This is a genomic window from Pseudomonas sp. Z4-7 (assembly GCF_051131965.1).
GTDB lineage: Bacteria > Pseudomonadota > Gammaproteobacteria > Pseudomonadales > Pseudomonadaceae > Aquipseudomonas.
Map to the genome: position 1 here is coordinate 383,609 of NZ_CP071642.1, position 57,671 is coordinate 441,279.

Here is a 57,671-nt window from a genome sequence, read left to right on the forward strand (position 1 = left end):
GAGCTGACGCTTTCGCGAGCAGGCTCGCTCCCACATTTGTTATGCGGTGCTACTGAAAGCCGTTCTGCCGCCACGCCTCATAAACCGCCACCGCCACGGTGTTTGACAGGTTCAGGCTGCGGCAGCCTTCACGCATCGGCAAGCGCAAGCGTTGCTCCGCCGGTAGTGCTTCGAGCACTTCGGCCGGCAGGCCACGGCTTTCCGGGCCGAACAGGAATGCATCGCCGGCGACGAAGCTGGCGTCATGAAACGGTCGCGAGCCCTTGGTGGTGAAGGCGAACAGGCGCGGATGCCCCAGGCTTTCCAGGCAACTGGCCAAGTCGGCGTGCCGCTGCAAGGTGGCATACTCGTGGTAGTCGAGGCCGGCGCGGCGCAGGCGCTTGTCGTCCATTTCGAAGCCCAGCGGTTCGATCAGGTGCAGGTGGCAGCCGCTGTTGGCGCACAGCCTGATGACGTTGCCGGTATTGGGTGGTATTTCCGGTTGAAAAAGGATGACGTGAAACATGCACGGCTCCGCAGATAAAGATGAGCGGCATTCTACGCCGCAAACCGATCGACGTTCGAAGCTATTGCCTCGGGTGATGGGTTCTCTGGCGATCGTCGGCATGATGGTCGGGCTGATGATCGGCCGCCTGACGACGCCCGATCCGAGCGAGCTGCAACAGGTCGAGGTCACCCAGGGAGGGCTGGTGGCCTGGTTCAACAACGAACCGGAGCTCCATGGGGAAATCATCGACGGCACTGTGGCGCTGTTGTTTCAGGCGCAAGGTCGGCCGCAGAAAGGCCAGCTCAAGCTCAACGGCAAGGACGTGAATTGGCGGGTGCGGTTGAGTGACAAGGGGCTGTTGCTGACTTTGGTGGCGGCGCGTCCGTTGCGAGGGGAGTGGACCGGCAGCGAGGTCGATGACCGCTGGCGGCTGGAGATCCGTCTCCAGGAGCAATAAAAGAGGGAATCCCCGGCCTGCCTGTACCAAGGTCCCCAAAACGGGAGGGCTTGCCGTGAAGGCGCAGCCCGGGTGTAAAGAAGGGAAACCTTGACCTGCCTGTATCAAGGCCCCCAAAACAGTGGGCTCGATGAGCCCGGTGTAAAAGAGGGGAATCCCCGGCCTGCCTGTACCAAGGTCCCCGAAACTGGGTAGTGATTGGGTTGTTGCAGGGGGCGTGCCAATTTTAAATGGCTTGTCACAAAAAACTGCTGAAGATGCGAAAAAGCCCCGTGTTCCGGGGCTTTTGCTTTTGTTTGTGCGGTTTTTTTCGAGTTGGGTCGATCGGTTCTGGCTCGTCGTACATGAGCAATTGCGGTTCGCAGTGCATTGAAGCGGTGCACGAATCTTCAGAAGCTTCGCGAGCAGGCTCGCTCCCACAAGGACAATACCTTCAATGTGGGAGCGAGCCTGCTCGCGATTGGATTTTGAATTCAGTGCTGGACCAAAGGCTGATCAGCCCTCATCCCCCTCATCATCATCCCCACCATCAACCTTCATCCCCAATTCCTTGATCTTGCGGGTCAAGGTATTGCGGCCCCAGCCCAGCAGGACGGCGGCGTCGCGGCGGCGGCCGGCGGTGTGCTTGAGGGCCGTTTCGATCATGATGCGTTCGAAGGCCGGGACGGCGCTGTCGAGCAGGCTCGATTGACCACGGGCCAGAGCCTGGTCGGCCCATTGGCGCAGGGCCTGTTCCCAGTTGGTCACCGGCGCCGAATCCTGTGGCAGGCTCAACAGTTCCGGTGGCAAGTCGCTGATGTGCACTTCGCGACCCGACGCCATCACCGTGATCCAGCGGCAGGTGTTCTCCAGCTGGCGCACGTTGCCGGGCCACGGCAGGTTCTTGAGGTATTCCTCGGTCTCGCTCTTGAGCAGCTTGGGCTCCACCGCCAGCTCCTGGGCCGCACGGCCGAGGAAGTGCCGGGCCAGGGTCGGGATGTCCTCGCGACGGTCCGCCAGGCGCGGGATGTGTATGCGGATCACGTTGAGGCGATGGAACAGGTCTTCGCGGAACTTGCCGGCGTGGACCAGGGTTTCCAGGTTCTGGTGGGTCGCGGCGATGATCCGGACATCGACCTTGACCGGCGTATGCCCGCCGACTCGATAGAACTCGCCGTCGGCCAGTACCCGCAGCAGCCGGGTCTGGGTATCAGCCGGCATGTCGCCGATTTCATCCAGGAACAACGTACCGCCATCGGCTTGTTCGAAGCGGCCCCGGCGCAGGTTGGCCGCGCCGGTGAACGCGCCTTTTTCATGGCCGAACAGCTCGGACTCCATCAGGTCCTTGGGAATCGCCGCCATGTTCAGCGCAATGAACGGCGACGCCGCACGCGGGCTGTGGCGGTGCAGGGCGTGGGCAACCAATTCCTTGCCGGTACCCGATTCACCGTTGATCAGCACGGTGATGTTGGAATGGCTCAGTCGACCGATGGCGCGAAACACTTCCTGCATCGCCGGCGCTTCGCCGATGATTTCCGGGGTGCGGGCCAGGGCCGGGACTTCCTCCAGGCCTTGTTGCTCCTGGGCGTGCTGGTTGGCGCGCTTGACCAGGGACACGGCTTCGTCGACGTCGAACGGCTTGGGCAGGTATTCGAACGCACCGCCCTGGTAAGACGCCACGGCGCTGTCCAGGTCGGAATGAGCGGTCATGATGATCACTGGCAGCCGCGGATGTTGCTCGCGAATCCGCGCCAGCAAGTCCAGGCCACTGGCGCCGGGCATGCGGATATCCGAAATGATGACGTCCGGCTGCTGACGGGCCAGGCGGCTCATCACCCCGTCGGCGCTGTCGAAGCTCTGGGTGGTCATGCCTTCCTGTTGCAAGGCTTTTTCCAGGACCCAGCGGATAGAACGGTCGTCATCGACGATCCACACGGTTTCACTACGGCTCATGTCGATGTGGCTCCTTGTTCCAGTGGCAGGAAGATCGAGAAAGTGGTGTGGCCGGGGTGGCTCTCACATTCGATCAAGCCCTGATGCTGACTGATGATGTTCTGGGTGATGGACAGGCCCAGCCCGGTACCGTCCGGGCGGCCGCTGACCATGGGGAAGAAGATGGTTTCCTGCAGTTCCGCAGGGATGCCCGGGCCGTTGTCGATGATTTCGATCTTGGTCACGAGGCGATGGCGCACATGACCGATGGTGAACTGGCGCATGGCGCGGGTGCGCAGGCTGATGCGACCCATGCGCAGCTCGTTCTGGCTGCTGATGGCCTGCATGGCGTTGCGCACGATGTTCAGCACCGCCTGGATCATCTGCTCGCGGTCGATCAGCACGTCGGGAATGCTCGGGTCGTAGTCGCGCACCAGGGTGATGCAACCCTGGCTCTCCGCCTCCACCAGGCTGCTGACGCGCTCCAGTACTTCATGAACGTTGCACAGCGCCAGTGAGGGCAGCTTGTTCGAACCGAGCATGCGATCCACCAGGTTTCGCAGACGATCGGCTTCTTCGATGATGACGTTGGTGTAGTCCTTGAGGCTTTCTTCCGGCAGTTCCCTGGCGAGCAACTGCGCCGCGCCACGAATGCCACCCAGCGGATTCTTGATCTCATGGGCCAGGCCGCGCACCAGCATCTTGCTGGTTTCCTGCTTGGACAATTGCGCCTCCTCCTTGGTGATGCGCAGCAGGCGATCACGGGGATGGACTTCGAGAAGCAGGAGGGTGGCATTGTTGTTGAGGATCGGCGTTACCGCGTAGTCGACCGTCAGGGTCTGGCCGGTCAGGGCGGTGAGCATCGCTTCGCGCTTGGTGAACGGGTGTGCCTGTTCGACGGCCTGGCGCAGGGAGTTCAGCGCTTCGGCGGATTCGGTAAACAGTTCGCTGATGAACTGCCCATGGCTGCGCTGGCCGCTGACGGCCAGGAGCATCTCTGCCGCCGGGTTCATGTACTCCAGACGCAGTTCGGCGTCGAGCAGGATGGTCGCGGTGGTGAGATTGTCGAGCAGCAAACGGTGTAGTGCGTCGCTAATGGTCATCAGGACCTCTTTTAAAGCGTAGCGATCAAGGGCAAGCCCCCAAATCGCGCGCGCGATTCATGCGCTGATACCAGCAAAATGCAAAAACCAAACCAAGGCTCCGAAAAGAAGCGTTTCAGGCGTCAAATAGCCTTTTCTCGCCCATCTGTGTGGCGTTCTGCCAGTTGTCGCGGGTAGTTTCGAACCAAAATGGGTTGGAATCTGGGTAGAGGTGCAGAGCTGTGCACTGACATGGTGCGCCATCCTGAATGGCATTAGAAGAAGGGCAGGATGCTGCTTTTTTCCTCCTCGGGCTTGTCCGCCAGGGGGCATTCGGGGCGCTGGCCGTAGTCGGCGATAGCACAGGGTTTGACGCGGCGCTTTTGCGCCAGGGACATGCGCTGCATGTGGAAGGGCTGGTTGGCGGTGCGCTCGACGATTCGCGCTTGCTCGTCGAGGATCTCCACCGCCAGGTGATGGGTGCCGCGATCAATGTTCTTCAGCGCAAACACTGGGCTGGGTCCCGGCTCGCCAGTGGGCTTGCCGTCCAGCAGCAGGCGGTAGCGGTGACCTTTTTGCAAACCGGGCTCACTGGTGGCGGTGACGATCAGTTCCCCCGCGGTACTGCGTATCGTCGCATCTGGCTCGGGGATCAGCAGTCGGAGCATCTCGTATCGGAACAAGGGCTCGGCGGGTGGCTTTCCGGCGGTCGTCGTCGGCGCAGTCCCGGAGGGCGTGGCCGGCATCCGGTTGCCGGGCGGTAGCGGCACTTTCTTCGCGTTGCCGGGGCGTGGCTGGTCGGTGAAGACGCGATTGCCCTGGGCGTCGATGTAGGTGTAGACCTGCGCCAGGCTCGGTAGCGCCACCAGCAGCAGGCCGAGGGCGAGCGGCCAGCGGATCATGGAAGATGAATCCGCTGGACAGTGAAGGTAACGGTTTCGCTTTGTTGCACGAGACGTTCCCCGTTGATGACCTGGACTGCCAGGCTGTGTTCGCCGCGGTCGATGTTCACCAGTTGCAGGCGCGGCACGTTACTCGGCTGCCCGTACGGCTGGCCGTCCAGCAATAGCCTGAACAGATGCGGGCCTTGCAGGCGCGGCTGCGCCCGGACGCCAACGGTGAAGGTGCCGTTATTGGCGCGCAGGGCTTCTTCGGTGGGGATGTCGGTCAGTTCCAGGATGTCATAGGCGTTACGCGGCGCGTCGCTGCCTTGCGTGGCCGCAGGTGCTTCGCGGCTGGCCGGTGTCTGGGATTCCACGCTGTTGAGCGGCGGCAATTCCACGGGCTGGGCCGGTACGCCGTCGGGCGGCTGATTGCTGTAGGCGGTGTTGCCGTCGGCGTCGGTGTATTTGTAGATCTGCGCGGTAGCAGGCAATGCCAACAGCGATAAGAGGATGATTGAAAAAACACGACCCATGGAAAATCGACCGAAAACGAAAGGTGATGGGTGCAGCATAGGCCAGGGCGGATGGTTGGCCCAAGTTGTTGTGCTGCTCCCACAGGGGATTTGCTGTGAGCACACATCTTGAGCCTGATGCAAAACCATTGTGGGAGCGAGCTTGCTCGCGATGGCGGTGTGTCAGGCAGTGAGGTGTTGGATAGGTTGGCCTCATCGCGAGCAAGCTCGCTCCCACAGGGGGAAGGGGGGGCTCAGGATTTCGGGGAGATACACAGTCCGCCGGTTGCTCGGATCAAGGCAAGCCTGTGTATTGGGTGTTGTTTGTTGTGGTGGGTAGCGCGGGCCAGCCATTGCGGGCACTGCGGGTCGGTGCGGTAGGGGGCGAAGTCGGCCAGTTGCTGCAACAGACGTTTCTGCAGTCGATCGAGTTTGGGGCGGATCTCGCCCACCAGGTCCGGGCGTGGCAGGTCCGGGGCCTTGCCGTCCAGGGCCCAGTCGGACAGGTTGATGTATTGCACCAGTTTGTTGGCTTCAATCTGGGCGGCGAAAAACGCTTCCACGGTTTCACCGGTCAGTTTGTAGGCCGGCGCCTGGGCGACGGCGGCGGCAATGACTTCACGCTCGCGCTGGCGATCCTCCACCGGTTTGCCGCTGTCCCATTTGCTCAACGCCACCTGATCGGCAATGGCCAGGCGTTCACCGATGGCGTTCAGCAACGGAGTAAGGGCTTCGGGGGCGTTGCCCGCTTCGGCGCTGGTGGCCAGCAGTGCGGCGGACAGGGCAAGGCAGAGCTTGAGGCGCGGAGTCATGGGCAGTCTCGTCTTTATGGAGGAGCGACGAGGCATCATGCCTGTAACCGGTGCCCATGAAAAAGGCCTCCCGAAGGAGGCCTCTTTTATTTCACGCCGTACGTGACGGCGCTACCGGATCAGCAGCTGTAGTACAGCTCATATTCCAGTGGGTGTACGAAGGTGCGAACCTTGATCTCTTCTTCGCTTTTCAGCGCGATGTAAGCGTCGATGAAGTCATCGCTGAATACGCCGCCCTTGGTCAGGAACGCACGGCCCTTGTCCAGCTCTTCCAGGGCTTCTTTCAGGCTACCGCAAACCTGTGGGATTTCCTTGGCCTCTTCAGGCGGCAGGTCATACAGGTTCTTGTCGGCGGCATCGCCAGGGTGGATCTTGTTCTGGATACCGTCCAGGCCGGCCATCATCAGTGCTGCGAAGGCCAGGTATGGGTTGGCAGCCGGATCCGGGAAGCGCGCTTCGATACGACGGGCTTTAGGGCTGTTCACGTAAGGAATACGGATCGAGGCGGAACGGTTGCGAGCCGAGTAGGCCAGCATGACCGGTGCTTCGAAGCCTGGAACCAGACGCTTGTAGGAGTTGGTCGACGGGTTGGTAAAGCCGTTCAGGGCCTTACCGTGCTTGATGATGCCGCCGATGAAGTACAGGGCGGTGTCCGACAGACCGGCATAACCTTCGCCAGCGAAGGTGTTCTTGCCGTCCTTGGAGATCGACATGTGCACGTGCATGCCCGAACCGTTGTCGCCGTACAGAGGCTTCGGCATGAAGGTCGCGGTGCGGCCGTAGGCGTCGGCAACGTTGTGCACGCAGTACTTCAGGGTCTGGACTTCGTCAGCCTTCTTGACCAGCGTGTTGAACTTCACGCCGATTTCGTTCTGGCCGGCAGTCGCCACTTCGTGGTGGTGAACTTCGACGGTCTGGCCCATTTCTTCCAGCGCGTTGCACATGGAAGTACGGATTTCGTGGTCGAAATCGAACGGCGGAACCGGGAAGTAGCCGCCTTTGACGCCTGGACGGTGGCCTTTGTTGCCGCCTTCCACGTCCTGGTCGGACATCCACGAACCCTGTTCGGAGAAGATCTTGAACATGGAACCGGAGATGTCGGATTTGAACTTGACCGAGTCGAAGATGAAGAATTCAGGCTCAGGACCGAAGAAAGCGGTGTCGCCGATACCGGTGGACTTCAGGTATTCCTCGGCGCGGTGGGCGATGGCGCGTGGGTCGCGGTCATAGCCTTGCATGGTCGAAGGTTCGATGATGTCGCAAACCAGGATCAGGGTCGGCTCTTCGGTGAACGGATCGAGGACCGCGGTTTCGTCGTCCGGCATCAGGATCATGTCGGAGGCTTCGATGCCTTTCCAGCCGGAGATGGAGGAACCGTCGAACATCTTGCCGATTTCAAAGAATTCGTCGTCCAGCGCATCACGGGCCGGCATGGTCACGTGATGTTGAGTGCCCTTGGTGTCAGTGAAGCGCAGATCAATCCACTTGACGTCATGATCTTTGATGAGTTGAACCGACTTCGACATATGTCCTCCGGGTGGCTTCGGGCGGTAATGGTGTGCCCTTAGATATGGGTGATGCCGGCGCGAATACTCTGCCAAGGCAACCTGCCTCACAAGGGAGCAATTTGCATGCCAGTGCCCCAGCATGGGTTTTTTGCACCAAATCCTCGCTTTTGAAAGGGGCTGGACGCGGATTGTCGGACAATTGCGCACCGCAATGTGGCGTCCTTTGTTGATTGTGACCTGTTTTGGTGCGCTCAAAACCAAATGCAGATTAACTGGTTAAACCTTGAGCAATTTCCGCTATAATCCGCGCCCCCCTTTTTCGGCTGGCCGTTCGCGCGCTGTTTTCATGAAACTAATCGTAAAAGTCTTCCCCGAGATCACCATCAAGAGCCGCCCGGTACGGATGCGTTTCATCCGCCAGCTGGCCAAGAACATCCGTGCCGTGCTCCGTGACCTGGACCCGGCCGTGGTGGTGAATGGCGTGTGGGACAACCTCGAACTGGAAACCCGCGTCAGCGAACCCAAGGCCTTGAAGGAAATGACCGAGCGCCTGAGCTGCATGCCGGGCATCGCGCATTTCCTTCAGGTCGACGAATATCCGCTGGGGGACTTCGACGATATCCTCGCCAAGTGCATGCTCCATTATGGTGACGCCCTGGCCGGCAAGATCTTCTCGGTACGCTGCAAGCGCGCCGGCAAGCATCCGTTCAGCTCGATGGACGTCGAACGTTATGTCGGCAGCCAGTTGCGCCGGCAGTGCGGCGCGGCCGGTATTTCCCTGAAAGACCCTGAAGTTGAAGTGCGCATCGAGATTCGCGACCAGCGGTTGTTCGTGATCCACAGCCAGCACGACAGCATCGGCGGTTATCCGCTGGGTTCGCTGGAGCAGACGCTGGTATTGATGTCCGGTGGATTCGACTCCACCGTCGCCGCCTACCAGATCATGCGTCGCGGCTTGATGAGCCATTTCTGCTTCTTCAACCTCGGCGGGCGCGCCCACGAACTGGGCGTCATGGAAGTGGCGCACTTCATCTGGAAGAAGTACGGCAGCTCCCAGCGCGTGTTATTTGTGAGCGTGCCGTTCGAGGAAGTCCTGGGCGAGATTCTCGGCAAAGTCGATAACAGTCATATGGGCGTCATTTTGAAGCGTATGATGTTGCGTGCCGCGACGAGCATCGCCGACCGCCTGCACATCGACGCGCTGGTCACCGGCGAGGCGATTTCCCAGGTTTCGAGCCAGACGCTGCCGAACCTGTCGGTGATCGACTGTGTGACCGAGAAACTCGTGCTGCGGCCACTGATCGCCAGCCACAAGCAGGACATCATCGACACGGCCACGGAGATCGGCACCGCCGATTTTGCCCGGCACATGCCGGAGTACTGCGGGGTCATCTCGGTCAATCCGAAGACGGCGGCCAAGCGCGGGCGCGTGGAGCACGAAGAGAAAGAATTCGACATGGCGGTACTCGAACGCGCGATCGAGAACGCCAGGCTGGTGCCGATCGATCGGGTCATCGACGAATTGGGCCAGGACATCCAGATTGAAGAAGTCGGCGAAGCGCTGGCCGGTCAGATCATCATCGACATCCGTCACCCGGACGATGCTGAAGACGACCCGCTGAGCGTCGCCGGCGTCGAGGTACAAACGATGCCGTTCTATGCAGTGAACGCGCGTTTCAAGGAACTGGACCCTACTCGCCAGTACCTGCTGTATTGCGACAAAGGCGTGATGAGTCGCCTGCATGCCCATCATTTGCTCAGTGAGGGGCATGCCAATGTGCGCGTTTATCGACCGAGCTAAGTGCCCGGGGCTGTTTGCCTGTGGCCTGCGTCACCGGCCCCCCGACGCCGCCGACACGCTGTAACTGTCGGACTCTACTGTAAATCGCTGCCACGACCTGTCAGCACACCGAATCCTCTGATCGAGATACACAAGTGATCGAAAATCTACGCAACATCGCCATCATTGCTCACGTTGACCATGGTAAGACCACCCTGGTAGACAAACTCTTGCGTCAATCCGGCACCCTGGAGCGCAACGAGCTCAACGACGAGCGCGTGATGGACTCCAACGACCAGGAAAAAGAGCGCGGTATTACCATCCTGGCGAAAAACACCGCCATCAACTGGAACGGCTACCACATCAACATCGTGGACACCCCGGGCCACGCCGACTTCGGTGGTGAAGTAGAGCGTGTGATGTCGATGGTCGACTCCGTGCTGCTGCTGGTCGATGCCCAGGACGGCCCTATGCCGCAAACCCGTTTCGTGACCAAGAAGGCCTTCGAAGCCGGCCTGCGTCCGATCGTGTGCATCAACAAGGTTGACCGTCCAGGCGCGCGTCCGGACTGGGTTCTGGACCAGATCTTCGACCTGTTCGACAACCTGGGCGCCACCGAAGAACAGCTGGACTTCAAAGTCGTCTACGCCTCGGCCCTGAACGGTATTGCCGGTCTGGACCACACCGAAATGGCTGACGACATGACCCCGCTGTACCAGTCGATCGTCGACAACGTACCCGCGCCGAAAGTCGACCGTGACGGCCCGTTCCAGATGCAGATCTCGGCACTGGACTACAACAGCTTCCTGGGTGTGATCGGTGTTGGCCGTATCGCTCGTGGTCGCGTCAAGCCGAACACCCCGGTCGTGGCTATCGGTGCCGACGGCAAGAAGCGCAACGGTCGTATCCTCAAGCTGATGGGTCACCACGGTCTGCACCGTGTAGACGTTGAAGAAGCAGCTGCCGGCGACATCGTCTGCATCAGCGGCATGGACTCGCTGTTCATCTCCGACACCCTGTGCCACCCGGACACCGTTGAAGCGATGAAGCCGTTGACCGTCGACGAGCCAACCGTTTCCATGACCTTCCAGGTAAACGACTCGCCATTCTGCGGTAAAGAAGGCAAGTTCGTGACTTCCCGTAACATCAAGGAACGTCTGGACAAAGAGCTGCTGTACAACGTTGCACTGCGCGTTGAAGAAGGCGACTCGGCTGACAAGTTCAAGGTCTCGGGCCGTGGCGAACTGCACCTCTCGGTTCTGATCGAAACCATGCGTCGTGAAGGCTTCGAAATGGCTGTAGGCCGTCCCGAAGTGATCATCCGTCTGGTTGACGGCGTGAAGCACGAACCGTTCGAAAACGTCACCATCGACCTGCCGGAAGAATCCCAGGGCAAGGTGATGGAAGAGATGGGCCTGCGTAAGGGCGACCTGACCAACATGGTGCCGGATGGCAAGGGCCGTGTACGTCTGGAATACAACATCCCTGCTCGTGGTCTGATCGGTTTCCGTAACCAGTTCCTGACCCTGACCAACGGTGCTGGCATCCTGACTTCGATCTTCGACCGTTACGACGTGATGAAGTCCGGCGACATGTCCGGCCGTCAGAACGGCGTTCTGGTTTCGGTTGAAACCGGCAAGGCACTGACCTACTCCCTGGAAACCCTCCAGGCGCGTGGCAAGCTGTTCGTCGAACACGGCCAGGAAATCTACGGCGGCCAGATCGTTGGTCTGAACAGCCGTGACAACGACCTGGGCGTGAACCCTACCAAGGGCAAGAAGCTCGACAACATGCGTGCTTCGGGTAAAGACGAAACCATCGCACTGGTTCCACCTGTTCGCTTCACCCTGGAACAGGCCCTGGAATTCATCCAGGACGACGAGCTGTGTGAAGTGACGCCTAAGTCGATCCGCCTGCGCAAGAAGATCCTGGACGAAAGCGAGCGTACCCGCGCCGCCAAGAAAGCCAAGAACTGATTTAGCCCAGGCTGAATGAAAAACGCCCCCGGTTGTGAGACCGGGGGCGTTTTTTTGTGCCTGGGATTTATGTGGCGCCTGTTGGGGCCTCATCGCGAGCAAGCTCGCTCCCACAGTTGATCTTCAGTGAATACGGGTTTTGTATCCGACATGAATCCCCTGTGGGAGCGAGCTTGCTCGCGATAGCTGTGGTTCAGGCGCTAAAGAACCGACGGTCGATCAAAATCGATCCAGCGTCCGCGGATTACGCTCGCGCTCCACTTCCTTGGGCTTGTAGGCGCAATACCCCGGCCGTGGCCCGACCCGTGGATGATTGCGGCAGGTGTCCGGGCGCTTTTCGTAAATGGTGCACAGCCGGCTCTTACGATCCAGATACAGGCAATCGTTGTTGCTCATGCGCTGGAGCGTGAAGATTTCCGATTTCTGGTTGTAGCGCTCGACGATCCCTTCCTTTTGCAGGCGCTTGGCGATGTTTTTCGGCGGGTCGCCCAGCTCGAACTCATCGACGATGCCGATGCGGATCAGGTCCTTGATCTTGACCTCCACCGGCAGCGTGCAGCAGCTCGACACGCAGGAACCGCACATCGGGGCGGAATACTTCGCCCAGGTATCGAGTCGGTCGATCTCCGCGGCGGCGATCAGGTTGGGCTTCATCATCACGGTTTACCAGCATGCATCAGGGCGCGCGATCATACCGGGACTGGTGAAATTTTGAACGACCATCTGCCGGTTTTTTTTACCTCGCGGCAAAACCCCGCCTGGACCGGCACGGCCCCTGCATTCACTCGGCTATCTGGCAATTCTCTGGCGGCGATTCTCCGACACCGGGGAAAAACCACCGAACCAAGAGCCCGTACCGTCTGTCAGACCGTCTAGGCTCAGACATTTCCATGCTCGTTCGAGGTCTCATCAATGACTCAAGAACCACTTGTTCGCGAAGCCGAGGTTGCGGCTTTTCGCGACGCCGTGTTGACCAAACTCACTTATGCCGTCGGCAAGGACCCCGATCATGCGTTTGATCACGATTGGTTCGAAGCCATCGCCCTCGCTGCCCGCGACCATATGGTCGAACACTGGATGGACCATACGCGGCAGATCTACCGAAAGGGTCAGAAGCGCGTCTACTACCTCTCCCTGGAGTTTCTCATCGGCCGGCTGCTGTACGACAGCCTGAGCAACCTCGGCTTGCTGGACACCGCCCGCGAAGCCTTGACCGAGCTGGGTGTGGACCTTGAGCGCATCCGTCTGCTGGAGCCCGACGCGGCCTTGGGCAACGGCGGTCTCGGCCGTCTGGCGGCGTGCTTCATGGAAAGCATGTCGACCCTCGGTATCGCCGGCCATGGTTATGGCATTCGTTACGAGCACGGCCTGTTCCGCCAGGCGATTGTCGACGGCTGGCAACAGGAGCAGACCGAACACTGGCTGGACTTCGGCAACCCGTGGGAATTCGAGCGTCCGGAGGTCGTCTACCCGATCGGCTTCGGCGGCAGCGTCGAGACTGTCACCGACGACACCGGCAAGACCCGGCAGGTCTGGTCTCCGGCCGAAACCGTGCGGGCGATTGCCTATGACACGCCGGTCGTCGGCTGGCGTGGTGCCAGCGTCAATACCCTGCGGCTGTGGCGCGCCCGAGCCGTGGAAGACCTGCACCTGGAGCGCTTTAACGCTGGCGACCACCTCGGCGCCGTAGCGGAAGTGGCCCGCGCCGAGAGTATTTCCCGCGTGCTGTATCCCGCCGACAGCACCGAAGCCGGCCAGGAACTGCGCCTGCGCCAGGAATATTTTTTCGTCGCTGCTTCGCTGCAGGATTTGCTGCGCCGCCATCGCAACATGCACACCTCGGTACTGACCCTGGGCGATCACGCGGCGATTCAGCTCAACGACACCCACCCGTCTATTGCCGTGGCTGAGCTGATGCGCCAGCTGGTGGACGTCTACGACGTGGCGTGGGACGCGGCCTGGCAGATCACCCAGGACACGCTCTCCTACACCAACCACACGCTGCTGCCTGAAGCCCTGGAAACCTGGCCGGTGGGGCTGATGGAGCGCATGTTGCCGCGGCACATGCAGATCATCTACCTGATCAATGCCCAGCATATCGATTCGCTGCGGGCCAAGGGCGTGCACGATTTCGACGTGTTGCGCTCGGTGTCGCTGATCGAAGAAGACAACGGTCGCCGGGTGCGCATGGGTAACCTCGCGTTCCTCGGTTCCCACAGCGTCAACGGCGTTTCCGGGCTGCACACACAACTGATGCGCAGCACTGTATTTTCTGAGCTGCACAAGCTTTATCCGGACCGGATCAACAACAAGACCAACGGCATCACTTTCCGCCGCTGGCTGTTCCAGGCCAACGCCGAACTGACCTCGATGATGGTCGACGCCCTCGGCCCGAGCGTGCTCGACAACCCCGAGGAGCGGCTGATCGAACTGGAGCCGTTTGCCGACAAACCGGCGTTCCGCAAGCAATTCGCCGAGCAGCGCCTGCACAGCAAGAAAGCCCTGGCCTACCTGATTCACGAGCGGCTGGGCATTGCCGTCAACCCGGCGGCGATGTTCGACGTGCAGGTCAAGCGGATCCACGAGTACAAACGCCAGTTGCTCAACCTGATGCACACCGTGGCGCTGTACCAGGCGATCCGCGCCGAGCCTGAGGTGGATTGGGTGCCGCGGGTGAAGATCTTCGCCGGCAAGGCCGCCGCCAGTTATCACCAGGCCAAGCTGATTATCAAGCTGACCAACGACATCGCCCGGGTGGTCAACAACGACCCGACCGTGCGCGGCTTGCTCAAAGTGGTGTTCCTGCCCAACTACAACGTCAGCCTGGCCGAAAGCATCATCCCGGCGGCGGACCTCTCGGAGCAGATTTCCACGGCCGGTTTCGAGGCCTCGGGTACCAGCAACATGAAGTTCGGCCTCAACGGCGCGCTGACCATCGGCACCATGGACGGCGCCAACGTGGAAATGCATGACCGCGTCGGTGGCGAGCACATGTTCATCTTCGGCCTGACCGCCGAGCAGGTGGAAGCGCGCAAGCGCAACGGCGAATTCAGTGCCGCGCCGGACATCGCCGCATCCCATCGCCTCAACGATGTGCTGCAAGCGATTCGTGGCGGGGTGTTCTCGCCTGACGATCCGATGCGCTACACCGGGCTGGTGGACTCGCTGGTGGATTACGACCGCTTCCTGGTCTGCGCCGATTTCGACGCCTACTGGAACGCCCAGGCCAAAGTCGAGGAGAGGTGGCACGATCCCAAGCAGTGGTGGCGCTCGGCGGTGCTCAACACCGCGCGCATGGGCTGGTTCTCCTCGGACCGGACCATTCGCGAATACGCCACCGATATCTGGAAGGCCCTGGACTGACTGTTGCAAGAAATGTGAGCGAAGCCCAACGGCGGTAGGGCTTCGTCGATATACTAGGCGTCAGTTTCGCCGGGCAGTGTGGCCGGACCAGTACTGGAAATGCCAGGAATCCAATGTGGGAGCGAGCTTGCTCGCGATAGCGGTGTATCAGGCGACATTCATATTGCCCGACACGCCGCCATCGCGAGCAAGCTCGCTCCCACAGGGTTTCGGGGTTTTCCACTAGACTGAGCCAGACCCCACATCACCCCGGTCATGCCCGCAACGGGCCGCTTAGGGATATCGACCATATGCAATGGATTTTGACACTGTTGGGCCTGGCACTCGGCTGGGTGGTGGAAGAGTCGTTTGCCGACGCGCTGATCGGTGCGCTGGTGGGGCTTGGCATCGCCCAGTCGTTTCGACTGGGACGCCTGGGTATCCAGGCCGCCAAGCAACAGATCCTGCTGCAAGATGCCCAACGCAGCTTGCTCACGCTGGAAGCGCGTCTGGCGGTGCTCGAACGCGGCAACGTGGCCGAACCGGGTGAACCGGCTCCAGCACCGGAAATCGTCGTTGCCCAAGCGGCGAAGCCCGAGGCGCGCACCGAGCCGGAGCTCATCTGGCAGCTGCCGCCAGAACTCGAACCAATCCCCGCGATGGCCGCCCAGGCCAGCCAGCCGTTACCCGATGACGTTTGGAAACCCGCGCCCGAAACATCCAGTCGGCGCGCAACCCGCGACTTCGAACCTCTGCCCCTGGAACCGAGGACTACCGAGCCGGCGGCGCCTCGCGGTCCGAATCTGATCGATCGTGCCTGGACGGGCGCGCGCAACTGGCTGTTTGGCGGCAACACCGTGCTGCGGGTCGGCGTGGTGCTGTTGTTCCTCGGCCTGGCCTTCCTGCTGCGCTACGCCACTGAAGGCATGGTAGTGCCGATCGAGTTGCGTTACGCCGGCGTCGCGGTCAGCGCCTTGGGCCTGTTGGGCCTGGGCTGGTGGTTGCGCCATCGCAACAGCAACTATGCGTTGATGTTGCAAGGGACGGGGATCGCGGTGCTATACCTGACCGTGTTCGCTGCCATGCGCCTGCACCCGCTGCTCGATTCCAAGGCTGCCCTGGGCCTGTTGGTTGCAGTCACGGTGTTTTCCGCGATCCTGGCCGTTACCCAGAATGCCCTGGGGCTGGCGGCAGCTGCCGCACTGGGCGGCTTCGCCGCGCCGATCCTGACCTCCACCGGCAGCGGCAACCATGTCGCGCTGTTCAGCTATTTCATCCTGCTCAATACCGGCATCTTCGCGATTGCCTGGTTCCGCGCCTGGCGCCTGCTCAACCTGATCGGCTTTGTCGGCACTTTCGGCATCGGTTTCGCCTGGGGCCTGCGTTCCTATACGCCGGAGCTGCTCTGGAGCACTGAGCCGTTCCTCATCGTGTTCTTCCTGATGTACCTGGCGATCGGGTTGCTGTTCACCCGGCGCAAGCTGCTGGAAATGAGCGATGCGCCTGAAGATGACAGCCGTCAAGCGCTGCTGCGCTGGTCGGCGCGCAAGGGCGACTACGTGGACGGCAGCATGCTGTTCGGTCCGCCGCTGGTGGGCTTCGGCTTGCAGTACGCGTTGGTGCAGCATCTGGAATTCGCCGCCGCCTTCAGCGCCCTGGCCCTGGGCATGATCTACATGGGGCTGGCCCGCGTATTGATGGGCGGGCGCGCTGTATTGCTGGCCGAAACCTGCCTGGCCCTGGGCGTGATTTTCACCAGCCTGGCGATTCCCCTTGGCCTCGACGCCCGTTGGACTGCCGCAGCGTGGGCGGTGGAAGGCGCCGGGATCTTCTGGCTCGGCCTGCGTCAGCAGCGACCTTTTGCGCGAATCTTTGCCCTGTTGCTGCAATTGGGGTCGGCGCTGGCCTTCGTCAGCGAACTGCATAGCGGCGAAGGTAGCCTGCTGGAAGGTTCGTGGCTGGGCGCGTTGATGCTCGGTGGTGCCTTGCTGTTCAGCTTCTACCAACTGCGCAAGGCCGAGCCCGGGCACGCCGCAAGTTGGGAGCTGCGCGGGCAACCCGTGCTGGCGGTGCTGGGGCTTGGCTTCCTCTACCTGCTGGCACCGCTGTTTTTCTTTATTCATGGTACTGCCATCGCCTGGGCACTGGCCGGGCTGGCGACGCTGTTCGTCGGCCTGCGCCTGCAATCACGCAGCTTCCTGTTTACCGCGTTCGCCGTGCAACTGCTCGGCGGTGCGCTGTTCCTGCTGCGACTGCAAGGCGCTGAAGGCGATTCGGCTGCGGTGTTCAACGCTGGTTGGAGCGGTCTGCTCAGCGCCTCGTTGATCGGCCTGGCATTGATCGGCGGTATGTTGCTGGCGGCGCGCGACGACATGGTGCGCAACGATGTGCGCTTGCTGCGCGGCTTGTCGGTGGTGTTGCTGGCCGGGTTGGTGTTGATCAATCTTGCGGTGCTGTTCGTGTTGCCCTGGCAAACGGCGAGCGGCGTGTGGGCGGCCAGTGGCCTGTTGATCATCTGGCTGAGCCTGTACCTGAAGCAGCGCGTGAGCTTTGTCTTTGGCCTGCTGCTGCAAGTGATTGGCGGTGTGGCTTTCCTGATGGCCGGGCCGGCGCTGCTGGGCTCGCTTGATGCCGAGGATCTGCGTCCCTTGGCCCACAGCGGATTCTGGACACCGCTGGTGCTGGGGCTTGCTGCGCTGGTGGGCGCATGGCGTCTGCAAAAGGCGCACGCGGCGCGGGAACTCGATGCCTTGAGTTTGCAGCGCCTGTCCGAGCTGCTGCTGATCTGGGGCGCCGGTTGGTGGGCGCTGGCGTGCGTCAGCGAAGTGCTGCGCTTTGCCCCGCAGAACCTGCAGGGCAGTTTGTTGTTGATTGTCGCGGCCGCCAGTGTGGCGGTGTGGACCGTTGCGGCGCTGCGCTTGAAGTGGGCTGCAATGGGATTGCTGTGCACCTTGTTGATTCCAGCAGCAGGCTGTGTGCTGGTGGCGATCGGGCACAGCCGTTATCACCCGGCGGCGGATTTCGGCTGGCTGGCCTGGCTGGCGGTATTTGCCGTGCATTTCCTGTCGCTCAAGCGCCTGGCCGCGACGCTGCCGGCCCAGGCGCGCAGCACCGCCCATGTGCTCGGTTGCTGGTTGTTGATGGCGGTGCTGATGCTGGAGTTGCGTTACGGCCTGCTGTTGCTGTCCGAGCAGTACAATGCCTGGCGGTGGTTGGCCTGGGCGATCCTGCCAGGCCTCTACCTGGTGCTGATGGCCACGCCGCGTACCTTGCCGTGGCCGGTCTCGGCCCAACCGCGCGAATACCGCGTCTACGCGGCGGCGCCCATGGCATTGTTGATGCTCGGTTGGTTCTGGCTGACCAACACCTTCAGTGATGGCAACTCGGAGCCGCTGCCTTATGTGCCGTTGCTCAATCCGTTGGAACTGGGTCTGCTGTTCGCCTTGTTCGGTATCTATGTATGGGCCCGCAACGCCGTGGAGCAAACGACGAACCGCTGGAGTCGGATCGGACAGGTCGCTCAGTTGATCGCCGGTGTGTCGCTGTTCGCGTTCTTCACCGCCTTGGTGATGCGCACTGCGCACCAGTGGATGGATGTCCCGTTCGAGCTGGATGCATTGCTTGAATCGATGTTCGTGCAGGCCGGATTGTCCATTGTCTGGACCCTGATCGCCCTGGGCCTGATGATTGGCGGACACCTGCGGCATCGTCGCGAGGTGTGGCTGATCGGCGCGGCGTTGATTGCGGTGGTCGTGGCCAAGCTGTTCTTTGTCGAATTGAGTAACCGTGGTGGTCTGGCGCGGATCGTGTCGTTCATCGGCGTGGGCGTGTTGCTATTGGTGGTCGGCTACTTTGCGCCGCTGCCGCCCAAACGCCCGGAGCCGGCCGTGGATGCCGAGCCGCCGATGCCTGTCAGTGAGGGAGTGTCATCTTGAGTCGCAAGTTGAGTCGAATCGGGCTGGGCGTGGTGGGATTGTGGGTGGCCATGTCGGCCGCGGCACAGGAACAACCGCAAGACTTCGCCCATCAGGTGCCGTTGGCCTTGAGCGGAGAGGGGCCGTGGTATCGCCTGGCGTTGCCGCTGGGCGTGCAGTTGCAGGCGCGCCAGACCGACCTGAGCGACTTGCGGGTCTTCAACGCGGCGGGCCAGGCCCAGGCCTACGCATTGGTTCGCGAGTCGGCGCAGAGCCGCGAAAGTCGCACGCTCACCGATGTGAAATGGTTCCCGCTGTACAACGCCGCCGATGACAGCGAGCGTGCGCCCAGCGTGCGTGTGCAATCGAACGCCAACGGCACGCTGGTGGAAGTCCAGCCGTCCAGTCGGCTCGAGGCGGGCGAGGAAGAGTTGCGCGGCTGGTTGCTGGACGCCAGCGCGATCAAGGCGCCGTTGCAGCAACTGATCCTCGACTGGACCAGCGAGCGCGATGGCTTCCAGCGTTTCACCATCGAAGCCAGCGACGACTTGCAGCACTGGCAGCCGTGGGGCGAAGGCCAGATCGCGCGGCTGACGTTTGCCGATGAACGGGTCGAGCAGCATGAGGTGAGCTTGCCGGGGCAGTCGGCGCGCTACTTGCGACTGCTGTGGGATTCGCCGTCCTCGGCGCCGGTGCTGACCTCGGCCCAGCTGCAAAGCGCCAGCCGCGAAAGCCTGCCACTGCCGTTGGTCTGGTCGCAGCCGCTGGCCGGTGGCACGACCAAGGCCGGCGAATACACCTGGCAGTTACCCATGGGGTTGAACGTCGAACAGGTGCAGATCGAGTTGAGCCAGGCCAACACCCTGGCGCCGGCGACCTTGGCCGGTCGCCGCGAAAGCAGCCAACCCTGGCAGCCGATGGGCAGCGGTCTGCTCTATCGCCTGACCCAGAATGGCCAGGACGTGTTGCAAAACCAGCTGCAGCTGTCCGGCCAGACCGTTCAACAACTGAAGCTGACGGTGGACGAGCGCGGCGGTGGCCTGGGCGCCGAGGCCCCGGCCCTGCGCTTTGCCGTGCGTCCGACCCAGGTGGTGTTCCTGGCGCGCGGCGAGGGGCCCTGGCGCCTGGCGCTGGGCAGCTCGACAGTCAAGGCGGCCAGTTTGCCATTGACCACGCTGGTGCCCGACTACAAACCTTCGCGGCTGGCGACGTTGGGTACGGCAACGGTGAACGGCACGGCCACGTCGACCCCGAGAGTCGAAACCACGCCTGCGCCCGTCGAGACCAACTGGAAAAAAATCGGCTTGTGGGCGGTCTTGCTGCTGAGTGTGCTGTTCCTCGCAGCGATGGCGTTCAGCCTGTTGCGCAAGCCACCGGTCAAGAACTGAGGTGTGTTCATCGCGAGCAAGCTCGCTCCCACAATAAACCGCGTTCGTCGGAACAACTCGGTCAACTGTGGGAGCGAGCCTGCTCGCGATGACGTCCTGCCAATCAATAGAAATACCCAAGCGAACCGACACCCCGTGAACTCAATCCTCCATATCCCGTCTCATAGGAGGAATTAACTCCCGACTCGCGCTAAACTGCGCGGGTTTTCCGCCCCCTATTCTTCGGAGCCGTCCATGTCCCGCGTTACCTTGAGTCGCTATTTGATTGAGCAGACCCGCAGCAACAATACCCCTGCCGATCTGCGCTTTTTGATCGAAGTGGTGGCGCGTGCGTGCAAGGAAATCAGCCACGCCGTCTCCAAGGGCGCGCTGGGTGGTGTCCTGGGCAGCATGGGCACCGAGAACGTGCAGGGCGAAGTGCAGAAGAAGCTCGACGTACTGTCCAACGAAATCCTGCTCGAAGCCAACGAGTGGGGCGGTCACCTGGCCGGCATGGCGTCCGAGGAAATGGACAATGCCTACCAGATTCCGGGCAAATACCCCAAGGGTGCCTACCTGCTGGTGTTCGACCCGTTGGACGGCTCGTCGAACATCGACATCAACGCGCCGGTCGGCACCATCTTCTCGGTACTGCGTTGCCCGAACGAGTACCTGAGCCAGAACGAAGCGCTGAACGAAAAGGCCTTCCTGCAGCCAGGCACCGAACAGGTCGCCGCCGGCTATGCCATCTACGGGCCTCAGACCATGCTGGTACTGACCCTGGGCGACGGCGTGAAAGGCTTCACCCTGGATCGCGAGATGGGCAGTTTTGTCCTGACCCACGAAGACATCACCATTCCTGAGACCACCCAGGAGTTCGCCATCAACATGTCCAACCAGCGTCACTGGGAAGCCCCGGTACAACGCTACGTCAGCGAGTTGCTGGCCGGCGAAGAAGGCCCGCTGAAGAAGAACTACAACATGCGCTGGGTCGCCGCGATGGTTGCCGATGTGCACCGCATCCTGACCCGTGGTGGCCTGTTCATGTACCCACGCGACAGCCGCGAGCCGTCCAAGCCGGGCAAGCTGCGCCTGATGTACGAAGCCAACCCGATGTCGTTCCTGGTGGAGCAGGCCGGTGGCGCTTCCACCGATGGCCACCAACGCATTCTCGACATCCAGCCTGAAGGCCTGCACCAGCGCGTAGCGGTGTTCCTCGGCTCGAAGGAAGAAGTGGCGCGCGCCACGGCCTACCACAAGGAATAAATCATGGCCGAGCCCTGGCAGCCGTTGCTCGATTGGTGGTTCGGTTCAGCCGAATCACCCGATGACATCGCGGCTGACAAGGGCAAGCTGTGGTTCGGCAAAGGCCATGATCGCCAGGCGCAAGAGCGCTTCGGCGATCAGGTCGAGCAGGCACTGGCCGGCGGATTGACCGAATGGGCGCAACGCCCGGAAGGTTGGCTGGCGTTGGTGCTGTTACTCGATCAACTTCCGCGGATGATCTTTCGCGACACCCCCAGAAGTTTTTCCGGCGATCTGCGTGCCCAAGCGCTGGTAGCACAGGGACTGGCGGCGGGTTTCGACCGGCAACTCAAGCCTGTCCAGCGCGTATTCATTTATCTGGTACTCGAACACTGCGAAAACCTCGCGGTACAGAACGAAGCCGTGTCGCGGTTCATCGAGTTGGTTCGAGAACAGCCCGAGGCGCAGCGTGCGGTGTTTGAGGACAACCTGGATTATGCCGAACGGCATCAGAAGATCATTGCGCGGTTTGGCCGCTTTCCCCATCGCAATGCGGTGTTGGGGCGAGAGTCTACGGCTGAGGAGCTGGAATTCCTGAAGAGGCCTGGGTCCAGATTCTAAATTGTGTTGTGGCCGCTATTGCCATCGCGAGCAGGCTCGCTCCCACAGTCGATCGCGTCTCTCTGATAGAACTCAGTCAACTGTGGGAGCGAGCCTGCTCGCGAAGGGGCCCGCAAGAAATCAGATCCTGAAACTACCCACCAATTGCTTCAACCGCGCCGCCTGCTGTTCCAGGTCGGAACAGGCACGCAAGGTGGCCTGCAGGTTTTCCACGCCTTCCTGGTTTAGCGTGTTGATCTCGTTGATGTCGACGTTGATCGATTCCACCACGGCGGTCTGTTCTTCGGTGGCGGTCGCTACGGACTGGTTCATGCCGTCGATTTCGCCGATGCGCTGGGTCACGCTGCCCAGGCGTTCGCCCGCCTGGTTGGCGATGCCGACGCTGCTTTCGCTCTGACGCTGGCTGTCGGTCATGGTCAGCACCGCTTCCCGCGCGCCGACCTGCAACTCTTCGATCATCTTCTGCACTTGCTGCGCCGAATCCTGGGTACGGTGGGCCAGGTTGCGCACTTCATCGGCAACCACCGCGAAACCGCGACCGGCTTCCCCGGCGCGGGCGGCTTCGATGGCAGCGTTCAAGGCGAGCAGGTTGGTCTGCTGGGAAATGCTGGTGATCACTTCCAGGATCTGGCCGATGTTCACCGTGTTGCTGTTCAGGGTTTCGATGTTGCCGCACGAATCGCTGATCTTGGCCGACAGCTGCTGCATCGCCGTGATGGTTTTATCCACCACTTGCTGGCCATCTTCGGCCAGGCTGCGGGCCTCGCTGGAATGTTGCGAGGCGAGGGCGGCGTTCTGGGCGATTTCCTGGGCGGCGGCGCCGAGCTGGTTGATGGCCGCGGCCACGCTGCTGGTCCGCGACGCCTGCTGGTCGGAGTTGTACATCGACGAGTTGGACGCGCTGACCACCCGCAGGGCGACTTCGTTGACCTGGCCGGTCGCCGATGCCACTTCGCGGATCGAGGTATGGATACGCTCGACGAAGCGGTTGAACGAGGTGCCCAGCGCGCCGAATTCGTCCTGGCCATGAATGGTCAGGCGGCGGGTCAGGTCGCCTTCGCCTTCGGCGATATCGTGCATCGCGCGGCCCATGGTCAGCAGCGGTTGCATCAGCACTCGGATCAGCATGCCCAGGAGGGCAATGATGAACACCACGGCAATGACCATGGCGATCAGCGCCGAGGTGCGAAACTCACTGAGCATCGCCAGGGCGGTGTCTTTATCGAGCACCAGCGCCACGTACCAGTTGGCACCGGGTACGCCATTGACCTGGGTAAAGGAGATGAATTGAGTCTTGCCGTCGAGCTCGACTTCCTTCAGGCCCGGGCCGATTTGCGGTGCGCCGTTGGGGTAGGCCTCGGCAAGCGTCTTGAGGACACGCTTGCTGTCGGGGTGGATCAGGATCTTGCCGTCGCCGCTGACGATGAACGCATGACCATGGCCGCCGAAGTTCAGCGAGTTGATGATGGCGCTGACGCTCGACAGATCGATATCTGCGCCAGCCACGCCGATCATCTGGTTCTGACGCTGTACCGGCGTAGCAACGGTGATCACCAGCTTGCCCGACGAGGCAGCGATGTAGGGCTCGGTGACGATGGTCTGCTGGGCGCTATTGGCGGCCTTGTACCAGCCACGGGCGCGCGGGTCATAGTCGGCGGCACGATTACCGGCTGGTATCGAGAACATCACACCGTCGGTACCGCCGAAATAGCTGAGCTGGAAATTGCCGGTGTAGGCGGGCAGGCCCACGGCGCGCTTCAGGCTCTCGGCACTGTTTCCGTCGATGGCTATTTGCTGGGCCAGCGATTGCAGCAATTGGATTCGGCCTTCGACCCATGTCTGGATATTGCGACTGGTCAGGTTGCCGAGTTCCTGCATGGACGTCTCGGTGCTGGTGTTGAGACTTTGTCGTTGACGATAGTCGTTGAACAGGATGAAACAGGCGAATGCGACGGCCACCACAAGGGCGGCAGCCAGCAGGATTTTGTGGCTGAATTTCATGTTTCTGGTCATTAAGAACGCTACCGCGTAGGGACGGGTCAGGAAGGGCTGCCAATTTGCCATAGTGCAAGATTTTGCGCTGTTACTTTTTATCGGCGCAAAAGCCCGTCCCATCAGGCGTGGAGGGGGCGATCCCGACGAAAGGCACGACCGCGTCACAAACCGGTTGATTTCCGATGAAACACCGCTGCATAGCCAATAAATACCAGGGGCACGAGGGAACCAGACAGGGGTTTTCTCTTCTAAGGATCAGGTTGGCACCCTGCCACCTCCCTTCTGCTCCAGGAGTTACACCATGTCGCTGCGATCCATCGCCCTGCTGTTTGTGTGCGTCGTCTTGACCGCATGCAGCAAGGTCAACCAGGAAAACTATTCGAAGCTGTCGGCTGGCATGCCCAAGGCCGAAGTCGAAACGTTACTGGGGAAACCGACTGATTGTTCGGGCGCGCTCGGCATGTCCAGCTGCACCTGGGGCGACCAGAAAAGCTTTATCAGCGTGCAGTATGCCGGTGACAAAGTGTTGATGTTTTCCGGCCAAGGCCTGAAGTAACCTGAAGTAAACCGGGGCCAAGCGCCCACGGGAGAAAAAAATAATGATGCGGTTAGTTTTTGTGCTTTTGGCTGGCCTGGTATTGGCCGGCTGTGCCTCTTCTGGCGTAGACCCGTTGGCGCCCAAGACAGTCAACAGCGTCAATCTCAAGCGGTACCAAGGGACCTGGTACGAACTGGCCCGCCTGCCGATGTACTTCCAGCGCAACTGCGCGCAATCCGAAGCGCATTACACCCTCAAGCCTGACGGCAACATGGACGTATTCAACCGCTGCCTGACCTCCGACTGGAAATGGGAAGAGGCCAGGGGCACGGCTTACCCGCAAGTGCCGGGTAAAACCGACAAGCTCTGGGTCGAATTCGATACCTGGTTCTCGCGGATCCTGCCGGGCGTGGCAAAAGGGGAATATTGGGTGTTGTACGTCAGCGATGACTACAAGACCGCCATCGTCGGCGACCCGAGCCGGCGCTACATGTGGTTGCTCTCCCGCACGCCGACAGTGAAGGTGGATGTGCGTGAAGAACTGCTGAGCAAGGCCCGCCAGCAGGGCTATGACACGACGCGGTTGGTCTGGCGCGCATCGGACCGGCAGATGGCGAAGACTTCGGACTGACTGACTCCCGAATACCATGTGGGAGCGAGCTTGCTCGCGATGAGGCCCTTACCTTCAACATGGATGTTGATTGAAAGTCCGCTATCGCGAGCAAGCTCGCTCCCACATTGGTATCTGCCTGATGATTTTTGGGATCAGCCCAGCAGCTCGCGCAACACCTGGGTGAACGCCCGTGCGCTTTCCTCTTCGCCGGCATGGCGCCCATCACGCACCACCCACTTGCCACCCACCATCACATCCCGCACCTGGCGATCGCCACCGGCGAACAGCCAACGATTGAGAATACCGTCGCCGTTGGCCGTGGCCAGGTACGGATCGTTGCCATCCAGCACCAGCCAATCGGCGCGCTTGCCTACTGCGAAAGCACCGATGGGTTGTCCCAGGGCCTGGGCGCCACCGTCCAGCGCGGCGTCATACAGCGTGCGCCCGACCATCGGTTGGTCTGTTCGATACAACCGGTTGCGCCGCTGGTCTCGCAAACGCTGGCCGTATTCCAGCCAACGCAACTCTTCCACCACACTCAACGACACATGGCTGTCGGAACCGATGCCCATCCGCCCACCTTGGGCGAGGAAGTCCACGGCCGGGAAAATCCCGTCGCCAAGATTGGCTTCAGTGGTCAGGCACAACCCGGCAATCGCCCGGCTCCTGGCCATGAGGCTGACTTCCTGGGGGTTGGCGTGCGTTGCGTGAACCAGGCACCAGCGCTGGTCGACTTCGGTATTTCCGTACAGCCACTCCAGCGGCCGCGCGCCACTCCAGCTCAGGCAATCGTCGACTTCCTTTTGCTGTTCGGCGATGTGGATGTGCACCGGGCAATGCGGATCGCTGGCGGCCAGTACGTCCTTGATCTGTCCGGGCGTCACGGCGCGCAAGGAGTGGAAACACAAGCCCAGCGCCTGATTGGCTTGCCCGGCCAGGACAGGTTGCAAGCGCTCCTGAAGCTTCAGGTAGTTTTCGGTGCTGTTGATGAACCGGCGCTGCCCCTCGTTGGGCGCCTGGCCGCCGAAGCCGGAATGGCTGTAGAGCACCGGCAGCAACGTCAGGCCGATGCCGGCGGCGCTGGCGGCGTGGCTGATGCGCAGCGCCAGTTCGGCCGGGTCAGCGTAGGGCGCGCCGTCGAGGTCATGGTGCACGTAATGGAACTCGGCGACCGAGGTGTAGCCGGCCTTGAGCATTTCGATGTACAGCTGGCGGGCGATAATGCCGAGTTGCCCGGGGCTGATTTTCCCGACGAGGCGGTACATCAGGTCACGCCATGTCCAGAAGCTGTCGTTGGGGTTGCCGGCCACCTCAGCCAGTCCGGCCATGGCCCGCTGGAAAGCATGGGAATGCAGGTTCGGCATGCCTGGCAAGAGCGGGCCGTCCAGTCGTTCGGCGCCGTCTGCGTGGGCGTCGGCCTGGATGTGGGTCAGGATGCCGTTGGCATCGACCTCAAGACGTACATCATTGGCCCATCCACTAGGCAGCAGCGCGCGTTCGGCAAAGAAGGCGGACATGGTTGACCCTCATTTGTGAAATTTGTATATACATATACAGACGTTTGCCTGGCCGGTAAACTCCGGCAAGCTAGCCACCTAATTTGCAGAACAGGGAACCGCCGTGCCGACTCCGCCTGCCAAACCGCCGCTGGCCGCAACCATGGGTGACAGTCCGGCGCCCTTGTACGCCCGCGTCAAACAGATGATTACCCAGCAGATCGACAGTGGAAACTGGCCGCCGCACTACCGCGTGCCGTCGGAAAGCGAACTGGTCAGTCAGTTGGGCTTCAGCCGCATGACCATCAACCGTGCCCTGCGGGAGATGACCGCCGATGGCCTGTTGGTGCGCATGCAGGGGGTCGGCACGTTCGTCGCCGAGCCCAAGAGCCAGTCCGCGTTGTTCGAAGTACACAACATCGCCGATGAAATCGCCTCCCGGGGTCATCGTCATACCTGCAAGGTGATTACCCTCGAAGAAGAGGCTGCAGGTTCCGAGCGCGCGTTGGCCCTGGACATGCGCGAAGGCCAGAAGGTCTTTCACTCGTTGATCGTGCATTTCGAGAACGACATCCCCGTGCAAATCGAGGACCGTTTCGTCAACGCGCTGGTGGCGCCCGAGTATCTCAAGCAAGACTTCACCCTCCAGACGCCCTACGCCTATCTGAATCAGGTCGCGCCGCTGACCGAAGGCGAGCACGTGGTGGAAGCCATCCTGGCCGAGCCGAGCGAATGCAAGTTGCTGCAGATCGAAAGGGGCGAGCCGTGCCTGTTGATTCGTCGCCGCACCTGGTCCGGGCGCCAGCCGGTGACCGCTGCGCGCTTGATCCATCCGGGCTCCCGCCATAGCCTGGAAGGACGCTTTCACAAATGAGCCAGCTGAAGGTTTTACGCGCCGCCGACTACCCACGCATGCCGTGGAAAAACGGCGGTGGCAGCACCGAAGAAATCACCCGCGATGCAGGCACCGGCCTGGAAGGTTTCGGCTGGCGCCTGTCGATTGCCGATATTGGTGAGTCCGGTGGTTTCTCCACCTTCGCGGGCTACGAGCGGATCATCACGGTCTTGCAGGGTGATGGGATGACGCTTAACGTCGATGGCCAGGCCACGCGGCCTCTGCATTCGCTGGACCCGTTTGCGTTCAGCGGTGAGAGCCACGTGCAATGCACATTGCTGGGCGGGCCGATTCGTGACTTCAACCTGATCTACGCGCCACAGCGTTACCGTGCACGATTGCAATGGTTGGGCGGCCAGCAGCGGTTTTTCAGCGAGGCGGGGACGGTGTTGGTGTTCAGTGCGGCTCCGGGGTTGGCTATCAAGATCGGGGAGTCCACCGTTGACTTGGGGCTTTACGATTGTCTGCAACTGAGCGGTAACACCGCACTGGTGGATGTCTCCATTCACGGTCAGTGCTGCGTGATTGAGCTGACGGCCCACTAAAAATCCGGCGAAAACGCTGTTGTGGCGAGGGAGCTTGCTCCCGCTGGGGCGCGCAGCGGCCCTGTTTTTTAGGTCTGCTTCACCCGAGGCGTCGGACCGGCCCAGCGGGAGCAAGCTCCCTCGCCACAAAAGCTCACCTAATTGTTCCCTCCATGCGCACCAACTTGTTACCGAACGCCCCAGCGTGGCGCAATACCACGCTTTTGTGCCCCTCCGACTTCCCCCTCCAAAACCCTTCTGAAAAATTTCATACAGCTCGGCAGCCCTTCAATCACAGGGCTTTGAGCTCTATCCCAAACCGTCCCTGAACATCGGCTCCAACAAGTTGGCCGCTTGATTGCATATGCTTGTACATACAAGTAAAGACGTATGCGTATGAGTCGCCTGCATTCAACGCAACGTTCGCTGAATCACTGCCCACCGCCCGGGCTGGTCTGGATTGATCGCTGAGGAGTTTTTGCTGTGACCGACGCTACCCGCAAACCTGAAAAATACCGTGACGTTGAAATCCGCGCCCCTCGCGGTAACACGCTGACCGCCAAGAGCTGGCTGACTGAAGCGCCGCTGCGGATGTTGATGAACAACCTCGACCCGGAAGTGGCGGAGAACCCTAAGGAGCTGGTGGTCTACGGTGGCATCGGTCGCGCGGCGCGCAACTGGGAATGCTACGACAAGATTGTCGAAAGCCTGACCAACCTGAATGACGACGAAACCCTGCTGGTGCAATCCGGCAAGCCGGTGGGCGTATTCAAGACCCACAGCAACGCTCCTCGCGTACTGATCGCCAACTCCAACCTGGTGCCGCACTGGGCCAGCTGGGAGCATTTCAACGAACTCGACGCCAAGGGCCTGGCCATGTACGGCCAGATGACCGCCGGCAGCTGGATCTACATCGGCAGCCAGGGCATCGTCCAAGGCACTTATGAAACCTTCGTCGAGGCTGGTCGCCAGCATTACGATTCCAACCTCAAGGGCCGTTGGGTCCTGACCGCAGGCCTGGGTGGCATGGGCGGCGCGCAACCCTTGGCCGCGACCTTGGCCGGTGCGTGCTCGCTGAACATCGAATGCCAGCAGGTCAGCATCGATTTCCGTCTGAAAACCCGCTACGTCGACGAGCAAGCCAAAGACCTCGACGACGCCCTGGCGCGCATCGAGAAATACACCGCCGAAGGCAAGGCGATTTCCATCGCGTTGTGTGGGAACGCCGCCGAAATACTCCCTGAAATGGTCCGTCGTGGTGTGCGCCCGGACATGGTCACCGACCAGACCAGCGCCCACGACCCGCTCAACGGTTACCTGCCGGCCGGCTGGACCTGGGACGAATACCGCGCCCGCGCCAAGACCGAACCTGCTGCCGTGGTGAAGGCCGCCAAGCAATCGATGGCCGTGCATGTCAAAGCCATGCTGGCCTTTCAGAAAATGGGCGTGCCGACCTTCGACTACGGTAACAACATCCGCCAGATGGCCCAGGAAGAGGGCGTCGAGAATGCCTTCGATTTCCCGGGTTTCGTCCCCGCCTATATCCGTCCGCTGTTCTGCCGTGGCATCGGCCCGTTCCGCTGGGCCGCGCTGTCGGGTGACCCGCAGGACATCTACAAGACCGACGCCAAGGTCAAGGAACTGATCGCCGACGACGCTCACCTGCACAACTGGCTGGACATGGCCCGCGAGCGCATCAGCTTCCAAGGCTTGCCGGCACGTATCTGCTGGGTTGGCCTGGGCCAGCGCGCCAAGTTGGGCCTGGCCTTCAACGAGATGGTACGCAGCGGTGAGTTGTCGGCGCCGATCGTGATCGGCCGCGACCACCTGGACTCCGGCTCCGTCGCCAGCCCGAACCGTGAAACCGAATCCATGCAGGACGGCTCCGACGCCGTTTCCGACTGGCCGCTGCTCAATGCCTTGCTCAACACCGCCAGCGGCGCGACCTGGGTGTCGCTGCACCACGGTGGTGGCGTCGGCATGGGTTTCTCCCAGCACTCGGGCATGGTGATCGTCTGCGACGGCACCGACGAAGCGGCCGAACGTATCGCCCGCGTACTGCACAACGATCCGGGCACTGGCGTCATGCGTCATGCCGACGCCGGTTACCAGATCGCCATTGATTGCGCGAAGGAGCAGGGGCTGGACCTGCCGATGATCACTGGTAAGTAATCCCGGATCCCTTGTGGGAGCGAGCTTGCTCGCGATAGCGGTGGATCAGTACCGGTTCCGTCTACTGACACGCCCTCATCGCGAGCAAGCTCGCTCCCACAGGGATGCGGTGCAAATGAATCCGAGAACAATCCACAGAGGTTGAACCATGGCTGTCACCAGCACACGCGATAGCAGCAAGCCGTTGATCGAGAAACGTTCGATCGACTACATCCCGGAAGCGGAGCGACACGGTCGGTTGTTGAGCCAGTTCACCCTCTGGATGGGGGCCAACCTGCAGATCACGGCAATTGTCACCGGCGCGTTGGCGGTGGTGCTTGGCGGTGATGTGTTCTGGTCGTTGATCGGTCTGCTGATCGGCCAGGTGCTCGGCGGTGGCGTCATGGCCTTGCATGCCGCGCAAGGGCCCAAGCTGGGCCTGCCGCAGATGATCTCCAGCCGGGTCCAGTTCGGTGTGTATGGCGCGGCCATCCCGATCGTGCTGGTGTGCCTGATGTACCTGGGTTTCACCGCCACGGGAACCGTGCTTTCCGGCCAGGCGCTGGGCCAGTTGTTTGGCGTCAGTGACAGTCTCGGCATCCTCATTTTCGCCAGTGTCATCGTGCTGGTGACGGTGCTCGGTTACCGGGTGATCCACTTCATTGGCCGGGTCGCCAGCGTCATTGGTGTGATTGCCTTTGTCTACCTGTTCGCTCGCCTGATCAGCCAGACGGACGTTGGCGCGCTCTTGCAAATTCGCCATTTCAGCTGGAGCAGTTTCCTGCTGGCGGTGTCGCTCGCGGCCTCCTGGCAGATCGCCTTCGGCCCCTACGTGGCTGACTACTCGCGGTACCTGCCGAGCAAGACGTCCTCGGTGAAAACCTTTTTCGCCGCCGGCGCGGGTTCCGTCATCGGCGCGCAGGTAGCAATGATCCTCGGCGTGTTTGCCGCCGCTTCGGCCAACGGGCAGTTCGCCGGTCACGAAGTGGCCTACATCGTAGGCCTGGGGGGCACCGGCGCCACCGCTGCGCTGCTGTACTTCAGCATCGCCTTTGGCAAGGTCACCATCTCCACGCTGAACTCCTACGGCAGCTTCATGTGCATCGCGACGATCATCAGCGGTTTCCGCGGGCACCTGAACGTAACGCGGTTGCAGCGTCTGGTCTTCGTGCTGGTCATCGTCGGCGCCGCGACCCTGATCGCGCTGCTCGGCCAGCACTCGTTCCTCGGTGCGTTCAAGTCTTTCATCTTGTTCTTGCTCGCATTTTTCACGCCGTGGAGCGCGATCAACCTGGTGGACTACTACTGCATCACGCGCGAGCGCTATGACGTGCCGGCACTGAACGACCCGAACGGTCGCTACGGTCGTTGGAACGCCCTCGGCATCAGCGTCTATGTCTTCGGTGTATTGGTTCAGTTGCCGTTCATCGCCACCAAGTTCTATACCGGCCCGTTGGTGAAAGCCATGGGTGGTGTGGATATTTCCTGGATCATCGGTCTGGTGGTCCCGGCGGCGTTGTATTACCTCATCGCCAGAAAGTGGCACAGCGCAGTACCCGATCAATTGATCCTGCCGGTCGAGCAGGACGCGGTTGACGCACAACCGAGCAGGGCGGGCCGCATCCAAGCGGTCTGATGGGACGTTGACAGGGCTGGATGCCTCTTGACTGCCGTAAGCCAATCCAACTGATTAGGAGCGTCACACAATGAAATCGAACAAGACCCTGCTGACCACATTGCTTGCCATGGGCCTGCTGGCCAGCGCGGGCGCCACGCAAGCGGCCGGCTGGTGCGAGTCGGGCAAACCGGTGAAGTTCGCCGGCCTGAACTGGGAAAGCGGCATGCTGCTGACCGACGTGATGCAAGTGGTGCTGGAAAAAGGCTACGGCTGCAAGACCGACAGTTTGCCAGGCAACTCCATCACCATGGAGAACGCCCTGAGCAGCAATGACATCCAGGTGTTCGCCGAAGAGTGGGTCGGCCGCAGTGAGGTGTGGAACAAGGCCGAGAAGGCCGGCAAGGTGGTGGGCGTCGGTGCACCGGTTGTCGGCGCGATCGAAGGCTGGTACGTGCCGCGCTACGTGATCGAAGGTGATGCCAAGCGCAAGCTCGAAGCCAAGGCCCCGGGCCTGAAGAATATCGCCGACCTGGGCCAGTACGCCGCCGTGTTCAAGGATCAGGAGGAGCCAGCCAAGGGCCGCTTCTACAACTGCCCGGCCGGTTGGACCTGCGAGCTGGACAACAGCGAAATGCTGAAAAGCTACGGCCTGGAAAAAACCTACACCAACTTCCGCCCAGGCACCGGCCCGGCCCTGGATGCGGCAGTGCTGTCGAGCTACAAGCGTGGCGAGCCGATCCTGTTCTACTACTGGTCGCCAACACCGCTGATGGGCCAGGTCGACCTGGTGAAGCTCGAAGAAAAACCGGGCGTGGATAAAAGCGTGAGCATCAAGGTCGGCCTGTCCAAGACCTTCCATGACGAAGCCCCGGAATTGGTGGCAGTGCTGGAAAAGGTCAACCTGCCGATCGACATCCTGAACCAGAACCTCGGGCGCATGGCCAAAGAGCGGATCGAGTCGCCGAAACTGGCGAAGATCTTCCTGAAGGAACATCCTGAAGTCTGGCATGCCTGGGTCAGCGAAGACGCTGCCAAGAAAATCGACGCGGCTCTGTAGGTCGAATATTTCCCGGCCAGCCGTGGGGCTGGCCGGGACGTTCACCGCATCCACCTGATCGAGAGTCTCTTATGTTTCCCGAAAGCTTTACCTTCTCCATCGCCGACTGGGTCAACGGTTGGGTCGACTCCCTGGTGACCAATTATGGCGATGTGTTCCGGCATATCTCCGACACGTTGCTGTGGGCCATCGTCAACCTTGAAGGTCTGCTGCGCATGGCCCCCTGGTGGCTGATGCTGGCGATCGTCGGCGGTGTCGCCTGGCATGCCACCCGCAAGGTCGTGGCGACAGCGGTAATCGTCGGCCTGCTGTTCCTGGTGGGCGCGGTGGGCCTGTGGGACAAACTGATGCAGACCCTCGCGCTGATGCTGGTCGCGACGCTGATTTCGGTGCTGATCGGGATTCCGCTGGGCATTCTCTCGGCGCGCAGCAATCGCCTGCGTTCGGTGCTGATGCCCCTGCTGGACATCATGCAGACCATGCCAAGCTTCGTGTACCTGATTCCGGTGTTGATGCTGTTCGGCCTGGGCAAGGTCCCGGCGATCTTCGCCACGGTGATCTACGCCGCGCCGCCATTGATCCGCCTGACCGACCTGGGCATCCGCCAGGTTGACGGCGAAGTCATGGAAGCCATCAACGCCTTTGGCGCCAACCGCTGGCAGCAGCTGTTCGGCGTGCAACTGCCCCTGGCCCTGCCGAGCATCATGGCCGGGATCAACCAGACCACCATGATGGCCCTGTCGATGGTGGTCATCGCCTCGATGATCGGCGCCCGTGGCCTGGGTGAAGACGTACTGGTCGGCATCCAGACCCTCAACGTCGGGCGCGGCCTCGAAGCCGGGCTCGCCATCGTGATTCTCGCCGTGGTCATCGACCGCATTACCCAGGCCTATGGTCGCCCTCGGCATGAGGTGAGCAAATGAGCAACGCAGCCGTCAGCAAGATCGAAGTCAGGAACGTCTTCAAGATTTTCGGCAACCGGTCCAAGGAGGCCCTGGAGCTGATCCGCCAGAACAGGACCAAGGACCAGGTGCTGGCCGAAACCGGCTGCGTGGTCGGCGTGAACGACCTGTCGCTGAGCATCGGCACCGGTGAGATTTTCGTGATCATGGGCCTGTCCGGTTCCGGCAAATCCACTTTGGTTCGCCACTTCAACCGGTTGATCGACCCTACCAGCGGCGCGATCCTGGTGGACGGCGAAGACATCCTGCAACTGGACATGGATGCCTTGCGTGAGTTTCGTCGACGCAAGATCAGCATGGTGTTCCAGAGCTTCGGCTTGCTGCCCCACAAGAGCGTGCTGGATAACGTCGCCTACGGCTTGAAAGTGCGCGGCGAAAGCAAGCAGGTCTGCGCCGAACGGGCGTTGCACTGGATCAGCACCGTGGGCCTGAAGGGCTACGAGAACAAATACCCGCACCAGCTCTCCGGCGGCATGCGCCAGCGCGTCGGTCTGGCCCGGGCGTTGGCGGCGGATACCGACATCATCCTGATGGACGAGGCGTTCAGCGCCCTCGATCCGCTGATCCGCGCGGAAATGCAGGACCAGTTGCTGGAACTGCAAAAGACTCTGCACAAGACCATCGTCTTCATCACCCACGACCTCGACGAGGCCGTACGCATCGGCAACCGCATCGCGATTCTCAAGGACGGCAAGCTGATCCAGGTCGGCACGCCACGGGAGATCCTGCACTCGCCGGCGGATGAGTATGTCGATCGGTTTGTGCAGCGCAGGGCGGCGGTGGTGTAAGGCTGTGGTGGCTGGCGAAAAACTATTTTTGGCTGACAGGTTGTTGTGGCGAGGGAGCTTGCTCCCGCTCGAGTGCGTAGCGCTCGCAAGATTTTGGGGCCGCTGCGCGGCCCAGCGGGAGCAAGCTCCCTCGCCACAAAGGCAGTGCTTTAGCCAGGTGTGTTGCTGAAAAGAATTTCCCATGAGGTTGAAGATGTCCCAGGCTGAAAAAATCATCATCACCGACGCCCCGCTGCGCTGGCAGGACGTGGTCGCCGTCGCCCGCTTCGGCGCTGTGCTGGAGCTATCGGCCCAGGCCTGGGCGCGCATCGACAATGCCCAGGCCATCGTCCAGCGCATCGTCGAAAGCGGTGAACGGGCCTATGGCGTCAACACCGGCCTGGGCGCCTTGTGCAATGTCTCGCTCAAGGACGAACAGCTCAGCCAATTGTCGCGCAACACCTTGCTCAGCCATGCCTGTGGTGTCGGCCCCGCGCTGTCCGATGAGCAGACCCGGGCGATCCTCTGCGCGGCCATCCTCAACTACAGCCAAGGCAAATCAGGCATCCATCGCCGGGTGGTCGAGGCGTTGCTGGCGCTGCTCAATCGCGGCATCACGCCGCAAGTGCCGTCCCAGGGTTCGGTGGGCTACCTGACCCACATGGCCCACATCAGCATCGCGCTGCTGGGCGTCGGCGAGGTCAGCTATCGCGGGCAGGTCGTCTCGGCGCAGCAGGCGCTGGCCGCTGAAGGTCTGCAACCGGTGCAGTTGGGGGCCAAGGACGGTTTGTGCCTGGTCAACGGCACGCCGTGCATGACCGGCCTCAGTTGCCTGGCCCTGGCCGATGCGACGCGCCTGGTGCAGTGGGCCGATGTGATCGGTGCCATGAGCTTCGAGGCGCAGCGCGGGCAGATCGCCGCGTTCGATGCCGAGATCATCGCGCTCAAGCCGCACCCCGGCATGCAGCAGGTGGGCAGTAACTTGCGGGCGCTGCTCGATGGCAGCGAAGTCATCGCTTCGAGCCTGGGCATCCGCACCCAGGACGCCTTGAGCATCCGCTCGATTCCGCAAGTGCATGGCGCCGCTCGTGATCAGTTGGAGCATGCCCGGCAGCAGATCGAAACCGAACTCAATGCCGCTACCGATAACCCTCTGCTGCTGGGGACGCCGGACAGTTTCCGGGTCGTGTCTCAGGCCAACCCTCATGGCCAGTCGGTAGCGTTGGCGGCTGACCTGTTGGCGATCGCCATGGCGGAAATCGGCTCCATCGCCGAGCGTCGCCTCGACCGTTTGATCAACCCGCACGTCAGTGGGCTGCCGGCCTTCCTGGTGGCCAATCCCGGGGTGAATTCGGGGATGATGATCGTGCAATACGTCGCCGCGTCACTGTGCGCGGAGAACAAGCAACTGGCGCAACCGGCGGTGCTCGACAATTTCGTCACCTCCGGGTTGCAGGAAGACCATTTGAGCATGGGCACCAACGCGGCCCTGAAGCTGCACCGGGCGCTGGAAAACTGTACGCAGATCCTCGCCATCGAATACCTGCTGGCGGCCCAGGCCTTTGAGTTTCTCAAGGCGCAGCGTTTTGGCGCTGGCACCGACACCGCCTGGAAGCTGCTGCGCGAGCGCGTCCCGGCCTACGACCAGGATCGCTGGCTGGCGCCGGACATCGCCAGCGCCGCCGGGCTGCTCAGAGATCCGAATGTGCTGCACCACGTTCTACCGAATTTGAATTGATCAAAAAAAACGCCAGCGTGCCAAGGCACCTATAGCCCACAAGGCATCGCCCAAAAGGCGAAGGTGACGGATAACGGAACATTCCGGAGCGACTGGCGGGTAAAAACAAAACTCTCAAAAGGAGCAATACATGACTGCCTTGAACCTGATTCCCGGCCAATTGAGCCTGGCTCAATTGCGTGACATCTACCAGCAACCGGTGACGCTCAGCCTCGACGCCAGCGCATCGGCGCAGATCGAAGCCAGCGTTGCCTGCGTGGAGCAGATCCTCGCCGAGAATCGCACCGCCTACGGCATCAACACCGGTTTCGGCCTGTTGGCCTCGACCCGCATCGCCAGCGAAGACCTGGAAAACCTGCAGCGCTCTTTGGTGCTGTCCCATGCCGCCGGAGTCGGCGAGCCGATCAGCGATGCGCTGGTGCGGTTGATCATGGTGCTCAAGGTCAACAGCCTGAGCCGGGGTTTCTCCGGTATTCGCCGGCAGGTGATCGATGCGCTGATCGCACTGATCAACGCCGAGGTCTACCCGCACATTCCGCTGAAAGGTTCGGTGGGCGCATCCGGTGACCTGGCGCCTCTGGCCCACATGTCCCTGGTGCTGCTGGGCGAGGGCAAGGCCCGTTATAAAGGCGAATGGCTGCCGGCTGTCGATGCCCTGAAAGTCGCCGGCCTCGCGCCGCTGACGCTGGCGGCCAAGGAAGGTCTGGCGTTGCTCAATGGCACCCAGGTGTCCACCGCGTTTGCCTTGCGCGGCCTGTTTGAAGGCGAAGACCTGTTTGCCGCTGCCCTGGCGCTGGGCAGCCTCACGGTGGAAGCGGTGCTTGGCTCGCGCTCGCCATTCGATGCGCGCATCCATGCGGCTCGCGGCCAGAAAGGCCAGATCGATGCCGCCGCGGCCTATCGCGACCTGTTGGGCGAGCGCAGCGAAGTGTCGGATTCGCACCAGAACTGCGACAAGGTCCAGGACCCGTACTCGCTGCGTTGCCAGCCGCAAGTGATGGGCGCCTGCCTGACCCAGTTCCGCCAGGCCGCCGAGGTGCTGGTGATCGAAGCCAACGCTGTGTCGGATAACCCGCTGGTGTTCGCCACCGAGGGCGACGTGATCTCCGGCGGTAACTTCCACGCCGAACCGGTGGCGATGGCCGCCGATAACATGGCCCTGGCGATCGCCGAGATCGGCTCCCTGAGCGAACGGCGCATTTCGTTGATGATGGACAAGCACATGTCGCAGCTGCCGCCGTTCCTGGTGGCCAATGGCGGGGTCAACTCCGGCTTCATGATCGCTCAGGTTACCGCTGCGGCCCTGGCCAGTGAAAACAAGGCGCTGTCCCATCCTCATTCGGTGGACAGCCTGCCGACCTCGGCGAACCAGGAAGACCACGTCTCCATGGCCCCGGCCGCCGGCAAGCGCTTGTGGGAAATGGCCGAGAACACCCGTGGGATTCTCGCGGTGGAATGGCTGGCGGCGTGCCAGGGGCTGGATTTGCGCGGTGGTTTGAAAACCTCGGCCAAACTGGAACAGGCCCGGGCGTTGCTGCGTGCAGAAGTACCGTTTTACGAGAAGGACCGGTTCTTTGCGCCGGACATCAATGCGGCCAGTGAGCTATTGGCGAGTCGGTGTCTGAACGAATTGGTCACGGCGCAGTTGTTGCCGAGCCTGTAAGGGCCTCATCGCGAGCAAGCTCGCTCCCACAGGGGGGCGGTGCCGAACGCCGATCTGGGGTACACCCCTGATCCCTGTGGGAGCGAGCTTGCTCGCGATTCGATTTTGAATAATTCGAGGAGACTCGGGATGAAAACCCTCTGGCAGAACTGCCACGCCGCCACCATGGCCCAGGGCGCCTACTCGATTATCGAAGACGCCGCCATTGTTACTCAGGGCGAGCACATCCAATGGATCGGCCCCCGTGCCGAATTGCCGGTGGGCGACTACCCGGCAATCAACGACCTGAAGGGCGCCTGGGTCACGCCGGGCCTGATCGATTGCCACACACACGCGGTATTCGGCGGCAACCGCAGCGGTGAATTCGAACAGCGCCTGCAAGGCGTCAGCTACGCCGACATCGCCGCGGCCGGCGGCGGCATCGCCAGCACCGTGCGCGCGACCCGCGCCGCCAGCGAGGACGAGCTGTTCGCCAGCGCCGCAAAACGCCTGAAAAGCCTGATGCGCGACGGCGTGACCACGGTGGAAATCAAATCCGGCTACGGCCTCGACCTGCCCAGCGAAAGCAAAATGCTGCGGGTCATCCGCCGCCTTGGCGCCGAACTGCCGGTCAGTGTGCGCAGCACCTGCCTGGCGGCCCACGCCTTGCCGCCGGAATACAAGGACCGCGCCGATGACTACATCGAACACATCTGCGCCGAAATGCTCCCGGCGTTGGCCGCCGAGGGGCTGGTGGACGCGGTGGATGCATTTTGCGAGTACCTGGCGTTTTCTCCCGAGCAGGTCGAACGGGTGTTCTTGACCGCGCAGCGATTGGGCCTGCCGGTGAAGCTGCACGCCGAGCAACTGTCGTCCTTGCATGGTTCCAGCCTGGCGGCGCGGTATCAGGCGCTGTCGGCTGATCACCTGGAATTCATGACCGAGGACGACGCCAAGGCCATGGCCGAGTCTGGCACCGTTGCGGTGCTGCTGCCGGGGGCATTTTATTTCCTGCGTGAAACCCAGTTGCCGCCCATGGATGCCCTGCGCAAGCACGGCGTGAAAATCGCCGTCGCCAGTGACCTCAACCCCGGCACCTCGCCCGCGCTGTCGTTGCGCCTGATGTTGAACATGGCCTGCACCTGCCTGCGCCTGACCCCGGAAGAAGCACTGGCGGGAGCAACGATTCATGCCGCCCAGGCCCTGGGCATGGCCCAGACCCACGGCTCGCTGGAAGCCGGCAAGGTGGCGGACTTTGTCGCCTGGCACATCGATCGCCCGGCCGATCTGTCGTACTGGCTCGGCGGCGATCTGGAAAAACGCGTCGTGCGCCACGGCGTGGAAATCGATTGAGGAGAACGGTTGTGGAGAAGGTCCTGAATTTCAAGCAAGGGCGCGTGCCGCTGTTGATCAGCATGCCTCACGCTGGCCTGCGCCTGACGCCGGCGGTAGAGGCCGGGTTGATCCCTGAGGCCCAGAGCCTGCCGGACACCGATTGGCATATTCCGCGGCTGTATGATTTCGCCGAAGATCTGGGCGCCAGCACCCTGGCGGCTGAATACTCGCGGTTCGTCGTGGACCTGAACCGTCCTTCCGATGACAAGCCGATGTACGTCGGTGCCACCACCGGTCTGTACCCGGCGACGCTGTTCGATGGCGTGCCGTTGTTTCGCGAAGGCCTGGTGCCGTCGGCTGATGAGCGTGCCACGTACCTGCAGCAGATCTGGATGCCCTACCATCAGGCCCTGCAACAGGAACTGGCGCGGCTCAAGGCCGAGTTCGGCTATGCCTTGCTGTTCGATGCCCACTCGATCCGTTCGGTGATCCCGCACCTGTTCGACGGCAAGCTGCCGGACTTCAATCTCGGCACGTTCAACGGCGCCAGTTGCGATCCGACGCTGGCCAGCCAGCTCGAAGCCATCTGCGCTCGCCACGGCCAGTTCACCCATGTGCTCAACGGACGCTTCAAGGGCGGACACATCACCCGGCACTACGGCAACCCGGCCGAGGACATTCACGCGGTGCAACTGGAACTGTGCCAGAGCACCTACATGGAAGAGTTCGAGCCATTCAACTATCGCCCGGACCTGGCGGCACCGACCCAGGTGGTGCTCAGGGAGTTGCTGGAGGGTTTCCTGGCGTGGGGACAAAAAGCCTACAAACGCTAATGCGAGGTGAGGCGGCTATTGTGGCGAGGGAGCTTGCTCCCGCTGGGTGGCGAAGCCGCCCTCGCTTTTTTGCGGTCGCTACGCAACCGAGCGGGAGCAAGCTCCCTCGCCACAAGAGCATTCATGCTTCTCAACCTGTCGCCACCGTGCAAAACCGCGTCGCCACAGTTCATCTTCAGCCCCTCGACGCTGCGTAATGTTCCAGGCACGGTGCACCAAGACACCGACCTACAATAATCCGCTGCCGCACGAGACCTTTCCGATGAAAAGACCGTTCAAACGCTGTCTGTCGATCCTCTGCGGTACCGTCCTGTTGAGCTCCGGCGCGATGGCTGCCGAGGCAGCGTCCTGCCAGACCGTGCGCATGGGCGTGGTCAACTGGACCGACGTGATTGCCACCAGCGGCATGGCCGATGTGCTGCTCACCGGCCTGGGCTACGAAAGCAAGCAGACCAGCGCCGTGCAGCAGATCATCTTCGCCGGCATCCGCGACAAGCGGCTCGACATTTTCCTCGGCTACTGGAAACCGGCGATGGACAAGAACATCGCCCCGTTCCTGGCGGCCAATCAAGTGAAAGTACTGGACAAACCAAGCCTGGCCGACGCCCAGGCGACCCTGGCCGTTCCCGACTACGTGGCGGCGGCGGGGCTCAAGACCTTCGCCGACATCGCCCGATTCAAGGACCAGTTGGGGGCGAAAATCTACGGCATCGAGCCGGGCAGCGGCGCCAATACCACCATCAAGACCATGATCGAGACCAACCACTTCGGTCTCAAGGATTTCAAGCTGATCGAGTCCGGCGAGGCCGGGATGCTGGCGGCGGTGCAGCGGGCAGTCAATCGCAAGGAATTCGTGGTCTTTGTCGGCTGGACCCCACACCCGATGAACATCAACATGAACATCGCTTACCTGACCGGCAGCGAAGATGTCTATGGCCCCAACGAAGGCGCCGCGACGGTCTCCATCGTCACCGCGCCGGACTACGCACAGCGGTGTCCGAACGTGCAGCGGCTGCTGGAGAACCTCACGTTTACCGCTGCCCAGGAGAGCCAGTTGATGGTGCCGATCATGGAGCGCAAGACGCCCCAGGATGTCGCGCGGCAATGGTTGCGCGAGCACCCGGAGGACCTGCAGCGCTGGCTCGCCGGCGTGACCAGCTTCGATGGCAAGGATGGCATCGCGGCGGTGCAGGCCAGTCTCAAGAACTGACCCAGTCTTGCGGGCACTGATAACCCCCGTGGCGAGGGAGCTTGCTCCCGCTCGGTTGCGCAGCAGCCGCCAGGAAGCGAGGGACTGCTGCGCAGCCCAGCGGGAGCGAGCTCCCTCGCCACAAAAGCTTTCGGGCTAAACCGTAGCGTCCACGGCGAACCACAATGGCCTACCCACTCTCCCATGCAATGTCCGCCTTCATCGACAAGACCCTGAGCTTCACCAGCCCGGATGACAGCCTCGCCGGCTCGCGCCAGGCTTACAGCCGGATGTGCCGGGCATTCACCCCGCCGCGCCCATCAACGCTTGCGGTCGAGGATCTGCAACTGGCTGGCGTGGCTGTCCGGGCCTATCACTTGCGTACTTCGCCGCCGCTCGCCGGGTGGCCATGCATTCTTTATCTGCACGGTGGCGGTTGGGTGGTAGGGGACCTGGATTCCCATGATTTCATTTGCATGGAACTGGCCGCGGCCCTCGGCGTGCTGGTGGTGGCGGTGGATTACCGGCTTGCCCCTGAGCATCCGTTTCCCGCTGGGTTCGAAGATTGCCTCACCGTGTGGCGCCACCTGGGGGACCTGCCGTTTGCCATCAACCCTCGGCGCCGGGCCGTAGTGGGCGACAGCGCTGGCGGCAACCTCGCCGCTGCGGTGTGCCTGGCCTTGCGCGATGCAGGGCAGCCTCTGCCCCGGTCGCAGGTGCTGATCTACCCGGCGCTTGGTGGTCCCGAGCATTTACCGTCGCGCACCGAATGTTTCGACGCGCCGCTCTTGAGCCGCAGTGACCTGCAACGCTATGACGCGTGGTACCTGCGTGGTACCCAGCCCTCAGCCTACGCCGCGCCATTGCTCGCCGATGATTTCAGCGGCCTGCCCGCGACGCTGGTTGCCGTGGCGCAATGGGATCCGCTGCGCGACGATGGCGTCCTCTATAACGCGCGCATGAGCGCCGCAGGGGTAGCCTCTGAGTTGTACAACGGCGAGGGTCTGGTCCACGGTTGCCTGCGCGCGCGGGGCCAGGTGCCGGAGGTCGATCAGCTATATCGCAGGCTACTGGCCTACCTGGCCGACACGCTTTGACTGCCGCAGGGCATGCTCATTAAGGTAATTCGGGTTTATGATGCCGGACGGCAGACTAAATAGAAGTCCCCACACGGATGACTCGACCCCTTACGGAGCGCGCAATGCAGACTTTGTACCCGCAGATCAAACCCCATGCCCGGCACGATCTGGCTGTCGATGACACCCACACGCTCTATGTCGATGAAAGCGGCTCGCCGGAAGGCCTGCCTGTCGTGTTCATCCACGGTGGCCCGGGGGCGGGTTGCGATGCGCAAAGCCGTCGCTACTTCGATCCGAATCTGTACCGCATCGTTACGTTCGACCAGCGCGGCTGCGGCCGTTCCACGCCTCACGCCAGCCTGGAAAACAACACCACCTGGGACCTCGTCGAAGACCTGGAGCGCATCCGCAAGCACCTGGGCATCGAAAAGTGGGTGCTGTTCGGCGGCTCCTGGGGCTCGACCCTGGCCCTGGCCTACGCCCAGACTCATCCGGAGCGGGTACATGGCCTGATCTTGCGTGGGATCTTTCTCTGCCGTCCGCAGGAAATCGAATGGTTCTACCAGGCCGGGGCCAGTCGCCTGTTTCCCGATTACTGGCAGGATTACATCGCGCCGATCCCCCTGGATGAGCGCGACGATCTGCTCAGCGCGTTCCACAAACGCCTGACCGGCAACGACCAGATCGCCCAGATGCACGCGGCCAAGGCCTGGTCCACCTGGGAGGGGCGCACCGCAACCCTGCGCCCGAACCCGCTGGTGGTCGATCGTTTCTCCGAGCCGCAGCGAGCGCTGTCGATCGCCCGGATCGAATGCCACTACTTCACCAACAACGCCTTTCTCGAACCCAACCAGTTGATTCGCGACATGGGCAAGATCGCCCATTTGCCGGGCGTCATCGTGCATGGTCGCTACGACGTGATCTGCCCGTTGGACAATGCCTGGGAGCTGCACCAGAACTGGCCCAACAGCGAGCTGCAGGTGATCCGTGACGCCGGCCATGCCGCTTCGGAACCAGGGATTACCGACGCGTTGGTGCGCGCCGCCGCGCAAATGGCCCGCCGCCTGCTCGACCTGCCCCCCGAAGAAGCATGAAGGGGTTGCTGCAGCGGGTTCGCGGCGCCCGGGTCGAAGTCGCGGGCGAGATTGTCGGGGCGGTGGACCATGGCTTGCTGGTGCTGGTAGCCGTCGAGCCTGGGGATACCCGGGCCAGTGCCGACAAACTCCTGCACAAGCTGCTTAACTATCGGGTGTTCAGCGACACCGACGGCAAGATGAACCTGTCCCTGGCGGACGTCGCGGGTGGTTTGCTGCTGGTCTCGCAGTTCACCTTGGCGGCGGACACCAAAAGCGGTCTGCGCCCGAGCTTTTCAACCGCCGCGCCGCCCGTCCTTGGCGAAGAGTTGTACAACTATCTGCTGACCCAGGCGAAACAGGTGCATGGCACCGTGGCATCAGGTAGATTCGGCGCCGACATGCAAGTGCATCTGGTCAATGATGGCCCGGTAACCTTTCTGTTACAGGTCTGAAAGCGTTTGAAACATCTTTTCGGTCCGGTTTCGAGTCAAAACAGGGAGTTTTCTCGATAAATACTTTGCTAGCCCTGATGCGTTGTCACGCGGCCTACTAGATAATCGCGCGCTACGGGGGATCGGCGTTCGCTGGTCCATTTGACTTAGGTAGAGACTTGTCCTGAACCGTTTGGGGAATCATTTTGTCCCTTCGGAGTCGGAACAATGCTCGCCAACTTGGCAAGAGTGGTCCGCAGGAGCGGTTTTTCAGCGCCGTTACCGTGCAGATACTTTATCTGGCCGTTGGTTTTTTGATCTGTTTTCGGCGAGGGTTGCTCGTGATTGTTAGTCCCTGTAATGCACCAAAAATGACTGCCAAACGGTTTAGAAACGCTCTGGTAGCGGGCTCGGCCCTGCTGTGCCTGTTTGGCGCGGGCCAACTGTGGGCATTCAGCCTGGATGATGTATCGGCGAAGGCACAAGAACTGGCCGGGCAGAAATTCGAAGCCCCGCGCAGCAACCTGCCGAACGAATTCCGCGAAATGAAATTCGCCGATTATCAGAAAATCCGTTTCCGCACCGAAAAAGCTGAATGGGCCGACCAGAAGACCCCGTTCAGGCTGTCCTTCTATCACCAGGGCATGCATTTCGACACACCGGTGAAGATCAATGAAATCACCGCGACCACCGTCGAAGAGATCAAATACGACCCGACACGCTTCGATTTCGGTGATGTGAAGTTCGATCCGAAGGCCACCGAACAATTGGGGTACGCGGGTTTCCGCGTGTTGTACCCGATCAACAAGGCCGACAAGCAAGACGAAATCATGACCATGCTCGGCGCCAGCTACTTCCGCGTCATCGGCAAGGGCCAGGTTTATGGCTTGTCCGCTCGCGGCATGGCGATCGATACCGCATTGCCATCGGGTGAAGAGTTCCCTCGTTTTCGTGAGTTCTGGATCCAGCGTCCGAAGCCGACCGACAAGCACCTGGTGATCTTCGCCTTGCTCGATTCGCCACGGGCCACCGGCGCTTATCGCCTGACCGTGCGCCCAGGCACCGATACCGTCGTTGACGTCAAATCGCGTGTTTTCCTGCGTGATCGCGTCAACAAGCTGGGCATCGCCCCGTTGACCAGCATGTTCCTGTTCGGCGCGAATCAGCCGTCCAAGGTCTTGAACTACCGTCGCGAGCTCCACGACTCCAGCGGCCTGTCCATCCATGCCGGCAACGGCGAGTGGATCTGGCGTCCGCTGAACAACCCGAAACACCTGGCCGTGAGCAACTTCTCGGTAGAAAACCCGCGTGGTTTTGGCCTGCTGCAACGTGGTCGTGACTTCAGCCACTACGAAGACCTGGACGACCGCTACGAAAAACGTCCAAGCGCCTGGATCGAACCGAAAGGCGACTGGGGCAAGGGTACCGTAGACCTCGTCGAGATCCCGACCGCCGACGAAACCAACGACAATATCGTTGCGTTCTGGAGCCCGGAAAAACTGCCTGAGCCAGGCCAGCCACTGGACTTCGCCTATCGCCTGCACTGGACACTCGATGAAGCCAGCCTGCACTCGCCAGACAGCGCCTGGGTCAAGCAGACCCTGCGTTCCACGGGTGACGTGAAGCAGTCCAACCTGATTCGCCAGCCGGATGGCAGCGTGGCCTACCTGGTCGATTTCGAAGGCCCGTCCCTGCAAGCCCTGCCTGAAGACGCCGAGGTGCGTAGCCAGGTGAGCGTGGGTGACAACGGCGAAATCGTCGAGAACAGCGTGCGCTACAACCCTGAAACCAAGGGCTGGCGCCTGACGTTGCGCCTGAAGATCAAGGATCCGGGCAAGGCGACCGAGATGCGTGCCGCGTTGGTCCGGCCGCTGGTTCCTGTAGAGCTGCCGGCTACCTCGCATTCCGTGACCACGCTGGCCAAGGCCGACAAGGTCGCCAAGCAGCAGAGCGAGAAAGAGAAAGCCAACGAACAGGCCGGCGAGCAGCAGGAAGCCAAGGCCGTCAAGGCGTCCACCGCCGCCGCCGAGCCGACCCCAACCCCGCAGGAACCGGAGCAGACTGAACAAGTCCTGACCGAGACCTGGAGCTATCAGTTGCCTGCCGATGAGTAATACTTCCGTACAGCCAGTGTCTCTGAGCGAGTATCTGGCCCATTTGCCGATGACCGACGAGCAGCGCGCCGAACTGGCGGGCTGCAAGTCCTTCAGCGAATTGCATGAACGCCTGGCTTCGTCGACGTTCGATGCGCCCGACGAGGCAGCCCAAGCCTCGGTGGGCCGTCGCCTGGCGCTCAGCACTGCCGAGGAGCTCGAGGACGCCGAAATGCTGGCCCTCGATTCCAGTGGCCGTGTATGCCTGAAGGCTACTCCGCCGATTCGCCGGACCAAGGTCGTGCCGGAGCCATGGCGCACCAACATCCTGGTACGCGCCTGGCGCCGCCTGACCGGTCGCACCAACCCGCCGAAGCCGCCCAAGGACGAGCGCGTCTTGCCGCATGCGCGCTGGCGTACCGTGGGTTCGATCCGCCGCTACATCCTGTTGATCCTGATGCTCGGCCAGACCATCGTGGCCGGCTGGTACATGAAAGGCATCATGCCGTACCAGGGCTGGTCGCTGGTGGACCTGGATGAAGTGCTGCATCAGCCGCTGCTGCAGACGGCCACGCAAGTGCTGCCATACGCGCTGCAAACCAGCATTCTGATTCTGTTCGGGATCCTGTTCTGCTGGGTCTCGGCCGGTTTCTGGACCGCGCTGATGGGTTTCCTCGAACTGCTTACCGGGCATGACAAGTACCGCATCTCCGGTGCCAGCGCCGGTAACGAGCCAATTCCCAAGGATGCCCGCACCGCCCTGGTGATGCCGATCTGTAACGAGGACGTGCCACGGGTATTCGCCGGTCTGCGCGCCACGTTCGAGTCGGTTGCGGCCACGGGTGACCTGGACCGCTTCGACTTCTTCGTGCTCAGCGACAGTAACGAAACCGATATCTGCGTCGCCGAGCAGCAGGCCTGGCTGGATGTCTGCCGTGAAACGGGGGGCTTCGGCAAGATCTTCTATCGTCGCCGCCGTCGCCGCGTGAAACGCAAGAGCGGCAACCTCGACGACTTCTGTCGTCGCTGGGGCAGCGACTACAAGTACATGGTCGTGCTCGACGCCGACAGTGTCATGAGCGGCGAATGCCTGACCAGCCTGGTGCGCCTGATGGAAGCCACGCCGGACGCAGGCATCATCCAGACCGCACCGCGTGCCTCGGGCATGGACACGCTGTATGCGCGCATGCAGCAGTTCGCCACACGGGTCTACGGTCCGCTGTTCACCGCCGGCCTGCACTTCTGGCAACTGGGCGAGTCGCACTACTGGGGCCACAACGCGATCATCCGCATGAAGCCGTTTATCGACCACTGCGCCCTGGCGCCGTTGCCCGGTAAAGGTGCCTTCTCCGGTGCGATCCTCTCCCACGACTTTGTCGAAGCCGCGCTGATGCGCCGTGCCGGCTGGGGCGTGTGGATTGCCTATGACCTGCCGGGCAGCTACGAAGAGCTGCCACCGAACCTGCTGGACGAACTCAAGCGTGATCGTCGCTGGTGCCACGGCAACCTGATGAACTTCCGGCTGTTCCTGGTCAAGGGCATGCACCCGGTGCACCGTGCGGTGTTCCTGACCGGGGTGATGTCCTACCTGTCGGCACCGCTGTGGTTCTTCTTCCTGGTGCTGTCCACCGCGCTGCTGGCGGTGAACACACTGATGGAACCGCAGTACTTCCTTGAGCCGCGTCAGTTGTATCCGCTGTGGCCACAATGGCATCCGGAAAAAGCCATCGCGCTGTTCTCGACCACCATCGTGCTGCTGTTCCTGCCCAAGCTCTTGAGCATCGTGTTGATCTGGGCGAAAGGCGCGAAGGAGTTCGGCGGCAAGTTCAAGGTCACGATGTCGATGCTGCTGGAAATGCTGTTCTCCATGCTGTTGGCGCCGGTGCGCATGATCTTCCATACCCGTTTCGTGCTGGCCGCCTTCCTGGGCTGGGCCGCGACCTGGAACTCGCCCAAGCGTGACGATGACTCCACGCCTTGGAGCGAAGCCATCAAGCGCCACGGACCGCAGACCCTGCTGGGCTTCTTCTGGGCCTTGCTGGTGATCTGGCTGAACCCGAGCTTCCTGTGGTGGCTCGTGCCGATTGTCGGCTCGCTGATGTTGTCGATCCCGGTTTCGGTGATCTCCAGCCGCGTGGGCCTGGGCTTGAAGTCCCGTGATGAAAGCCTGTTCCTGATTCCCGAGGAATACGCGCCGCCACAGGAACTGCTGTCGACTGACCAGTACACCCATGAAAACCGTTGGCACGCGCTGAACGACGGCTTCATCCGGGCGGTGGTCGATCCGCGACAGAACGCCCTGGCGTACGCATTGGCTACCTCCCGTCACGGCAAGGCCGAGCCGATCGAATGGCTGCGCGTCGAGCGCGTCCGTCATGCCTTGAAGGTCGGCCCGGCCGGGCTCAACAACGCCGAGCGATTGGCGCTGCTGAGCGATCCGGTGGCCCTGTCCCGCCTGCATGAGCAGGTCTGGAGCGAGGCGCATCCCGAGTGGCTGGCGGCGTGGCGTGAATCGGTCAAGGCTGATCCACATGCACCGTTGCTGCCGCTTCAACCGGTGGGCGCACAGCCTCAACTGGCCTGATACACAAAAAGCCCCGCTTCTGAAAAGAAGCGGGGCTTTTTGTTGGGCGCATTTTTATCGATGGTTCGCTCTTGTGGCGAGGGAGCTTGCTCCCGACCTGCGTGCCTTGATATGTGCCGAGCTGCTAAACCCGGTCGTTGAACCGACAGGTACCTGAAAACAGTAGAACCCAAGGCCAAGGCGCACAAGTCGGCGGGTTCTGGTGTCGTTGTAGGCAAAGGAGCAAGACGTCGTAGCCTTGAGCTGACCGATTGTTAGATGCAGATAATTTTGTGTGTATATCCGTTATTTAGGTCACGGCGGCTTATGGTTTCGCCCTTACGGCGACTCACTTTTTTTCAGACGCCAAAAAAAGTAAGCAAAAAAGGCTTTGCCCCACCACTCGGCACCTCGCCGAGGCTCGGTGTGCCCTCACTCCGGCATTGCTCCGTGGGCCCGCCGCGAAGGGCCGTCCCTGGCCCAGCGCGGCTATCCCGGCATCCATGCCGGGATGCCCACTGCGCAATGCCTGCGTTCGGCCAGCGTGGTTAACGGGGCGCCTCAGATCAAGATCAAGATCAAAAGCAAGGCGGCCTGGCAGCCGACCTTATTCTCACGGCGGTACGCTGATTCCAATGTGGGAGCGAGCTTGCTCGCGATGGCGGCCTTGCAGCCGGACAGGTTTGTTGGCCGGGTACATATCCTTTGCTGCGGTAACGGCTGCTTAGGGTTTCGCCCTTACGGCGGCTCACTTTTTTCAAACGCTAAAAAAGTAACCAAAAGGCTTTGCGGTATGAGTCAACCACATAGGTTACAAATCAGTTCACTCACATAGGTAACAGTTTTTAACTGGCAGGGTCGGTTTCCGGATGACCATGCCATGCCGAGGCGGCCTTATAGCCGACCTGTTTCTTTGGCTTTATTCCAACCCATTGTGGGAGCGAGCCTGCTCGCGAAGAGGCCGCCAGATCCGACATCTTCATCAACCGTGGCACCGCCTTCGCGAGCAGGCTCGCTCTCACAGGTGTTTTGTGTCGCCTACAAAATAGTGGTTGAACGCAGAGGCATTTTGGGAGCGAGCTGGTCGCGAAGAGGCCGGCAGATCCGACATCTTCATCAACTGTGGCACCGCCTTCGCGAGCAGGCTCGCTCCTACAGGTGTTTGGGCGTCTGCAAGGCGATGGTCGGACGCAGAGCCATCAGCAGCCGTTACCGCAGCAATGGATAAACCCGCACAGTCCTAAAGGGGGCGACTGCGTCACCCAGCGGGAGCAAGCTCCCTCGCCACGGTGTCAGTTGTGCTCAAGCATCAAACCCTGAACCGCCCCACCAATGTTTGCAAATGAACCCCCAGCCGCGCCAGTTCGGCACTGGAGGCGGCAGTCTCTTCACTGGACGAAGCCGTCTGCTCTGACACATCTCGCACATTCAACACGCTACGGTTGATCTCCTCCGCCACCGCACTCTGCTGCTCGGCCGCCGCTGCGATCTGCTGGTTCATCGACTGGATCGCCGACACCGTGCGAGTGATGTTTTCCAGCGAGCCGCCGGCGCGGCGGGTCAGTTCGACGCTGCTGTCGGTCAGGCTGCGGCTGTTGTCCATGATGGTCGCGACCTGTTCGGTACCCGCTTGCAGGCCGACGATCAATTCTTCGATTTCCTCGGTGGACTTTTGGGTGCGCTGGGCCAGGCTGCGAACTTCGTCAGCCACCACGGCGAAGCCGCGCCCGGCTTCACCGGCTCGGGCTGCCTCGATGGCCGCGTTGAGGGCCAGCAGGTTGGTTTGCTGGGCCACGGACTTGATCACGTCCAGGACGCTGCCGATCTTGTCGCTTTCGCGCTTCAAGTCACCCATGGCGGCGGTAGAGTTGCCCACTTCTCGCGCCAGGCGCTCGATCTGGGCGATGGCTTCGCCGACGACCTTGTCACCTTCGCGGGCCTGTTGGTCGGCGGCGACGGCGGCTTCGGAGGCTTCCTCGGCGTTGCGCGCCACTTCCTGCACGGTGGCGGTCATTTCGTGCATGGCGGTGGCGACCTGATCGGTCTCGATCTTTTGGCTGTTGACCCCGGCGCTGGTCTGTTCGGTCACCGCCGAGAGTTGTTCAGCAGCGCTGGCGATCTGGGTAACGCCTTCACCGATGCCGCCGATCAACTGCCGCAAGCCAACGGTCATGCGTTGCATGGCGCGTTGCAATTGACCGAGTTCGTCACGGCGTTCGGACGTCAGGTTGTGGGTAAGATCGCCCGCGGCGACGCGTTCTGCCACCTTCAGGGTCTCATCCAGCGGGCCGACGATCTGCCGGGTGATGAGCAAGGCGGCGATCACACCGAACAGCAGCGCCAGTGCGGCGGCTGCGATCAGAACGGTCTTGGCCTGAGCGGTGTCGTGGTCGCGCACGGCCGTCTGGGACGCGGTGAGCTTCTGGCTGGAGTCGATCAGGACCTGGCCTTGCTCGCTCATACGCTGCAGAGCGGCACCGTTATCAAGTTGGGAGTCACGGAACTGGCTGACTGCCGCCCGGTAGATGTTCATCGAGTCGCTGGCCTGCTGGAGCCTGTCGGCGTGTTCCTCAGGCAACTGGGCTGGCAAGCGTGCCAGCAGTTTCAGGACATCGGTAATTGCATCGATGGCCGGCTGTTGGGCCTCGCTTTTGCCGCTGTAGGTGTAACCGCGAACCTGATAGCGTGCCTGTTGAATCGCCTTGCTCAAGGTCACCACGCTGTTGAACTGGGTGATGTCGGCGCCCTGCAGCAGCGCTTTTTCCACTTCGGCGACGCGGGCTACGGTGTTATCGGCACTGGCGCCCAGCTTGCCGCGGGCATCTTCGCGGCTGACGGTGGCGCTGGTCATCTGGGCGAAGGCGCTTTTGTATTCGGCGACGGCGGCCAGTTGCTTGTCGATCAACGCCACGTCGTCAGGCTGTTCGATCATCTCGCGAGCTGTCTTCAACCCGGCTTCGAGCTTGCCGAGCAGGTCGTTGACCTGTTGCGGGCCTTTTTCGCCACGCGTGGTGTTGTAGTCGATGCTGGCGAGGTCCAGGTCCTTGCTCAGGTCGTTCAGGCTGGCAATGACCCCCAGCTTGTCACCCCGGCTGATGACATTGCCCAGGCCGGACCAGCCGGTGAACGCGATCATCAAGGTGAGGAACAGCACCAGGCCGAAGCCGAAGCCAAGTTTGCGATTAACGCTTACGTTTCCCAGACCCTGGGCAAGCCACCGGAACATGCTGATACTCCCTTGGAGCGTTGAATTGGTTTTATGGGGACTGTATCGGCGGCTTTGGCAGGAGCTGTAGAAAATAGACGCGGCGGGTCTTTTTCGTGGCGAGGGAGCTTGCTCCCGCTTGGTCGCGAAGCGACCACCCGGGGGCAGGAATTTACGACTGCTTCGCAGCCGAGCGGGAGCAAGCTCCCTCGCCACGGGAAAGCAAACAGGTCGTTAGAACAGCCGTGCAAGCAGGGCCGTGACGGCGGTCTCGACCCGCAGGATCCGTTCGCCAAGCTGCACCGGTTGCAGGCCGGCCTTGCCCAGCAGGTCGATTTCGTAGGGGATCCAGCCGCCTTCCGGGCCAATGGCCAAGGTCACCGGTTCTGTCAGCGCACGCGGGCAGGGCGGGTGATTGCCAGGATGGCCGACCAGCCCGAGGGTGCCTTCGACGATGGCGGGCAGGCGATCTTCGACGAAGGGCTTGAAGCGTTTTTCAATGATGATTTCCGGCAGCACGCTGTCCCGGGCCTGCTCCAGGCCAAGAATCAGTTGTTCGCGAATCGCCTCGGGTTCCAGGAAGGGCGTCTGCCAGAAGCTTTTTTCCACACGATAACTATTTACCAGCACCACGCGCGGCACGCCCATGGTGGCGACGGTCTGGAACACCCGCCGGAGCATCTTCGGACGCGGCAATGCCAGCACCAGGGTCAGCGGCAACTTGGCCGGCGGCGGCTGGTCGAGGGTCACTTGCAGTTCGGCTTCGCGAGCTTCCAGGCGCAACACCTGGGCGGTGCCCATCAGGCCGCCGATACGGCCGACCCGCAAGCTGTCGCCGACGGCGCTGCGGTGGACTTCCTGCATGTGTGTCAGGCGGCGATCGCTCAGGATGACGCGGTCCGGCTCGATGAAATCGGCCTCTTCGAGCAGCAGCAGGTTCACGCTTGGGTCGCTGGCGGCTGGTCGTTGTGGTCGTCGACCGGCTGGTCCTCGGGTTCTTCTTCGCGGCGCTTGCGCACCAGGCCGCCGAACAGGATGCCGATCTCGAACAGCAGCCACATCGGCACGGCCAGCAAGGTCTGGGAGAAAATATCCGGCGGCGTGAGGATCATGCCGACCACGAAGCAACCGATGATCACGTACGGACGGATTTTCTTCAGGTAGGCGACGTCGACCACGCCGATCCACACCAGCAATACCACCGCCACGGGAATCTCGAACGCCACGCCAAAGGCGAAGAACAGCGTCATGACGAAATCCAGGTAGCTGGTAATGTCGGTCATCATTTCCACGCCTGCCGGGGTGGCGGCGGCGAAGAACTTGAAGATCAGCGGGAATACGAAGAAGTAGGCGAAGGCCATGCCGGTGTAGAACAGCAGGATGCTCGACACCAGCAGCGGCACGGCGATGCGTTTTTCATGCTTGTACAGGCCCGGAGCGATGAAGCCCCAGATCTGATGCAGGATCACCGGGATCGCCAGGAACAGCGAGACCATCATCGTCAGTTTCAACGGCGTCAGGAACGGCGACGAGACATCGGTGGCGATCATCGTCGCGCCTACCGGCAGGTACTCGCGCAGCGGCGTGGAGACGAAGGTGTAGATCTGCTGGGTGAAGGCAAACAGCCCGGCAAAGATGATGAACACCGCCGCGACGCAGCGCAGCAGGCGGGTGCGCAACTCGGTGAGGTGCGATACCAGCGGCATCGGCTGGTCGTTTTCAGGGATATCGCTCATGGGGCTCGCGGCGGCAGAGTGGAGTCGTTGGGAGTCGGGGGCGTCGCAGTCACCGGATCAACCGGTTTGGCCGGTTCAGCGACCACTGGCGCAGCTTCGACCGCCGGGACCTGGGGAGCAATCGTCGGCTCGGCCACGGGCTGGACCGGCGTCGGCTCCTGCTGGGTCGGCGAGAAGATCTTCCGTGCTTCCTGTTCCAGGGACAGGATGTGTTCGTTGTGCAGTTGCCGACGGATGTCGTCGGCACCGATTTCACGTTCAACTTCCTGTTTGATCGCATTGAAGCTGCGCTTCAGGCGCCCGATCCACAGACCGGCGGTGCGCGCAGCGCCCGGCAGGCGTTCGGGGCCCAATACCAGCAGGGCGACGAGGCCGACGAGCAGCAGTTCAGTGAAGCTGATCCCAAACATTAGTCAGTGCTCACGAGTCTTTGCGGATTGGCTCTTCGACTTTCTGGGCCTGCACGTCGATGGTGTTCGGCGCATTCACAGGCTGCGTGGCTTGTGGGTGTACCGGTTGGGCCGGCTGTGCCGGTTGCGCCGGGGTGGCCTGTGGGTCGGCCGGTTTTTCGTCATCGTTCATGGCCTTGCGAAAGCCCTTGATCGACTCACCGACGTCGGTGCCGAGGTTTTTCAGTTTCTTGGTGCCGAACACCAGCACCACGACCACCAGAATGACGACCCAATGTTTCCAGTCAAAAATACCCATGTGGCTGTTCCTCTCAAAAGTTGATCAGGCGGACGGGCGCGAGGCTTTCTCGACGTGCCCGGACAGACCGAAGCGACGGTCCAATTCATCCAGTACGGCCTGCGGATGCTGCCCCAGTTGGGCGAGCATGACGAGGCTGTGGAACCACAGGTCGGCGGTCTCGTAGATCACGTCGCTGCAGTCGCCGCTGATGGCAGCGTCCTTGGCGGCAATGATGGTTTCGACCGACTCTTCGCCGACCTTTTCCAGAATCTTGTTCAAACCCTTGTGGTACAGGCTGGCGACATAGGAGCTGTCGGCCGCGGCGCCCTTGCGCTCTTCCAGCACCTGGGCCAGGCGGGTCAGGGTGTCACTCATGGTTGTGTCCTGAATAAATGGCGTGCGGGTCCTTGAGTACCGGGTCGACGGTTTTCCAGTCGCCGTTCTCGAAGACACGGTAGAAGCAGCTTTGACGGCCGGTATGGCAGGCGATTTCACCGACCTGTTCGACCATCAGGATAATGACGTCGCCGTCGCAGTCCAGGCGCATCTCGTGCAGGTGTTGCACGTGCCCGGACTCTTCACCCTTGCGCCACAGCTTGCCACGGGAACGTGACCAATAGATGGCGCGATTCTCGGCAGCGGTCAGGGCCAGCGCCTCGCGGTTCATCCAGGCCATCATCAGCACGCGCCCGGTCTTGTGATCCTGGGCGATCGCCGGCACCAGGCCGTCGGCGTCCCATTTGATCTCGTCCTGCCAGTTTTTCATCTTCGACTCCGACCATGGGCCGCGCACTTCCAGTCGGCGGGCCCAGCGTTGAAACAGTGTGCCAGCGTGAACCGGTGCTGGCTATCGACGAACGACCAGATACAAACCGACGGCCACCATGATCCCGGCGGGCCAATGGCCCAGTTCGCTCAACGGGCCACCGGCGGCCAGCACGGCGCCGCCACCCAGGTGAGCCGCGCCAAGCAGGCGCAGGAACCAGTCGTCGCGCCGCTGTTTCCAGGGTGGAGCAGGGTCATGGGCATGGGGCTGGGACATGCGTTCGAGCAGATCGCGGGTCATGTTGGCCAAATGCGGAATCTGCTCGAACTGGCTCTGGACGTTGCCCAGCAAGGTCTTCGGGCTGACGCGCTCGCGCATCCAGCGTTCGAGGAAGGGCTGGGCGGTGTTCCACAAATCCAGGTCCGGGTACAGCTGGCGACCGAGGCCTTCGATGTTCAACAGGGTTTTTTGCAGCAGCACCAACTGCGGCTGGACCTCCATGTTGAAGCGGCGCGCAGTCTGGAACAGGCGCATCAGCACCTGGCCGAATGAAATATCTTTTAACGGTTTTTCGAAGATCGGTTCGCACACGGTGCGGATCGCCGCTTCGAATTCGTTGAGCTTGGTCTCGGCCGGCACCCAGCCCGAATCGATGTGCAACTGCGCGACGCGGCGGTAGTCACGCTTGAAGAAGGCGAACAGGTTGCGCGCCAGGTAATCCTGGTCCTCGGGGGTGAGGCTGCCGACGATGCCGCAGTCGATGGCGATGTACTGTGGGCTCCACGGTTGCACGGTGCTGACGAAGATGTTGCCCGGGTGCATGTCGGCGTGGAAGAAGCTGTCGCGAAACACCTGGGTGAAGAAAATCTCCACGCCGCGCTCGGCAAGCAGTTTCATGTCGGTGCGCTGGTCGGCGAGGGTTGCCAGGTCGGTCACCTGGATCCCGTAGATGCGCTCCATCACCAGCACTTTCGGCCGGCACCAGTCCCAATAGACTTGCGGCACGTACAGCAGCGGCGAGCCCTCGAAATTGCGCCGCAGCTGGCTGGCGTTGGCGGCCTCGCGCAGCAGGTCGAGCTCATCGAAGATGGTTTTTTCATAGTCCTGGACCACATCCACCGGGTGCAGCAGGCGTGCATCGGCTGACACCCGCTCGGCGGCGCGGGCAAGGATGAACAGCCAGGCCAGGTCCTGGGCAATGATCGGCTTGAGGCCCGGGCGGATCACCTTGACCACCACTTCTTCACCCGTCTTGAGCTGGGCGGCGTGGACCTGGGCGACCGACGCCGAAGCCAGCGGCTCGACGTCGAAACGGCTGAAGACTTCGCTGATCTTCTTGCCCAGCTGCGCCTCGATCAGCGCTACCGACAGTTTCGAGTCGAAGGGCGGCACGCGATCCTGCAGCAGCATCAGTTCGTCGGCGATGTCTTCGGGGAGCAGGTCGCGACGGGTCGAGAGGATCTGCCCGAACTTGATGAAGATCGGCCCCAGGTCCTGCAAGGCCAGGCGCAGGCGTGCGCCGCGGCTCAAGTCAAGCGTTCGACGGGGGAACCAGCGCCACGGCAGCACAAAGCGCAGTGCCAGGAGAAACCAGGGCAGCGGCAGGGCGAACAGCAGGTCATCGAGGCGGTAGCGGATCACGACGCGCTGGATGCGCAACAGACGGCGGACGGCAAGCAGCTTCATGCGTTATCGCTTGGGTTCAAGGGATCGGGAAAGGCGCTCGAAACGCGCCTCGAGACGTTCCAGATCTAGCTTGATCTGGTCCAGTTCGGCAAAACGGGCCTGGGCTTCGCGTTGGCCTACGAGCGTACGCGATTCCTCGGCCAGGTATTCACTCAGATTCTGTCCCAGGCTGGCGAAGCCCTGGCGGTACCAGCGGGAGCGGCTGCGCAGATGGCCACTGAGCAATTGGGTGGCGACCGGGCCGATCCAGCGGGACACTTCGTATTCCCAGTCCAGTTCCAGGTCCTGGAGAATCGCCGCCAGCTCCAGCAGCACGCCGCTGTCGCCGTCGAGCTCGACGTCGGGGTTGTGCAGCACCGCCGTCTTGTTCTTGCTCAGCGCCAACTCCAGCAGGCTAGATGCCGGGGCGCGCAGCGTGCAGTCGGCCTCGGCCTCCCAATGGGCGGCGAGCATCAGGCCTTCGTCGCTGGGCAGGATGAACAGCTGCAACGCCGGGCTGCGGCAGTCGACGGCAATCACCTTGCCGCTCAAGTGTGCCAGGCGCATCGGCGCCGTGCTGTCCAGGCGCAGGACCCGGTTGATACCGAGTTCGACACTGGCGAGCAGCCCGGTGAGCAGCATCAGGGCTTGATACCGCGGTGCAGGGCGACGATGCCGGATGTCATGTTGTGGTAGGTCACCCGATCGAAACCGGCTTCGACCATCATCGACTTCAGCGTTTCCTGGTCGGGGTGCATGCGGATCGATTCGGCCAGGTAACGATAACTTTCCGCGTCGTTGGTGATCAGCTTGCCCATCAAGGGCATGAAGGCGAACGAGTAGGCGTCATAAGCCTTGGACATCAGCGCGTTGGTTGGCTTGGAAAACTCCAGTACCAGCAGCCGGCCACCGGGCTTGAGCACGTGTAACATCGAGCGCAGGGCGTCTTCCTTGTGGGTGACGTTACGCAGGCCGAAGGCGATGGTCACGCAGTCGAAATGATTGTCGGGGAACGGCAGCTTCTCGGCGTCGGCCTGGACGAACTCGACGTTGCCGGCCACGCCCAGGTCGAGCAGGCGGTCACGGCCGACCTTGAGCATGGATTCGTTGATGTCG

Annotated in this window: 46 protein-coding genes and 1 pseudogene (1 of these 47 cut by a window edge); 27 read left to right on the top strand and 20 right to left on the bottom strand. The window is 61.8% G+C overall.

Annotated features, from left to right (window positions below; all coding sequences use genetic code 11):
* Positions 1–49: 49 nt before the first annotated feature.
* On the bottom strand, positions 50–505 hold the full coding sequence (trmL, locus tag J3P91_RS01690) for a tRNA (uridine(34)/cytosine(34)/5-carboxymethylaminomethyluridine(34)-2'-O)-methyltransferase TrmL (protein ID WP_434602556.1): 456 nt from the start codon (positions 503–505) through the stop codon (positions 50–52).
* Between trmL and J3P91_RS01695 the strand changes: the two genes are divergently transcribed.
* The gene (locus J3P91_RS01695; protein WP_434602557.1) at positions 504–944 is read left to right on the top strand and encodes a hypothetical protein; all 441 of its coding nucleotides are present in this window, start codon (positions 504–506) and stop codon (positions 942–944) included. The genes trmL and J3P91_RS01695 overlap by 2 nt on opposite strands.
* Positions 945–1,439: 495 nt before the next feature.
* Here the strand turns inward: J3P91_RS01695 and ntrC are convergent, their stop codons facing one another.
* The 6 genes from ntrC to glnA all read right to left on the bottom strand — a co-directional run bounded on the left by ntrC (position 1,440) and on the right by glnA (position 7,671).
* Positions 1,440–2,876 carry a nitrogen regulation protein NR(I) gene (gene ntrC, locus J3P91_RS01700; protein ID WP_186613250.1) on the bottom strand — a complete coding sequence of 479 codons (1,437 nt, stop codon included), beginning with the start codon at positions 2,874–2,876 and terminating at the stop codon, positions 1,440–1,442.
* Positions 2,873–3,958 (bottom strand): nitrogen regulation protein NR(II), encoded by a 1,086-nt coding sequence (glnL, locus tag J3P91_RS01705; protein WP_434570233.1) that lies wholly within the window; start codon positions 3,956–3,958, stop codon positions 2,873–2,875. The genes ntrC and glnL overlap by 4 nt, the downstream gene beginning before the upstream one ends.
* Positions 3,959–4,212: 254 nt before the next feature.
* Positions 4,213–4,839 carry a DUF4124 domain-containing protein gene (locus J3P91_RS01710; protein WP_434602558.1) on the bottom strand — a complete coding sequence of 209 codons (627 nt, stop codon included), beginning with the start codon at positions 4,837–4,839 and terminating at the stop codon, positions 4,213–4,215.
* A complete protein-coding gene (locus tag J3P91_RS01715) occupies positions 4,836–5,354 on the bottom strand; it encodes a DUF4124 domain-containing protein (RefSeq protein ID WP_434602559.1) in 519 nt (172 codons plus the stop codon). Before J3P91_RS01715 ends, J3P91_RS01710 begins: the two co-directional genes overlap by 4 nt.
* A gap of 233 nt (positions 5,355–5,587) precedes the next feature.
* Complete coding sequence (locus J3P91_RS01720) at positions 5,588–6,145, bottom strand: chorismate mutase (protein WP_434602560.1); 558 nt, start codon at positions 6,143–6,145, stop codon at positions 5,588–5,590.
* Between the two features lie 119 nt (positions 6,146–6,264).
* Positions 6,265–7,671 (bottom strand): type I glutamate--ammonia ligase, encoded by a 1,407-nt coding sequence (gene glnA / locus J3P91_RS01725; protein WP_186638815.1) that lies wholly within the window; start codon positions 7,669–7,671, stop codon positions 6,265–6,267.
* 328 nt (positions 7,672–7,999) lie between these two features.
* Between glnA and thiI the strand changes: the two genes are divergently transcribed.
* Both thiI and typA read left to right on the top strand, forming a co-directional pair.
* Positions 8,000–9,454, top strand: a complete 1,455-nt coding sequence (gene thiI, locus J3P91_RS01730) for a tRNA uracil 4-sulfurtransferase ThiI (protein ID WP_305497422.1) — start codon at positions 8,000–8,002, stop codon at positions 9,452–9,454.
* Between the two features lie 134 nt (positions 9,455–9,588).
* Positions 9,589–11,409 carry a translational GTPase TypA gene (gene typA / locus J3P91_RS01735; RefSeq protein WP_305497421.1) on the top strand — a complete coding sequence of 607 codons (1,821 nt, stop codon included), beginning with the start codon at positions 9,589–9,591 and terminating at the stop codon, positions 11,407–11,409.
* A gap of 219 nt (positions 11,410–11,628) precedes the next feature.
* On the opposite strand, the gene J3P91_RS01740 is transcribed toward typA, so the two are convergent.
* A complete protein-coding gene (locus J3P91_RS01740) occupies positions 11,629–12,066 on the bottom strand; it encodes a YkgJ family cysteine cluster protein (RefSeq protein WP_024778075.1) in 438 nt (145 codons plus the stop codon).
* Between the two features lie 255 nt (positions 12,067–12,321).
* Here J3P91_RS01740 and J3P91_RS01745 point away from each other — a divergent pair, with 255 nt between their 5' ends.
* The 5 genes from J3P91_RS01745 (at position 12,322) to J3P91_RS01765 (ending at position 21,898) form a co-directional block, all read left to right on the top strand.
* Positions 12,322–14,772 (top strand): glycogen/starch/alpha-glucan phosphorylase, encoded by a 2,451-nt coding sequence (locus tag J3P91_RS01745; protein ID WP_434570225.1) that lies wholly within the window; start codon positions 12,322–12,324, stop codon positions 14,770–14,772.
* A gap of 290 nt (positions 14,773–15,062) precedes the next feature.
* Positions 15,063–18,686: a DUF2339 domain-containing protein gene (locus J3P91_RS01750; protein ID WP_434602561.1), complete on the top strand. Its 3,624-nt coding sequence runs from the start codon at positions 15,063–15,065 to the stop codon at positions 18,684–18,686.
* Between the two features lie 50 nt (positions 18,687–18,736).
* The gene (locus tag J3P91_RS01755; protein WP_434604966.1) at positions 18,737–20,053 is read left to right on the top strand and encodes a DUF3999 domain-containing protein; all 1,317 of its coding nucleotides are present in this window, start codon (positions 18,737–18,739) and stop codon (positions 20,051–20,053) included.
* 234 nt (positions 20,054–20,287) lie between these two features.
* Positions 20,288–21,298, top strand: coding sequence for a class 1 fructose-bisphosphatase (locus J3P91_RS01760; RefSeq protein ID WP_107323045.1), 1,011 nt, complete (start codon positions 20,288–20,290; stop codon positions 21,296–21,298).
* A gap of 3 nt (positions 21,299–21,301) precedes the next feature.
* A complete protein-coding gene (locus J3P91_RS01765; protein ID WP_434602562.1) occupies positions 21,302–21,898 on the top strand; it encodes a DUF924 family protein in 597 nt (198 codons plus the stop codon).
* 120 nt (positions 21,899–22,018) lie between these two features.
* Here J3P91_RS01765 and J3P91_RS01770 read toward each other — a convergent pair whose 3' ends face one another.
* Positions 22,019–23,911 carry a methyl-accepting chemotaxis protein gene (locus tag J3P91_RS01770; protein WP_434602563.1) on the bottom strand — a complete coding sequence of 631 codons (1,893 nt, stop codon included), beginning with the start codon at positions 23,909–23,911 and terminating at the stop codon, positions 22,019–22,021.
* 283 nt (positions 23,912–24,194) lie between these two features.
* Between J3P91_RS01770 and J3P91_RS01775 the strand changes: the two genes are divergently transcribed.
* Together J3P91_RS01775 and J3P91_RS01780 are read left to right on the top strand one after the other, a co-directional pair.
* Positions 24,195–24,449, top strand: a complete 255-nt coding sequence (locus tag J3P91_RS01775; RefSeq protein ID WP_092328762.1) for a hypothetical protein — start codon at positions 24,195–24,197, stop codon at positions 24,447–24,449.
* A 43-nt stretch (positions 24,450–24,492) separates the two neighbouring features.
* Positions 24,493–25,062 (top strand): lipocalin family protein, encoded by a 570-nt coding sequence (locus J3P91_RS01780; protein WP_434570215.1) that lies wholly within the window; start codon positions 24,493–24,495, stop codon positions 25,060–25,062.
* Positions 25,063–25,196: 134 nt separating this feature from the next.
* Here the strand turns inward: J3P91_RS01780 and J3P91_RS01785 are convergent, their stop codons facing one another.
* Positions 25,197–26,561: a formimidoylglutamate deiminase gene (locus J3P91_RS01785; RefSeq protein ID WP_434602564.1), complete on the bottom strand. Its 1,365-nt coding sequence runs from the start codon at positions 26,559–26,561 to the stop codon at positions 25,197–25,199.
* Positions 26,562–26,703: 142 nt separating this feature from the next.
* On the opposite strand from J3P91_RS01785, the gene hutC reads away from it, so the two are divergent.
* The 17 genes from hutC (at position 26,704) to mdoH (ending at position 48,514) form a co-directional block, all read left to right on the top strand.
* On the top strand, positions 26,704–27,414 hold the full coding sequence (hutC, locus tag J3P91_RS01790) for a histidine utilization repressor (protein WP_181291028.1): 711 nt from the start codon (positions 26,704–26,706) through the stop codon (positions 27,412–27,414).
* The gene (locus J3P91_RS01795; RefSeq protein WP_434602565.1) at positions 27,411–27,980 is read left to right on the top strand and encodes a HutD/Ves family protein; all 570 of its coding nucleotides are present in this window, start codon (positions 27,411–27,413) and stop codon (positions 27,978–27,980) included. Before hutC ends, J3P91_RS01795 begins: the two co-directional genes overlap by 4 nt.
* A 462-nt stretch (positions 27,981–28,442) precedes the next feature.
* Positions 28,443–30,131, top strand: a complete 1,689-nt coding sequence (gene hutU, locus J3P91_RS01800) for a urocanate hydratase (protein WP_434602566.1) — start codon at positions 28,443–28,445, stop codon at positions 30,129–30,131.
* Between the two features lie 148 nt (positions 30,132–30,279).
* Positions 30,280–31,746, top strand: coding sequence for a purine-cytosine permease family protein (locus J3P91_RS01805; protein ID WP_305497402.1), 1,467 nt, complete (start codon positions 30,280–30,282; stop codon positions 31,744–31,746).
* 70 nt (positions 31,747–31,816) lie between these two features.
* Positions 31,817–32,785, top strand: coding sequence for an ABC transporter substrate-binding protein (locus J3P91_RS01810; protein WP_434602567.1), 969 nt, complete (start codon positions 31,817–31,819; stop codon positions 32,783–32,785).
* 71 nt (positions 32,786–32,856) lie between these two features.
* Positions 32,857–33,708: an ABC transporter permease gene (locus J3P91_RS01815; protein ID WP_109752006.1), complete on the top strand. Its 852-nt coding sequence runs from the start codon at positions 32,857–32,859 to the stop codon at positions 33,706–33,708.
* Positions 33,705–34,535, top strand: a complete 831-nt coding sequence (locus J3P91_RS01820) for a quaternary amine ABC transporter ATP-binding protein (protein WP_305497396.1) — start codon at positions 33,705–33,707, stop codon at positions 34,533–34,535. Before J3P91_RS01815 ends, J3P91_RS01820 begins: the two co-directional genes overlap by 4 nt.
* Positions 34,536–34,728: 193 nt before the next feature.
* Positions 34,729–36,252 carry a histidine ammonia-lyase gene (hutH, locus tag J3P91_RS01825; protein WP_434604968.1) on the top strand — a complete coding sequence of 508 codons (1,524 nt, stop codon included), beginning with the start codon at positions 34,729–34,731 and terminating at the stop codon, positions 36,250–36,252.
* 130 nt (positions 36,253–36,382) lie between these two features.
* A complete protein-coding gene (gene hutH / locus J3P91_RS01830; protein ID WP_434570203.1) occupies positions 36,383–37,915 on the top strand; it encodes a histidine ammonia-lyase in 1,533 nt (510 codons plus the stop codon).
* Positions 37,916–38,044: 129 nt separating this feature from the next.
* Positions 38,045–39,247, top strand: coding sequence for an imidazolonepropionase (gene hutI / locus J3P91_RS01835; RefSeq protein WP_434602568.1), 1,203 nt, complete (start codon positions 38,045–38,047; stop codon positions 39,245–39,247).
* An 11-nt stretch (positions 39,248–39,258) separates the two neighbouring features.
* Positions 39,259–40,062: an N-formylglutamate deformylase gene (gene hutG, locus J3P91_RS01840; protein WP_434602569.1), complete on the top strand. Its 804-nt coding sequence runs from the start codon at positions 39,259–39,261 to the stop codon at positions 40,060–40,062.
* A 262-nt stretch (positions 40,063–40,324) separates the two neighbouring features.
* On the top strand, positions 40,325–41,272 hold the full coding sequence (locus tag J3P91_RS01845) for a choline ABC transporter substrate-binding protein (RefSeq protein ID WP_434602570.1): 948 nt from the start codon (positions 40,325–40,327) through the stop codon (positions 41,270–41,272).
* Between the two features lie 164 nt (positions 41,273–41,436).
* Entirely contained in the window at positions 41,437–42,348 is a 912-nt protein-coding gene (locus tag J3P91_RS01850; protein WP_434602571.1) for an alpha/beta hydrolase, read from the top strand.
* Positions 42,349–42,452: 104 nt separating this feature from the next.
* Positions 42,453–43,424 carry a prolyl aminopeptidase gene (pip, locus tag J3P91_RS01855; protein WP_003196909.1) on the top strand — a complete coding sequence of 324 codons (972 nt, stop codon included), beginning with the start codon at positions 42,453–42,455 and terminating at the stop codon, positions 43,422–43,424.
* Complete coding sequence (dtd, locus tag J3P91_RS01860; protein WP_434602572.1) at positions 43,421–43,858, top strand: D-aminoacyl-tRNA deacylase; 438 nt, start codon at positions 43,421–43,423, stop codon at positions 43,856–43,858. The genes pip and dtd overlap by 4 nt, the downstream gene beginning before the upstream one ends.
* A 350-nt stretch (positions 43,859–44,208) precedes the next feature.
* Positions 44,209–45,951, top strand: a complete 1,743-nt coding sequence (locus J3P91_RS01865; RefSeq protein WP_434602573.1) for a glucan biosynthesis protein G — start codon at positions 44,209–44,211, stop codon at positions 45,949–45,951.
* Positions 45,944–48,514, top strand: a complete 2,571-nt coding sequence (gene mdoH / locus J3P91_RS01870) for a glucans biosynthesis glucosyltransferase MdoH (RefSeq protein WP_434570189.1) — start codon at positions 45,944–45,946, stop codon at positions 48,512–48,514. Before J3P91_RS01865 ends, mdoH begins: the two co-directional genes overlap by 8 nt.
* Before the next feature lie 1,288 nt (positions 48,515–49,802).
* Here mdoH and J3P91_RS01875 read toward each other — a convergent pair.
* From J3P91_RS01875 to ubiE, 10 genes and pseudogenes are all read right to left on the bottom strand, one after another.
* Positions 49,803–51,719, bottom strand: a complete 1,917-nt coding sequence (locus J3P91_RS01875; protein ID WP_434602574.1) for a methyl-accepting chemotaxis protein — start codon at positions 51,717–51,719, stop codon at positions 49,803–49,805.
* A 213-nt stretch (positions 51,720–51,932) separates the two neighbouring features.
* On the bottom strand, positions 51,933–52,640 hold the full coding sequence (locus tag J3P91_RS01880) for a 16S rRNA (uracil(1498)-N(3))-methyltransferase (RefSeq protein ID WP_434570184.1): 708 nt from the start codon (positions 52,638–52,640) through the stop codon (positions 51,933–51,935).
* Complete coding sequence (tatC, locus tag J3P91_RS01885; protein ID WP_305497375.1) at positions 52,637–53,434, bottom strand: twin-arginine translocase subunit TatC; 798 nt, start codon at positions 53,432–53,434, stop codon at positions 52,637–52,639. The genes J3P91_RS01880 and tatC overlap by 4 nt, the downstream gene beginning before the upstream one ends.
* Positions 53,431–53,844: a Sec-independent protein translocase protein TatB gene (tatB, locus tag J3P91_RS01890; protein WP_434602575.1), complete on the bottom strand. Its 414-nt coding sequence runs from the start codon at positions 53,842–53,844 to the stop codon at positions 53,431–53,433. The genes tatC and tatB overlap by 4 nt, the downstream gene beginning before the upstream one ends.
* A gap of 10 nt (positions 53,845–53,854) precedes the next feature.
* Positions 53,855–54,142 (bottom strand): twin-arginine translocase TatA/TatE family subunit, encoded by a 288-nt coding sequence (locus J3P91_RS01895; RefSeq protein ID WP_434570180.1) that lies wholly within the window; start codon positions 54,140–54,142, stop codon positions 53,855–53,857.
* A 24-nt stretch (positions 54,143–54,166) separates the two neighbouring features.
* The gene (locus J3P91_RS01900; protein WP_003186671.1) at positions 54,167–54,499 is read right to left on the bottom strand and encodes a phosphoribosyl-ATP diphosphatase; all 333 of its coding nucleotides are present in this window, start codon (positions 54,497–54,499) and stop codon (positions 54,167–54,169) included.
* Positions 54,492–54,890 (bottom strand): phosphoribosyl-AMP cyclohydrolase, encoded by a 399-nt coding sequence (gene hisI / locus J3P91_RS01905; protein ID WP_305497371.1) that lies wholly within the window; start codon positions 54,888–54,890, stop codon positions 54,492–54,494. The genes J3P91_RS01900 and hisI overlap by 8 nt, the downstream gene beginning before the upstream one ends.
* Positions 54,891–54,971: 81 nt before the next feature.
* On the bottom strand, positions 54,972–56,576 hold the full coding sequence (ubiB, locus tag J3P91_RS01910; RefSeq protein WP_434570178.1) for a ubiquinone biosynthesis regulatory protein kinase UbiB: 1,605 nt from the start codon (positions 56,574–56,576) through the stop codon (positions 54,972–54,974).
* Positions 56,573–57,197 (bottom strand): annotated as a pseudogene (locus J3P91_RS01915) (ubiquinone biosynthesis accessory factor UbiJ). The gene ubiB and the pseudogene J3P91_RS01915 overlap by 4 nt, the downstream one beginning before the upstream one ends.
* Positions 57,197–57,671, bottom strand: the 3' portion of a protein-coding gene (gene ubiE / locus J3P91_RS01920; protein WP_434602576.1) for a bifunctional demethylmenaquinone methyltransferase/2-methoxy-6-polyprenyl-1,4-benzoquinol methylase UbiE. Its footprint extends 296 nt past the window's final position; 475 of the gene's 771 nt are visible here — the last part of the coding sequence; its start codon lies off the right edge, out of view; its stop codon occupies positions 57,197–57,199. The pseudogene J3P91_RS01915 and the gene ubiE overlap by 1 nt, the downstream one beginning before the upstream one ends.

Bases quoted from the DNA above. Each gene is read 5' to 3' on its own strand.
- J3P91_RS01745 (WP_434570225.1), top strand. From the start codon at position 12,322: ATGACTCAAGAACCACTTGTTCGCGAAGCCGAGGTTGCGGCTTTTCGC.
- J3P91_RS01795 (WP_434602565.1), top strand. From the start codon at position 27,411: ATGAGCCAGCTGAAGGTTTTACGCGCCGCCGACTACCCACGCATGCCG.
- J3P91_RS01755 (WP_434604966.1), top strand. From the start codon at position 18,737: ATGTCGGCCGCGGCACAGGAACAACCGCAAGACTTCGCCCATCAGGTG.
- J3P91_RS01770 (WP_434602563.1), bottom strand. From the start codon at position 23,911: ATGACCAGAAACATGAAATTCAGCCACAAAATCCTGCTGGCTGCCGCC.
- J3P91_RS01810 (WP_434602567.1), top strand. From the start codon at position 31,817: ATGAAATCGAACAAGACCCTGCTGACCACATTGCTTGCCATGGGCCTG.
- J3P91_RS01775 (WP_092328762.1), top strand. From the start codon at position 24,195: ATGTCGCTGCGATCCATCGCCCTGCTGTTTGTGTGCGTCGTCTTGACC.
- tatB (WP_434602575.1), bottom strand. From the start codon at position 53,844: ATGTTTGGGATCAGCTTCACTGAACTGCTGCTCGTCGGCCTCGTCGCC.
- J3P91_RS01865 (WP_434602573.1), top strand. From the start codon at position 44,209: ATGACTGCCAAACGGTTTAGAAACGCTCTGGTAGCGGGCTCGGCCCTG.
- J3P91_RS01695 (WP_434602557.1), top strand. From the start codon at position 504: ATGCACGGCTCCGCAGATAAAGATGAGCGGCATTCTACGCCGCAAACC.
- J3P91_RS01715 (WP_434602559.1), bottom strand. From the start codon at position 5,354: ATGGGTCGTGTTTTTTCAATCATCCTCTTATCGCTGTTGGCATTGCCT.
- J3P91_RS01820 (WP_305497396.1), top strand. From the start codon at position 33,705: ATGAGCAACGCAGCCGTCAGCAAGATCGAAGTCAGGAACGTCTTCAAG.
- J3P91_RS01740 (WP_024778075.1), bottom strand. From the start codon at position 12,066: ATGATGAAGCCCAACCTGATCGCCGCCGCGGAGATCGACCGACTCGAT.
- hutI (WP_434602568.1), top strand. From the start codon at position 38,045: ATGAAAACCCTCTGGCAGAACTGCCACGCCGCCACCATGGCCCAGGGC.
- J3P91_RS01765 (WP_434602562.1), top strand. From the start codon at position 21,302: ATGGCCGAGCCCTGGCAGCCGTTGCTCGATTGGTGGTTCGGTTCAGCC.
- J3P91_RS01875 (WP_434602574.1), bottom strand. From the start codon at position 51,719: ATGTTCCGGTGGCTTGCCCAGGGTCTGGGAAACGTAAGCGTTAATCGC.
- ubiB (WP_434570178.1), bottom strand. From the start codon at position 56,576: ATGAAGCTGCTTGCCGTCCGCCGTCTGTTGCGCATCCAGCGCGTCGTG.
- pip (WP_003196909.1), top strand. From the start codon at position 42,453: ATGCAGACTTTGTACCCGCAGATCAAACCCCATGCCCGGCACGATCTG.
- glnL (WP_434570233.1), bottom strand. From the start codon at position 3,958: ATGACCATTAGCGACGCACTACACCGTTTGCTGCTCGACAATCTCACC.
- hutH (WP_434570203.1), top strand. From the start codon at position 36,383: ATGACTGCCTTGAACCTGATTCCCGGCCAATTGAGCCTGGCTCAATTG.
- J3P91_RS01750 (WP_434602561.1), top strand. From the start codon at position 15,063: ATGCAATGGATTTTGACACTGTTGGGCCTGGCACTCGGCTGGGTGGTG.
- J3P91_RS01895 (WP_434570180.1), bottom strand. From the start codon at position 54,142: ATGGGTATTTTTGACTGGAAACATTGGGTCGTCATTCTGGTGGTCGTG.
- J3P91_RS01900 (WP_003186671.1), bottom strand. From the start codon at position 54,499: ATGAGTGACACCCTGACCCGCCTGGCCCAGGTGCTGGAAGAGCGCAAG.
- J3P91_RS01780 (WP_434570215.1), top strand. From the start codon at position 24,493: ATGATGCGGTTAGTTTTTGTGCTTTTGGCTGGCCTGGTATTGGCCGGC.
- J3P91_RS01710 (WP_434602558.1), bottom strand. From the start codon at position 4,839: ATGATCCGCTGGCCGCTCGCCCTCGGCCTGCTGCTGGTGGCGCTACCG.
- J3P91_RS01805 (WP_305497402.1), top strand. From the start codon at position 30,280: ATGGCTGTCACCAGCACACGCGATAGCAGCAAGCCGTTGATCGAGAAA.
- dtd (WP_434602572.1), top strand. From the start codon at position 43,421: ATGAAGGGGTTGCTGCAGCGGGTTCGCGGCGCCCGGGTCGAAGTCGCG.
- ntrC (WP_186613250.1), bottom strand. From the start codon at position 2,876: ATGAGCCGTAGTGAAACCGTGTGGATCGTCGATGACGACCGTTCTATC.
- J3P91_RS01845 (WP_434602570.1), top strand. From the start codon at position 40,325: ATGAAAAGACCGTTCAAACGCTGTCTGTCGATCCTCTGCGGTACCGTC.
- glnA (WP_186638815.1), bottom strand. From the start codon at position 7,671: ATGTCGAAGTCGGTTCAACTCATCAAAGATCATGACGTCAAGTGGATT.
- hutH (WP_434604968.1), top strand. From the start codon at position 34,729: ATGTCCCAGGCTGAAAAAATCATCATCACCGACGCCCCGCTGCGCTGG.
- J3P91_RS01850 (WP_434602571.1), top strand. From the start codon at position 41,437: ATGGCCTACCCACTCTCCCATGCAATGTCCGCCTTCATCGACAAGACC.
- trmL (WP_434602556.1), bottom strand. From the start codon at position 505: ATGTTTCACGTCATCCTTTTTCAACCGGAAATACCACCCAATACCGGC.
- hutC (WP_181291028.1), top strand. From the start codon at position 26,704: ATGGGTGACAGTCCGGCGCCCTTGTACGCCCGCGTCAAACAGATGATT.
- mdoH (WP_434570189.1), top strand. From the start codon at position 45,944: ATGAGTAATACTTCCGTACAGCCAGTGTCTCTGAGCGAGTATCTGGCC.
- hisI (WP_305497371.1), bottom strand. From the start codon at position 54,890: ATGAAAAACTGGCAGGACGAGATCAAATGGGACGCCGACGGCCTGGTG.
- J3P91_RS01785 (WP_434602564.1), bottom strand. From the start codon at position 26,561: ATGTCCGCCTTCTTTGCCGAACGCGCGCTGCTGCCTAGTGGATGGGCC.
- J3P91_RS01720 (WP_434602560.1), bottom strand. From the start codon at position 6,145: ATGACTCCGCGCCTCAAGCTCTGCCTTGCCCTGTCCGCCGCACTGCTG.
- J3P91_RS01815 (WP_109752006.1), top strand. From the start codon at position 32,857: ATGTTTCCCGAAAGCTTTACCTTCTCCATCGCCGACTGGGTCAACGGT.
- J3P91_RS01760 (WP_107323045.1), top strand. From the start codon at position 20,288: ATGTCCCGCGTTACCTTGAGTCGCTATTTGATTGAGCAGACCCGCAGC.
- tatC (WP_305497375.1), bottom strand. From the start codon at position 53,434: ATGAGCGATATCCCTGAAAACGACCAGCCGATGCCGCTGGTATCGCAC.
- thiI (WP_305497422.1), top strand. From the start codon at position 8,000: ATGAAACTAATCGTAAAAGTCTTCCCCGAGATCACCATCAAGAGCCGC.